47 protein-coding genes and 1 pseudogene (1 of these 48 running past the window's edge) are annotated in these 57,671 nt (G+C 73.4%); 28 read left to right on the top strand and 20 right to left on the bottom strand.

What is annotated here, in order from left to right; translation table 11 throughout:
- Window positions 1-62, top strand: the final stretch of a protein-coding gene (locus tag ABZZ38_RS10040; RefSeq protein WP_356737692.1) for an amino acid ABC transporter permease. It extends 793 nt beyond the left edge of the window; 62 of the gene's 855 nt are visible here — the last part of the coding sequence; its start codon lies off the left edge, out of view; the stop codon is at window positions 60-62.
- A 36-nt stretch (window positions 63-98) separates the two neighbouring features.
- Here the strand turns inward: ABZZ38_RS10040 and ABZZ38_RS10035 are convergent, their stop codons facing one another.
- The 3 genes from ABZZ38_RS10035 to ABZZ38_RS10025 all read right to left on the bottom strand — a co-directional run bounded on the left by ABZZ38_RS10035 (window position 99) and on the right by ABZZ38_RS10025 (window position 3,888).
- Window positions 99-1,676, bottom strand: a complete 1,578-nt coding sequence (locus ABZZ38_RS10035; protein ID WP_356737690.1) for an alpha/beta fold hydrolase — start codon at window positions 1,674-1,676, stop codon at window positions 99-101.
- A 136-nt stretch (window positions 1,677-1,812) separates the two neighbouring features.
- On the bottom strand, window positions 1,813-3,006 hold the full coding sequence (locus tag ABZZ38_RS10030) for an Ig-like domain-containing protein (RefSeq protein ID WP_356737688.1): 1,194 nt from the start codon (window positions 3,004-3,006) through the stop codon (window positions 1,813-1,815).
- A 153-nt stretch (window positions 3,007-3,159) separates the two neighbouring features.
- A complete protein-coding gene (locus ABZZ38_RS10025) occupies window positions 3,160-3,888 on the bottom strand; it encodes a hypothetical protein (protein WP_356737686.1) in 729 nt (242 codons plus the stop codon).
- A gap of 95 nt (window positions 3,889-3,983) precedes the next feature.
- Between ABZZ38_RS10025 and ggt the strand changes: the two genes are divergently transcribed.
- Window positions 3,984-5,780 (top strand): gamma-glutamyltransferase, encoded by a 1,797-nt coding sequence (gene ggt / locus ABZZ38_RS10020; RefSeq protein WP_356737684.1) that lies wholly within the window; start codon window positions 3,984-3,986, stop codon window positions 5,778-5,780.
- Window positions 5,781-6,031: 251 nt separating this feature from the next.
- Here ggt and ABZZ38_RS10015 read toward each other — a convergent pair whose 3' ends face one another.
- Window positions 6,032-7,252 carry a cytochrome P450 gene (locus ABZZ38_RS10015; protein WP_356737682.1) on the bottom strand — a complete coding sequence of 407 codons (1,221 nt, stop codon included), beginning with the start codon at window positions 7,250-7,252 and terminating at the stop codon, window positions 6,032-6,034.
- Window positions 7,253-7,476: 224 nt separating this feature from the next.
- On the opposite strand from ABZZ38_RS10015, the gene ABZZ38_RS10010 reads away from it, so the two are divergent.
- Entirely contained in the window at window positions 7,477-8,280 is an 804-nt protein-coding gene (locus tag ABZZ38_RS10010; RefSeq protein ID WP_356737680.1) for a hypothetical protein, read from the top strand.
- A 183-nt stretch (window positions 8,281-8,463) separates the two neighbouring features.
- Window positions 8,464-9,585, top strand: coding sequence for a LacI family DNA-binding transcriptional regulator (locus ABZZ38_RS10005; protein ID WP_356737678.1), 1,122 nt, complete (start codon window positions 8,464-8,466; stop codon window positions 9,583-9,585).
- On the opposite strand, the gene ABZZ38_RS10000 is transcribed toward ABZZ38_RS10005, so the two are convergent.
- The 3 genes from ABZZ38_RS10000 to ABZZ38_RS09990 are packed head-to-tail and all read right to left on the bottom strand — an operon-like array spanning window position 9,569 to window position 12,983.
- Window positions 9,569-10,279: a sulfite exporter TauE/SafE family protein gene (locus ABZZ38_RS10000; RefSeq protein ID WP_356737676.1), complete on the bottom strand. Its 711-nt coding sequence runs from the start codon at window positions 10,277-10,279 to the stop codon at window positions 9,569-9,571. The genes ABZZ38_RS10005 and ABZZ38_RS10000 overlap by 17 nt on opposite strands.
- The gene (locus ABZZ38_RS09995; RefSeq protein WP_356737674.1) at window positions 10,276-11,664 is read right to left on the bottom strand and encodes an amidohydrolase family protein; all 1,389 of its coding nucleotides are present in this window, start codon (window positions 11,662-11,664) and stop codon (window positions 10,276-10,278) included. The genes ABZZ38_RS10000 and ABZZ38_RS09995 overlap by 4 nt, the downstream gene beginning before the upstream one ends.
- Complete coding sequence (locus ABZZ38_RS09990; RefSeq protein WP_356737672.1) at window positions 11,661-12,983, bottom strand: uracil-xanthine permease family protein; 1,323 nt, start codon at window positions 12,981-12,983, stop codon at window positions 11,661-11,663. The genes ABZZ38_RS09995 and ABZZ38_RS09990 overlap by 4 nt, the downstream gene beginning before the upstream one ends.
- 403 nt (window positions 12,984-13,386) lie before the next feature.
- On the opposite strand from ABZZ38_RS09990, the gene ABZZ38_RS09985 reads away from it, so the two are divergent.
- From ABZZ38_RS09985 to ABZZ38_RS09955, 7 genes are all read left to right on the top strand, one after another.
- Entirely contained in the window at window positions 13,387-13,653 is a 267-nt protein-coding gene (locus ABZZ38_RS09985; protein ID WP_356737670.1) for a SpoIIE family protein phosphatase, read from the top strand.
- Between the two features lie 691 nt (window positions 13,654-14,344).
- On the top strand, window positions 14,345-15,793 hold the full coding sequence (locus ABZZ38_RS09980) for a hypothetical protein (protein ID WP_356737668.1): 1,449 nt from the start codon (window positions 14,345-14,347) through the stop codon (window positions 15,791-15,793).
- Between the two features lie 234 nt (window positions 15,794-16,027).
- A complete protein-coding gene (locus tag ABZZ38_RS09975) occupies window positions 16,028-16,870 on the top strand; it encodes a nitrilase-related carbon-nitrogen hydrolase (RefSeq protein ID WP_356737666.1) in 843 nt (280 codons plus the stop codon).
- Window positions 16,870-18,150: an aspartate aminotransferase family protein gene (locus tag ABZZ38_RS09970; protein ID WP_356737664.1), complete on the top strand. Its 1,281-nt coding sequence runs from the start codon at window positions 16,870-16,872 to the stop codon at window positions 18,148-18,150. Before ABZZ38_RS09975 ends, ABZZ38_RS09970 begins: the two co-directional genes overlap by 1 nt.
- 155 nt (window positions 18,151-18,305) lie before the next feature.
- On the top strand, window positions 18,306-19,712 hold the full coding sequence (gene hydA, locus ABZZ38_RS09965; RefSeq protein ID WP_356737662.1) for a dihydropyrimidinase: 1,407 nt from the start codon (window positions 18,306-18,308) through the stop codon (window positions 19,710-19,712).
- Window positions 19,713-19,723: 11 nt separating this feature from the next.
- Window positions 19,724-20,725: a TIGR03842 family LLM class F420-dependent oxidoreductase gene (locus ABZZ38_RS09960; RefSeq protein ID WP_356737660.1), complete on the top strand. Its 1,002-nt coding sequence runs from the start codon at window positions 19,724-19,726 to the stop codon at window positions 20,723-20,725.
- 178 nt (window positions 20,726-20,903) lie between these two features.
- Window positions 20,904-22,313: an amidase gene (locus tag ABZZ38_RS09955; RefSeq protein WP_356737658.1), complete on the top strand. Its 1,410-nt coding sequence runs from the start codon at window positions 20,904-20,906 to the stop codon at window positions 22,311-22,313.
- Between the two features lie 10 nt (window positions 22,314-22,323).
- Here the strand turns inward: ABZZ38_RS09955 and ABZZ38_RS09950 are convergent, their stop codons facing one another.
- Window positions 22,324-23,379 (bottom strand): biotin/lipoate A/B protein ligase family protein, encoded by a 1,056-nt coding sequence (locus tag ABZZ38_RS09950; RefSeq protein WP_356737656.1) that lies wholly within the window; start codon window positions 23,377-23,379, stop codon window positions 22,324-22,326.
- Window positions 23,380-23,533: 154 nt separating this feature from the next.
- On the opposite strand from ABZZ38_RS09950, the gene ABZZ38_RS09945 reads away from it, so the two are divergent.
- The 5 genes from ABZZ38_RS09945 (at window position 23,534) to ABZZ38_RS09925 (ending at window position 29,116) form a co-directional block, all read left to right on the top strand.
- Complete coding sequence (locus ABZZ38_RS09945; RefSeq protein WP_356737654.1) at window positions 23,534-24,367, top strand: inositol monophosphatase family protein; 834 nt, start codon at window positions 23,534-23,536, stop codon at window positions 24,365-24,367.
- An 84-nt stretch (window positions 24,368-24,451) separates the two neighbouring features.
- Window positions 24,452-25,873, top strand: a complete 1,422-nt coding sequence (locus ABZZ38_RS09940; protein WP_356737652.1) for an NAD(P)/FAD-dependent oxidoreductase — start codon at window positions 24,452-24,454, stop codon at window positions 25,871-25,873.
- Window positions 25,870-26,376: an O-acetyl-ADP-ribose deacetylase gene (locus tag ABZZ38_RS09935; protein ID WP_356737650.1), complete on the top strand. Its 507-nt coding sequence runs from the start codon at window positions 25,870-25,872 to the stop codon at window positions 26,374-26,376. Before ABZZ38_RS09940 ends, ABZZ38_RS09935 begins: the two co-directional genes overlap by 4 nt.
- Window positions 26,377-26,501: 125 nt before the next feature.
- Complete coding sequence (locus tag ABZZ38_RS09930) at window positions 26,502-28,769, top strand: hypothetical protein (protein ID WP_356737648.1); 2,268 nt, start codon at window positions 26,502-26,504, stop codon at window positions 28,767-28,769.
- 68 nt (window positions 28,770-28,837) lie between these two features.
- A complete protein-coding gene (locus ABZZ38_RS09925) occupies window positions 28,838-29,116 on the top strand; it encodes a hypothetical protein (RefSeq protein ID WP_356737646.1) in 279 nt (92 codons plus the stop codon).
- Window positions 29,117-29,185: 69 nt separating this feature from the next.
- Here the strand turns inward: ABZZ38_RS09925 and ABZZ38_RS09920 are convergent, their stop codons facing one another.
- Both ABZZ38_RS09920 and ABZZ38_RS09915 read right to left on the bottom strand, forming a co-directional pair.
- Entirely contained in the window at window positions 29,186-30,415 is a 1,230-nt protein-coding gene (locus ABZZ38_RS09920; protein WP_356737644.1) for a beta-ketoacyl-[acyl-carrier-protein] synthase family protein, read from the bottom strand.
- Window positions 30,416-30,572: 157 nt separating this feature from the next.
- Entirely contained in the window at window positions 30,573-31,580 is a 1,008-nt protein-coding gene (locus ABZZ38_RS09915; RefSeq protein WP_356737642.1) for an acyl-CoA desaturase, read from the bottom strand.
- Window positions 31,581-32,015: 435 nt separating this feature from the next.
- Here ABZZ38_RS09915 and ABZZ38_RS09910 point away from each other — a divergent pair, with 435 nt between their 5' ends.
- The gene (locus tag ABZZ38_RS09910; RefSeq protein ID WP_356737640.1) at window positions 32,016-33,317 is read left to right on the top strand and encodes a cytochrome P450; all 1,302 of its coding nucleotides are present in this window, start codon (window positions 32,016-32,018) and stop codon (window positions 33,315-33,317) included.
- Between the two features lie 81 nt (window positions 33,318-33,398).
- Window positions 33,399-35,012: a peroxidase family protein gene (locus ABZZ38_RS09905; RefSeq protein WP_356737638.1), complete on the top strand. Its 1,614-nt coding sequence runs from the start codon at window positions 33,399-33,401 to the stop codon at window positions 35,010-35,012.
- 25 nt (window positions 35,013-35,037) lie between these two features.
- Here ABZZ38_RS09905 and ABZZ38_RS09900 read toward each other — a convergent pair whose 3' ends face one another.
- The 6 genes from ABZZ38_RS09900 to ABZZ38_RS09875 all read right to left on the bottom strand — a co-directional run bounded on the left by ABZZ38_RS09900 (window position 35,038) and on the right by ABZZ38_RS09875 (window position 44,171).
- Window positions 35,038-38,181, bottom strand: coding sequence for an amidohydrolase family protein (locus ABZZ38_RS09900; RefSeq protein ID WP_356737636.1), 3,144 nt, complete (start codon window positions 38,179-38,181; stop codon window positions 35,038-35,040).
- A gap of 161 nt (window positions 38,182-38,342) precedes the next feature.
- A complete protein-coding gene (locus ABZZ38_RS09895; protein WP_356737634.1) occupies window positions 38,343-39,188 on the bottom strand; it encodes a carbohydrate ABC transporter permease in 846 nt (281 codons plus the stop codon).
- On the bottom strand, window positions 39,185-40,153 hold the full coding sequence (locus ABZZ38_RS09890; RefSeq protein WP_356737632.1) for a sugar ABC transporter permease: 969 nt from the start codon (window positions 40,151-40,153) through the stop codon (window positions 39,185-39,187). Before ABZZ38_RS09890 ends, ABZZ38_RS09895 begins: the two co-directional genes overlap by 4 nt.
- The gene (locus ABZZ38_RS09885) at window positions 40,150-41,490 is read right to left on the bottom strand and encodes an extracellular solute-binding protein (protein WP_356737630.1); all 1,341 of its coding nucleotides are present in this window, start codon (window positions 41,488-41,490) and stop codon (window positions 40,150-40,152) included. Before ABZZ38_RS09885 ends, ABZZ38_RS09890 begins: the two co-directional genes overlap by 4 nt.
- A 56-nt stretch (window positions 41,491-41,546) precedes the next feature.
- A complete protein-coding gene (locus ABZZ38_RS09880; RefSeq protein ID WP_356737628.1) occupies window positions 41,547-43,082 on the bottom strand; it encodes an alpha-N-arabinofuranosidase in 1,536 nt (511 codons plus the stop codon).
- 66 nt (window positions 43,083-43,148) lie between these two features.
- The gene (locus ABZZ38_RS09875) at window positions 43,149-44,171 is read right to left on the bottom strand and encodes an arabinan endo-1,5-alpha-L-arabinosidase (RefSeq protein ID WP_356737626.1); all 1,023 of its coding nucleotides are present in this window, start codon (window positions 44,169-44,171) and stop codon (window positions 43,149-43,151) included.
- Window positions 44,172-44,438: 267 nt separating this feature from the next.
- Here ABZZ38_RS09875 and ABZZ38_RS09870 point away from each other — a divergent pair, with 267 nt between their 5' ends.
- Window positions 44,439-45,017 (top strand): hypothetical protein, encoded by a 579-nt coding sequence (locus ABZZ38_RS09870; RefSeq protein ID WP_356737624.1) that lies wholly within the window; start codon window positions 44,439-44,441, stop codon window positions 45,015-45,017.
- A gap of 19 nt (window positions 45,018-45,036) precedes the next feature.
- Here ABZZ38_RS09870 and ABZZ38_RS09865 read toward each other — a convergent pair whose 3' ends face one another.
- Window positions 45,037-45,522 (bottom strand): flavin reductase family protein, encoded by a 486-nt coding sequence (locus ABZZ38_RS09865; protein WP_356737622.1) that lies wholly within the window; start codon window positions 45,520-45,522, stop codon window positions 45,037-45,039.
- A gap of 122 nt (window positions 45,523-45,644) precedes the next feature.
- Here ABZZ38_RS09865 and ABZZ38_RS09860 point away from each other — a divergent pair, with 122 nt between their 5' ends.
- A complete protein-coding gene (locus tag ABZZ38_RS09860) occupies window positions 45,645-47,165 on the top strand; it encodes an AlkA N-terminal domain-containing protein (protein ID WP_356737620.1) in 1,521 nt (506 codons plus the stop codon).
- Window positions 47,162-47,632: pseudogene (locus tag ABZZ38_RS09855) on the top strand (methylated-DNA--[protein]-cysteine S-methyltransferase); the annotation flags it as partial. The gene ABZZ38_RS09860 and the pseudogene ABZZ38_RS09855, both read left to right, overlap by 4 nt.
- Window positions 47,633-47,682: 50 nt before the next feature.
- On the opposite strand, the gene ABZZ38_RS09850 reads toward ABZZ38_RS09855, so the two are convergent.
- Together ABZZ38_RS09850 and ABZZ38_RS09845 are read right to left on the bottom strand one after the other, a co-directional pair.
- Window positions 47,683-48,405 carry a Sir2 family NAD-dependent protein deacetylase gene (locus ABZZ38_RS09850; RefSeq protein WP_356737618.1) on the bottom strand — a complete coding sequence of 241 codons (723 nt, stop codon included), beginning with the start codon at window positions 48,403-48,405 and terminating at the stop codon, window positions 47,683-47,685.
- Between the two features lie 122 nt (window positions 48,406-48,527).
- The gene (locus ABZZ38_RS09845; RefSeq protein WP_356737915.1) at window positions 48,528-49,019 is read right to left on the bottom strand and encodes an NUDIX hydrolase; all 492 of its coding nucleotides are present in this window, start codon (window positions 49,017-49,019) and stop codon (window positions 48,528-48,530) included.
- 177 nt (window positions 49,020-49,196) lie between these two features.
- Between ABZZ38_RS09845 and ABZZ38_RS09840 the strand changes: the two genes are divergently transcribed.
- On the top strand, window positions 49,197-50,351 hold the full coding sequence (locus ABZZ38_RS09840; RefSeq protein ID WP_356737616.1) for a glycerate kinase: 1,155 nt from the start codon (window positions 49,197-49,199) through the stop codon (window positions 50,349-50,351).
- A gap of 408 nt (window positions 50,352-50,759) precedes the next feature.
- Here the strand turns inward: ABZZ38_RS09840 and ABZZ38_RS09835 are convergent, their stop codons facing one another.
- A complete protein-coding gene (locus ABZZ38_RS09835; RefSeq protein WP_356737614.1) occupies window positions 50,760-51,947 on the bottom strand; it encodes a helix-turn-helix domain-containing protein in 1,188 nt (395 codons plus the stop codon).
- A gap of 181 nt (window positions 51,948-52,128) precedes the next feature.
- On the opposite strand from ABZZ38_RS09835, the gene ABZZ38_RS09830 reads away from it, so the two are divergent.
- Genes ABZZ38_RS09830 through ABZZ38_RS09805 form a run of 6 tightly spaced genes read left to right on the top strand, consistent with a single transcriptional unit; the run spans window position 52,129 to window position 57,529 of the window.
- On the top strand, window positions 52,129-52,926 hold the full coding sequence (locus ABZZ38_RS09830; RefSeq protein ID WP_356737612.1) for an ABC transporter ATP-binding protein: 798 nt from the start codon (window positions 52,129-52,131) through the stop codon (window positions 52,924-52,926).
- Window positions 52,923-53,693 carry an ABC transporter ATP-binding protein gene (locus ABZZ38_RS09825; protein ID WP_356737610.1) on the top strand — a complete coding sequence of 257 codons (771 nt, stop codon included), beginning with the start codon at window positions 52,923-52,925 and terminating at the stop codon, window positions 53,691-53,693. The genes ABZZ38_RS09830 and ABZZ38_RS09825 overlap by 4 nt, the downstream gene beginning before the upstream one ends.
- On the top strand, window positions 53,690-54,580 hold the full coding sequence (locus ABZZ38_RS09820; protein WP_356737608.1) for a branched-chain amino acid ABC transporter permease: 891 nt from the start codon (window positions 53,690-53,692) through the stop codon (window positions 54,578-54,580). The genes ABZZ38_RS09825 and ABZZ38_RS09820 overlap by 4 nt, the downstream gene beginning before the upstream one ends.
- A gap of 40 nt (window positions 54,581-54,620) precedes the next feature.
- Entirely contained in the window at window positions 54,621-55,655 is a 1,035-nt protein-coding gene (locus ABZZ38_RS09815) for a branched-chain amino acid ABC transporter permease (protein WP_356737913.1), read from the top strand.
- The gene (locus tag ABZZ38_RS09810) at window positions 55,652-56,923 is read left to right on the top strand and encodes an ABC transporter substrate-binding protein (protein ID WP_356737606.1); all 1,272 of its coding nucleotides are present in this window, start codon (window positions 55,652-55,654) and stop codon (window positions 56,921-56,923) included. Before ABZZ38_RS09815 ends, ABZZ38_RS09810 begins: the two co-directional genes overlap by 4 nt.
- Window positions 56,924-56,977: 54 nt before the next feature.
- Window positions 56,978-57,529 carry a GNAT family N-acetyltransferase gene (locus tag ABZZ38_RS09805; protein ID WP_356737604.1) on the top strand — a complete coding sequence of 184 codons (552 nt, stop codon included), beginning with the start codon at window positions 56,978-56,980 and terminating at the stop codon, window positions 57,527-57,529.
- Window positions 57,530-57,671: the final 142 nt, after the last annotated feature.

The following is a 57,671-nucleotide window of genomic DNA, read 5'->3' as shown; positions in this document are numbered from 1 at the left end:
GGACGGAGGCCGTGGACGTCGCGCCGGCCGAACCAGGAACGCTGCTGCCGAGAGAGCAGTAGCAGGCAGGGCCATGCCCGCCCGGCAGCGGCCGGAGATCACTCCTCGCGCAGCGGGACCGACACGTAGGACGGGTCGGCCGGCGGCGAGGAGAAGGTCAGCCGCGCGCCGGTCGGGTTGTGCTCGATGTAGAGCGGGTCCACGGTGTCGACGACCAGCGCGAGACGGTGCCCGGCCGGGACGTCGTACGCCGTGGAGAACAGCTCCAGGTCCACGGTGAACGGCTCGCCGGGCGTCTTGTCGTGGAAGGTGTACGGCGCGGTGCTGACCAGCTTGCCGACGCCGAGCGGTCCCACGTCGTAGAGGTACGCGACGAGGGTGCCGCTCGGCTTCGTGGCGGTCACCGTGGTGTGCAGCTTCGCCGTGCCCCGGACGCGCTGGGCCGTGTCGTACCGCTCGGACTGCCAGACGGCCGCGAAGGAGCGCGGCAGCAGCGGGATGGACGCCATCGGGGGCAGCTTGAGGAACTGGTCGAGGGCGTTGGACAGCATGATGATGCCGCCGTTGGCGCCCGAGTCGACGTTCGCGTACACCTGCTGCGACCCGGCCAGGGCGATCTTGCGCTCGGTCGCGCCGACCGACTTCCAGTCGGGGTAGCCCTCGTAACCGCCGGTGGAGCGGGACTTGAGCTGGACCGGCTGCTCGCGGTCGATGCCGTTGTCGACGCCCTTGAGGTGGTGGTCGAACCAGCGGTGGGCGTTGGTCCAGGTGTCGTTGGGCAGGCCGAGCAGACCGGTGGCCTCGGCGGTGGCGTGGTCTCCGGGGCGCAGCTCCAGGCGCTTGGGGCCCGTGAGCTTCTCGTAGAAGGAGGCGTACTGGTTGGGCGGGAAGATGGTGTCGCCCCAGGCGTTGCCGAGCATGACGGCGGCGCCGTTGGCGTTGATCTGCTCCAGCTTGAAGGCGGGGGAGCGCTTGGCCCCCCACGCGATCATCTCCTGCTCCTTGTCGAGGTTGGAGGCGAGGAAGTCCGCGAGCGTCTGCTGGAGTTCGGGGCTCGGACGGCCGGTGAGCAAGCCGGTTCCGCCGAGCATCGCGGCGGCCTGGAGGTGCTGGGTGCGCCCGCTGTAGATGGAGTCGATGAGGTCGGCCCAGCCGCTCATCGCCACGACGGCCTTGATGCGCTTGTCGTGCGCGGCGGCGAGCAGGCTGATGCCGGCGCCGTAGCTGACGCCCGCCATGCCGACGCGCTGCGGGTCGGCGGGTGTGTGCGCGAGCGCCCAGTCGATGACTTTGGAGGCGTCGGCGACGTCCGGCGGGCCGGCGACCTCGATGTACCCGCCGGACTGCCAGAAGCCGCGGGAGTTGTAGCTGACCACCACATAGCCCGCGTCGGCGAGCTTCCGCGCCTGGGCCAGGTACTCGATCTGGGGCATGGACCAGCTGGTCGGCAGCACAATCACCGGGAAGCGGCGGCCGTCCTCGGCGCCCGCCGGGGTGACGACGTTGGCCTTGAGCACGGTGCCGCCGTCCCCGGCGATGTCGACGAACCGTATACCGGGCGGATCGGCGGCCGTGGCCGTGGCCGCCGGTGCGAGGCCGAGGGCCGTCCCCGCCAGCAGGGCGGCCGAGACGGCGCCGGTCGTCGTCGTACGCAGGACTGTGCGCGGCTCTCCCACAGTTCACTCCCGATTCCTTGAAGGGTGAACCGAAGGTAACCACGGGCGACTTACCGGAAGTAACCCGTCGGTAAGTTACACGCCGGTAACGATTATTGGACGCGGCGTCAGTAGCGTCCCGCGCCCCGCGTGGGAATCAACGCAGGGCGCTTTTCGCCTGCCAGTCGGCCCATGACACGTTCCACTCGCCGTAGCCGTTGTTCAGCGCCTGCGTGCCCTTGGCGTCGTCGCCCGTCACCTCGAACGGGTCGCCCACCCGCACCTGTTCGTACACCCAGCGGGCATCGGCGTCGCTCATGCCGATGCAGCCGGAGCTGCGGTTGGCGTTCCCGAGGTATGCGGCGTTCCACGGGGCCGCGTGCGCGTACATCCCCGACCAGGTCAGCCGCATCGAATAGTCGACCATCTTGTCGTACGCGTCTCCCAGCCCGACCGTCTCGGAGCGCATGTTGATCGTGCCCTCCTTCGACATCAGCACCGTCTTCCCCCGCCAGGACGCCTTGTCGCCCCCCGGCGTGCCACCGGACATCGGTATGTCCCGCACCTCCGCACCGTCCCGCAGCAGCTTCAGCCGGTGGTTGTCGAGGTCCACCTTGACCACCTGGTTCCCGCCGACGGTGAACGTGGTCGTGTAGTCGCGCACGAACCAGCCGCCCGCCGCGCCCGTGTCGACCCCGTTCAGCTCCGCCTTCAGCGTCACCTTGGTACCCGGCTGCCAGTACTGCCTGGGCCGCCAGTCGACGCGGTCCTTGCCCGACCAGTCCTGCATCCAGCCCCACGAACCGACCGTGTTGTTCGAGGTCGTCACCCTCAGGTGCTTCTCCACCTCCGCCTTGTTCTTCACCGGGTGGTCGAAGACGACCGACAGCGGCTGGCCGATGCCGACCGTGGTGTTCTTGCCGGGGGCCAGCGTCAGCTTGTTCACCTTCTCCGGCGCGGCGGTCGTGAACCCCGCCGTGGCGCTCCCGCCGCCCGCGTCCCGCGCCTCGACCGTGTAGCTCGTCCCCGGCGCGGCCTTCCGCGCCGACGTCCACGTCCGCCCGTCACCGGACACCGTCCCGGCGAGCCGCGCGCCCCGGGAGTCGGTGACGGTGACCTGCTTCAGGGTGCCCTCGGCGAGGGTGACGCGGACCGGCTCACCGGCCTTCGCCTGCTTGCCGGACAGGTTCAGCGAGATCCGCGTCTCGGGCCTGGTGCCCTCGCCGCCCTTCTGGTCGGCGTTCGCGGTCCCGGAACCACCCGAGCACCCGGTCAGGGCAGCCGCGGCGATCACCGCCGTACCGGCCAGGGCGGTGCTGCGGAACGGGCTGCGCGGGCGTGTGCGGCTCAACTGGAAAACCTCCGATGCGATCTCTCGTCCCGCTGTGAGAGGGGGATCGGAGCGGGCGGGTTGCCGGAAATCGGAAATTTCCCGCCCCTGCCGGGTGTGACATGTCCGACAGAGCCCGATAGGGCCCCACAGGGATCCACCGAGATCGACGCGTCACGCCGCCTCAGGCGCGGCGGGGTTCCGCGCGGGACGCGTCACATCCGCGACCAGCTCGACGACGTCGGGGCCGTACGCCTGCGAGTTGATTACCTTCAGCAGCAGCACGAAGGAACCGTCCCGGCCGTGCTCCCGTGCCAGCCGCTCGTGATGGCGGACCAGATAGCGCGTGGCCGCCTGATTGGTGATGGCCCGCTGCCCGCAGAAGAGGAACACCGGCCGCCCGCCCTCCCCGGCGGTGAGGCGCGCGAGGAGCACGTACTCCGACACGCCCGGCTCCATGGCGTAGCGCTCGGAGCCGATCACGAACGCCCCGCGCTCCTCGACCGGCTCCACGTCCGTGTTGACGAAAACACCCGGCAGCAGGGTCGCCAGATGCGCCTCCATCCGCCTGTTCGAGTACGGACCGCCGAGGCAGAATTCCGTACGCTCGCCGAAACCCTGCTGCGCCACGTCGTGCTGCACGATCCGCGCGTGCGCGCCGCAGTCCTTGATCAGCGCCGAGAGTTCCAGCAGGGCGAAGACGTCGAAGCGGTGGACCGCGCCGTCCCCGCCCGCCTCCCGGTTCACGACGAGCAGGCACTCGGCGTTGCCCGGCAGTCCGAAGAAGACCTGCCTGCGGCGGAGCTTGCGGCGCCACAGCGCGGTGCGGGCCAGCCAGCCGAGTGCCGCGCTCACTCCGGTGGCCATCACCCCGAGCACGATGTTGAGCAGGTCTTCATACATGGGCGCGCATGGTAGCGGTGCCGTGCCGGTGCGGTCCTGGCGAGGTGCCCCCTCTGAAGTTAGGCTCACCGGACGGTCGTTGACTGGAGGTACGGATGCGTCGCACCACAGTACGGAAGCTCTCCTTCGCCGCGGTCACCGCCACGGTCCTGTCGGTGGGAGCCGCGGCGCCGCCGACGGAACGCACCACACCCGTCAAGACGCCGATGGCGGTCGGCCACGGCGGAGCGGTCGCGAGCGTGGACCCGGACGCCTCGGCCGCGGGCATCGAGGTGCTTCGGCGCGGCGGCAACGCCGTGGACGCGGCGGTGGCGACGGCCGCGGCGCTCGGCGTCACCGAGCCCTACTCGGCGGGCATCGGCGGTGGCGGCTACTTCGTCCACTACGACGCCAAGACCCGCAAGGTGCACACCATCGACGGGCGCGAGACCGCGCCGCTCTCCGCCGACGCGTCGCTGTTCCTGGAGAACGGCACACCCATCCCCTTCGACGAGGCCATGACCAGCGGGCTCGGTATCGGCACGCCCGGCACCCCCGCCACCTGGGACGCGGCGCTCGACGCGTGGGGCAGCAAGTCACTGCGGGACCTGCTCAAGCCCGCCGAACGGCTCGCCCGGGACGGCTTCACCGTCGACGCCACCTTCCGCGCGCAGACCGCCGCCAACGAGGCGCGGTTCCGGGACTTCCCCGCCTCGGCCGAACTCTTCCTGCCCGGCGGTGAACTTCCCGCCGTCGGCTCGGTCCTCAAGAACCCGGACCTGGCGCGCACGTACGAGAAGCTGGGCCGCCACGGGACCGGGGCGCTGTACCGGGGTGAACTGGCCCGTGACATCGTCCGGACGGTGCGGAACCCGCCGGTGCGCGAGGGCGCCACCCGGAACGTCCGCCCGGGGGACCTGACGGAACGCGACCTCGCGGAGTACGAGACGGAGCGGCGGCGGCCGACGAAGGTCTCCTACCGGGGCCTGGACGTCTACGGCATGGCGCCGTCCTCGTCCGGTGGCACGACCGTGGGCGAGGCGCTGAACATCCTGGAGCGGACCGACCTGTCGGAGCTCAGCCGGACCCAGTACCTGCACCGTTTCATCGAGGCGAGCCGGATCGCGTTCGCCGACCGGGGGCGGTGGGTCGGCGACCCGGAGTTCGAGGACGTACCGCTCAAGGGGCTGCTGTCGCAGCGGTTCGCCGACTCGCGCGCGTGCCTGATCCGTGACGACGCCGCGCTGACCAGCCCCCTCGCCCCGGGTGACCCGCGCCATCCGCGGCGGTGCGCGACGGGCGGGAAGGCCGCCCCGACGACGTACGAGGGCGAGAACACCACGCACCTGACCACGTCCGACAAGTGGGGCAACGTCGTCGCCTACACGCTGACCATCGAGCAGACGGGCGGCAGCGGCATCACCGTGCCGGGGCGGGGCTTCCTGCTCAACAACGAGCTGACCGACTTCTCCTTCGCCCCGGCGAACCCCGCCGTCCACGACCCGAACCTGCCGGGCCCCGGCAAGCGGCCCCGCTCCTCCATGTCCCCGACGATCGTCCTGGACGACGACGCCCGGCCGGTCCTCGCCCTGGGCTCCCCGGGCGGCGCCACCATCATCACCACCGTCCTGCAGACCCTCACGGGCGTGCTCGACCGTGACCTGCCCCTGGTCGACGCCATCGCGGCCCCGCGCGCGAGCCAGCGCAACCAGGCGACCACCGAACTCGAACCGGGGCTCTACAACAGCCCGCTGCGGGACGAGCTGCGCGCCCTGGGCCACGCCTTCCGCCGGAACCCGGAGATCGGCGCGGCGACCGGCATCCAGCGCCTGCCGGACGGCCGCTGGCTGGCCGCGGCGGAGAAGACCCGCCGCGGCGGCGGCTCGGCGATGGTGGTCCGCCCGGCGCCGTAGGCACGCCGAGGGGAACGGCCGGGCGGTACCTGCCGCCGCGCGGGTGCCCGCGCGGCGGCGGGTACGGGGCCGCCCCAACCGGTCACGTCCGGCGAGGACCGTGGCCCGGGTGGGCCGTCACGTCCGGCGGGCGCCGTGGCCCGGGTGGACCGTCGCGTCCGGCGAGGGCCGTGGTCGCGGGGGACGGTCACATCGGGCGAGGACCGCGGTCCGGGACGTTCCCGTGGCCGGCGTGAGCGGGTGTCACACCGTCACCAGGCGACCGGCAGTGTCTGCGGGCCCCGGATCAGGCCCTTGCTCTGCCACACCATGTCCTTCGGCGCCACCGCGAGCCGCAGCCCGGGGAAGCGGTTCAGCAGACTGGACAGCATCACCTCGGACTCCATCCGGGTCAGCTGCGCGCCCATGCAGTGGTGCGGCCCGTGCCCGAAGGCCACGTGACCGAGCTCGGTCCGGTCGAAGTCGAGCGCGTCGGGGTCCTCGAACACCTCGGGGTCCCGGTTCGCCGCGAGGTACGAGGCGTAGACGACCTCGCCCGCGCGGATCAGGACCCCGCCGACCTCGATGTCCTCCGTCGCGACGCGCGGCAGGCCCACGCCGTTGCGGTGCGGGATGAACCGCAGCAGCTCGTCCACCGCCCGGGGCAGCAGCTCCGGCTCGGCGCGCAGCCGCTCCAGGTGGAGGGGGTGCGTGAGCAGCGCGTACACCATGTTCGCGCTGTTGTTGCGCACGGCGTGGGCGCCGCTGACCTGGATCGCCGTGGTGACGGAGATGGCCTCTTCCTCGTTGAGCTCCCCGCGGTCCAGGGCCTCCGCGAGCACGGTCGCCAGGTCCTCGCGGGGCTCGCGCCGCCGCCGCTCCAGAAGCTCATTGATGTACGCGGTCAGCTCCGCCTTCACCTGGCGGCTGCGCTCCGGGCCGGGACCGGTCGACATGATCAGGTCGGGCCAGCCGGCCAGCCGGGGCCGGTCCTCCTCGGGCACGCCGATGAGGTCGCTCACCACCGACAGCGGGAAGGGCCCGTGGAACAGCGCCATGAGGTCCGCCGGCGGACCGTGCCGCTCCACCTCGTCGAGCAGACGGTCAGCGGTCTGCTGCGCCAGCGGGCGCAGCCGCTTCATGCCCTGGACGGTGAACGCCCTGGCGACGACCTTCCGCAGCCGGGAGTGGTCCGGCGGGTCGACGTAGTTGAAGCCCGCGTGCGACGCGATCTGGTGAGCGGTCATGCCGGTCGCCTTGGCCTTGCGCTCGACCAGCGCCCTGCGGCTCAGCCGAGGGTCCGACGTCACGGCCTTCACGTCCTCGTAGCGCGTCACGAGCCACGCCTCGCCGTCCCCGTAGGGCAGCCGGACGCGCGCCACCGGCTCGTCCCGCAGCAGCTCTTCGAGCAGCGGATCGAAGGCCAGACCGGGCAGGTCGTCGATCGCCCAGAAACGTGCGGGCGGTGTCTCCGCCGTGGTTGCTTGTGTCATCCCGATGCTCGCTTTCCGGTGGGTCCGTTCACGGCCACGGCCATGTGTTCCCGACCCGCCCGGAACGCGACGCCCGGGCCGGCCGGCTACCCCCGGATGGACGAAATGAAAAATAAACACACTTGACCGTATGAATGGGTGACAGTGTGTTGGATCACCGTGGCACGGCTGCCGCGGGCGGGGAAGGACGAGCCGTCGGCAAGAGCAGCCACAGGAGATCCAGGATGCCCAGTACTTCCCGCAGGACCCGCGCCGCCGTGCGCGGTACGTTCGCCGCCTCGGTCATCGTCACGTGTCTGACGACGGTCCCCGCCCACGCGGAGGACGCGCACAGCGCGCTCCCCAGCCACCAGTGCACGGTCAACGGCAGGACGGTGGAGCCCGGTGACCGCGTCTACGGCACCCGCTACGACGACAAGATCGAGTGTGAGAACGACATCGAGAACATCACCATCTGGGGCGCGGGAGGTGATGACAACATCCGGGTGAAGGGCCTCATCATCGACTCCCAGATCCTCGGGGGTGACGGTGACGACACCATCCAGACCAGCCACCTGATGCCGCGCCACGGATCGTCGACCATCCGCGGCAACACCGGGGCGGACACCATCATCGTCCCGACCGTGCGCGGTACGGCGGACCACGGCGCCACCGTCTACGGCGACATGGGCGACGACCGCATCACCGTGGGCAGCGTCCACGGCGCGCCGGGCGACTACGCGCGCGGCGGCGGCCAGGTGTTCGGCAACGACGGCTCCGACCACATCACCAGCGGCGTCATCGACTTCGGCGGCCGGGTGCTCGGCGGCTCGGAGAACGACCTCATCGAGGCCAAGGGCGTCGGCCCGGAGGCCGGCGGCACCATCCAGGGCGGCCCGGGCGTCGACACGATCCGCGGCACCAACAACGGGGTCCTGTCCGCCGGACCGGGCTGGGGCGTCGTCGACGGCGGCCTCGACGTCGACGCGTGCAAGGTCGAGCACGCCTCCCCGGACCGCGCGCGCAGCACCATCGCCAGTTGCCCGTGAGACGGTGACACGGCGCGACCGGCAGGACCGGCGCGACCGGTAGGAGGGCCGGGCAGGAGCAGCCGCTCCCGCCCGGCCCTCCGCCGTGCCTTCCCGCCGTGCTCTCCGCCGTGCCTTCCGGCGGCCGGGGGCGGTCGGGGAAGATGGGGGCAGCAGCACAGTGGAGTGAGGAGCCGCACACAGATGCCCCCTTCCGGTACCGGTGCCCGGCCGCCGACGATCGCCGACGTGGCCAAGGCCGCCTCGGTGTCACGGACGACCGTCTCGCACGCCCTGAACGGGCTCGGCAAGGTCGACCCCCGCACCCGCGAACGCATCAAGAAGGTCGCCGCGGAGCTCGGGTACCGGCCGAACCTGCGGGCGCAGCGGCTGCGGCGCGGGGAGGCGAAGGCCATCGCCCTGGCCTCGTCGATGCCGTTCGCGGTGGCCGGCGGGCCCTCCCGGCTCGGGTTCTACATGGAGGTCGCCGCCGCGGCGGCCGAGCGGGCCCTCGTCCACGGCTACGCCCTCGTCCTCGTCCCGCCCGTGCGGTCCGGCTCGGCGCTGTACTCGGTGGACATCGACGGCGCGATCGTCGTCGAGCCCGACGAGGACGACGTGGCCGTGGCGCAGCTGCGGGAACGCGGCCTGCCGTACGTGGCGCTCGGCCGGCCGGTCGCGTACGGCGACGACGCCCCCTACGTCGACCTGCGCGGCGGTCTCGTCGCCGACCTGCTCCTCGCCCATCTGCGCGAGCAGGGCGCCCGCCGCCCCGCACTGATCATCGGCGCGGGGGCGCGGCACTCCGCCGTCGACGCCCGCGCCGCGTACGAACGCGCCGCCGCCGAGCACGGCTGGGAGCCGCTGGTCGCGACGGCGCCCGAGCAGGGCGGCGAACAGGCCGGGTACGACACCTGCGCGGCCCTGCTGGCGGCCCACCCCGGCATCGACGCGGTGTGCGCGCTCGTGGACGTCTTCGCGGTCGGCGCCGTGCGGGCGATCCGGGACAGCGGACGCCGCACCCCGGACGACGTCATGGTCGTCACGCGGTACGACGGGCTGCGCGCCCGCACCTGCGAGCCGCCGCTCACCGCCGTCGACCTCCACCTGGACCGGGCCGCCGCGGACGCCGTGGAGCTCCTGCTCGACCGGTTGCGCGGCGAGTCCACCGTGCCGCCCGTGGCCACGGCGCCCGCACCTCGCGTCGTGGCCCGCGCCTCGTCGCTGCGGGCCCCGGCGGGGGGCGCGCGAGCGATGGGTGCGACGGAAGCCGGGGGGTGCGCGGGCGCCGCGCCGGCGATGCCCGGGGCTACGCCCCCAGAATGAGCACCGTTCCGGAGACGAGCGCGAAGACCAGCACGAACAGCCGCATCCGGCGCGCGTCGAACCGGTGGTGCACCAGTCGGCTCAGCCACGCCCCGGCGGCCAGCGCGGGCAGCAGCGCGGCCGCCCACCCCAGCTGGGCGCCGGAGCCGCGCCCCGTCGCGAACAGCAGCGTCAGCGACGCCACTTCACCGACGAGGAAGCACACGGCGACCGTCGCCCGCAGCTCCGCCGGCGGCCGGTGCTGGTACACCAGCGCGAGCGGCGGTCCGCCCACCCCCGTCGCCGTCTCCGTCAGCCCGGTGACCACCCCGGCCCCGACGTACGCGCCGCGGCCGGGGGAGAAGGCGGGCGCGGCCAGGCTCACCACAGCCGCCAGTACGGTCGCCACGCCGACGAACAGACCGAGCCGCCGGTCCGGGATCACCCACAGCAGCGCCAGCCCCGCCGGTGTCGCCGCCAGCCGCGCCGCCGTGATCCAGCGCGCGCCGCGCAGGTCGAGCGAGGCCCGCTCGCGCCACGCGACGTACAGGTTGAGCGGGATCATCGACGCCAGGACGAACACCGGCACCAGGCCCGGGTCGAGCAGCCCGGCGACCGGCGCGACGATCAGCGCGAAGCCCAGCCCACTGGCGCCCTGGACGAACGCGGCGACGGTCACCGTGACGGCGAGCACGATGAGTGTCTCCGTGCTCACGGCCGCGCCGCCCACGCGTCGGCGGACGTGGGGTGGACGCGGGTCACGGGCGCCCGGAGCAGCACTTCCTGGGCCAGCTCGGCCGCCCGCCGCACCAGCGCGGGCCCGTCCCAGGTGGTCGGCCACCCGCGCCACAACCGCAGCCGGCCGCCCACGAACACGGCGCTGAGCTGGTCGCGGTTGCCGCGCCGTACCAGCTCCCACGGCAGGTCCCAGGAGAGCCGCAGCTCCGGCGTCGCGACGTCGACCAGCAGGAAGTCGGCCGCCGCACCTTCGGTGACCGTGCCCGTGCGGGCCCCGAGGCCGACGGCGTCCGCGCCGCCCCGCGCGGCCCGGTCCAGCCAGGTCCAGCCGGCGCCGCAGGACGAGTCGCCGGTGGCCAGGCCGTAGGCGAGGCGCTGGGCGAACTCGGCGGCCTCCGCCAGCCGGAACGCGTCACCCCGCGTGCCGTCCGTGCCGAGCCCGAACCGGATGCCGCGCTCCGCCATGGCGGTCGCCGGGGCGACGGCGTTGCCCTTCCAGGCGCTGGCGACGGGGTTGTAGCTGACCGCCGCCCCGCTGTCGGCGAGGAGCGTGACCTCGCGGGGCGTCACCAGGGTGGCGTGCGCGGCCAGCAGCTGCGGCCCGAGGGCACCGATGTCGTGCAGGTACTCCAGGGGGCGCAGCCCGTGCCGGACCAGGGACCGTTCCACGGCGGCCAGATGCTCGTTGACGTGGATCTGGACGACCGCGCCCGCTTCGGCGGCCAGCCGGGCCGTACGGCGCAGGGTGTGCGCCGTCGCGGCCTCCGGGACGGAGACGGCGAGGGACGGGTGGACCAGTTCCTCCGTGGCGTACCGGACGAGGTGCTTCTCGGCGGCTGCGAGCGTCGTCCCCGTATCGGCGTCGGTGTCGTTGCAGACGAGGCCGAGTACGCAGCGGATGCCCGCGTCACGCGTGGCGGCGGCCACCAGTTCGACGTCCACCGGGGCCCGGGTGCCCGCCTCCGCCACGGTGGTGAAGCCGCCGCGCAGCGACTCCAGGGCGGCCAGCTTCGCCGCCACGTACACCGCCTCCTCGTCCAGGGCCCCTTCGAGGGGCACCCACACACGGCGGAAGATCTCCGACGGCTCCCCGAAGGCGAGGGCGGCGCCGAAGCTCTGCGTGAGGTGGTGGTGCGCGTCGACGAAGCCGGGGAGCAGGACGTGCCCGGGCAACCGGACGGAGCGCAGAAGCGGATACGTCCGCTCCAGCCGCCGCGCGGGTCCGACGGCGAGGAAGGTGTCGTCGGCGACGACGACCGCGTGATGGTCCATCAGCCCGTCGGGCGTGAGGACGGCGTCGGGCGCGAGGAGCAGTCCGTCCCCGGTGTCGGCGAGCAGGCGGTCGGGGGTGAGCTGGGTCATCGGTCACTTCCGGCAGGTCCGGCAGGGGGACAGGTACGGGTCCGGGGCAGCCGGACGTGGTGGAACAGGACGTTCAGCACGACGGCGACGAAGGCGCCGACGGCGACACCGCTCTCCAGGAGGATCCGGGCGGTGGGCGGGAAGCCGCCGTACACACCGGGGATGAGGATCGGCAGCAGGCCGAGGGCGAGGGCGACGGCGCAGATGAAGGTGTTGGTGTGCCGGTCCAGCGCGGCCCGGCCCAGCATCTGCACACCCAGCACCGTGATCACGGCGAAGACCACCATGGCGGTGCCGCCGACGACGGCCGCCGGGATCACGCTGATCGCCCGGGTCACGGGCGCCAGCAGGCCGATCAGGATCAGGACCACGCCCGCGGCGGCGGTGACGAACCGGCTGCGCACGCCGGTGACCCGCACGATGCCGATGTTCTCGCCGCTCGTCACCATCAGGGGCATGCCGAAGAAGCCACCGAGCAGGGAGGTGACCGCGTCGCCCCGGATGGTCTTCGGCACGTCGGCGCGCTTGTCGATCTCCTTGCCCACCGCCTCCGCGTTGATCACGGTCTGGCCGGTGGCCTCCGCCATGGAGGCGAGGCTGTAGAGCATCAGGGGCAGCGCGGCGACCAGGTTGAACACGGGCGAGCCGAAGGGCAGCGCCTGCGGCAGGCTCACCAGTCCGCCCTCGGCCGCCCGGCCGAGGTCGACACCGCCGAGGAGGAAGGCGAGCACCGTACCGGCGATCAGACCGAGCATGACGGCCAGCTGCCGCAGCACACCGGTGAACAGACGGTAGAAGGCGACGGTGAAACCGATCGTCGCCAGGCCGAGGACGAGGTTGGCGGGGTCGGCGAAGCCGGGGTCGCCGGGCCGCCCGGTGACGAGCACCGCGCCGACCTTCACCAGGTTCACGCCGACGATCACGATCATCGTGCCGATGACGAGGGCGGGGAAGAACGCGAGCAGCCGTGAGAAGACCGGCAGTACGACGAAGTAGAACGCGGCGGTGATGATGACCGCGCCGGTGGCGGTGGGCAGACCGTGCTGCTCGGCGATGGCCAGGAACAGGATGAGCGGCGCCCCGCCCGGCAGCATGACGAACGGCAGCCGGGGCCCGAACGCCCATGGCCCGAGCGACTGGATGAGGGAGCCGATCCCGGACAAGACGAAGGCGGCGGAGAGCAGACCGACCGTCAGCCCGGGGTCGAGCCGGAGCGTCGCGCTCATCAGGAAGATCGCCGAGATGGGTGTCGCGGCCATCACGAGCACGTGCTGTACGCCGAACAGCAGGATCCTGCCGAGGGGACGGGACTCGTCCACGGGGTGGGACGCCGACTGCGGCGGGGCTGCGGATGCGGCTGGGGGCGCGGACGGGGCGGGCACCGACGCGGACCCGGGCCGGGACTCGGCAGCGGGTTCGGACGTCGGTTCGGGACCGGCTTCGGGGCTGGGCTCAGGACCGGTCCCGGGGCTGGGCTGGGGGCTGGGTCCGGGGCTGTGCTCGGAAGGGGACGGGATGCGGGACGTGGGGCGGGGACTGGACACGTTCGAGCTCCGTTCGGCTCGTTCCGGCTTCGGCCGCGATCGGGCCCGGACGGGGGCGGAGCGAGGAGGCCAAATCGATTTGGCCGCCAGTATGTGAGGGCTCGACGGACCCGTCAAGGCATGCGGCACACCCGGGACCGGGACGTTCGCCCCGCGCTGTACGTACCTTTGGTCCCCTTTGGAGGGGCTGGCCGCCGACCCGGTCGCGCAGGTGGTCGCCTTCGGCGAAGGTGACCGGATCCTGCTCTGCACGGACGGCTTCCTGGAGACCCGCGACCGCTCCGGCCGCTTCTACGACCTGGCCGACCGCGCCAGCGCCCGGAGCCGGGAGCCTCTCGACGACCTGGTCAACGGCTTGCGCGCCGACCTCTTGCGCCACGCGGCGGGCGACCTGGAGGACGACGCGGCGCTGCTCGTGGTCGAACGCTCGGCCGTCCGAGCCTGAGGTCGGGCCGGCGCCCCTGACCCGCGTCCGGGCCCGCAGCGGGTGGGCCGGCCGTCCGGGTCCGGTGGGGGCGCGCGGAACGATCGCCCCCGGCAGGCGCCCGGCGCCCCCTCCGTACTCGCCGGCGCACTCGCGCGCGTCGCCGACCGCACGACGCGCCTCCTCCAGCAGCTCCCGCGCCGTCCCCTCGGCCTCGTCGTACCGGTCGGGGCGGGCCGAGCGCTGCACCGCCTGCGTCAACCCGCCCGCCGTGAGGTCCGGGCAGCGCCGCTCGGCCCGCACCGCGTGGCGGAAGAACATCCCGGCCGCGTACGCGACGTCCCTGATCTGCTCCGGGGTTCCCCAGCCCTGGCCGGGGCGCTGCTGGAAGACCCCCAGGGAGTCCTTGTCGCCGCAGTCGAGGTTGTTCATAGGGGACTCCACCCAGCCCGCCTCGAACCCGGCGAGCATCACCGTGCCGGACGCGCCGAGTTGACGGCCGACGGTGTGGCCGGCCTTGGTGACCTCCAGGCCCGGTCCGGTGGAATACGGCAGGGCGGCATGACGGGGATCTACCCGCGGGCCCCGCGCGCCCACGCCGCGTGGCGTGAAGACGACAGGCTGAAAAACTCCCGTAGCCCCGCTGTAACACGGCTGAGGTCGAATGCCTCCGGACCGGAGGGTTCCAGTGGGCCGTGGGGCAGGGGCAACGATGACGCCGCATCAACATCCGTCGGAGAACAGCACGTTCGCGCGCTACCTGAACGGTCTGGCGGAACGGCTCGACCGGGGTGGCGGCTGGTACGGCGTCTTCTGGCAGCGCGATCCCGTCGGCATGCGGGCCTGCTTCGAGGGGGCGGAGGTCCCGCCCTGGGACGTGGTGGAAGCGCTCCTCCAGGACCTCACGACCGCGTGGGGTGCCGAGGAGGCGTGGTCGGAGACGGTACGCGCGCGGCGACTCCACGCCGCCGCGATCGCCGCCCACGACCGGCGACCGGGCGCCCGTGAGGCGCTGCGTGGCCGGCTGGAGCTGATGCTGCGGGAGCGGGCACACGCGGCGCGGCGCGGTGAGGAGCTGGTGGCCCGGCTGTCCGTGACGGTGGAGGGCTCCCCGGAGGCGGAACGGCTCGCCCACGACCTGGCCTGGGTGCGCGACGACCACGCCCGCGCGGCGGCCCGCACCGATGAACTCCGTACCCGGCTCGCGGCACTCCCCCCGGAGCACACCGAAACGGCGCCCGGTGCGGCCCCGGCGTCCGAGGCCCCGCGGGACCCGGCTCCCGAGGCCCGGCAACCGGGCACGGCGGGCGGGCGGTGGCCCTGGAACCGGACCGGCGGCACGGCGGCCAGGAAGCGGCCCCGGGGCGCGCGGTACGCGTGGCTCGACGCGCCCGAGGAGGACGGGGCGCCCGAGGAGGACGGGGCGACGGGCGAGGACGGGGCGGCCGGGGCGGCGGCGTGGGGCGAGGCCGTCGCCGTACCCGACCTGCCCGTCGCCGCCGCCGTACCGCGAGGGGCCCGGTTCGGCGGCGCCCCGGCCGGCGACGAGGCGCAGCCCGAGCGGGCCGAGCGGGCCGAGCGGTCCGAGCGGGCCGAGGAGGAGCGCCGCGCCGTACACGAGGCGGCCCGGCGGGCGGCCCGCGAGGACGCCCGTCGCACCGTCGGCGCGCTCACCGGGCTGCGGGCGGAGGGCCGCGGTGGCGAGGCGCACGTCCTGCTCTGCGAGGCCGCCGCCCGGCCCGCCCCCTGGCTGCCGGTGCTCGCCGACGAGCTCGAACGCGCCGGCCTCGCGGCCGACTGGGCCACCCTCCTGTGGGAGACGGCGTCCCTGGCGCCCGAGCACTTCGTCACCGTCGCCCATGAGCTCGTCGCGGCCGGCCGCGACCAGGACGCACGGCAGCTGCTGCGGCAGGGGGTGGCCCGTCCCATCGGCGAGACGGCCGCCGCCGTGCTGGCGCTCGACGAGGGTGGCCGGGACGCGCACGCTTGGGCGCTGCTCGACGCCTTCGTACGGTCCCGTACGGCCGAGGACGCCGCCCGGCTCGCCGCGTACGCCCCGCACCGCCTGGTGCCCCGGCTCCTCACCGCGGCCCGCGAGGTCCCCTCGCACGAACGCCACCTCGTCCACGCGCTGCGCGTCGCCGGGTTCACCGGCGCCTGAGGCGCCCGCAGCCCGCCCGGAGCGCCCCGGGGTCGGCCGCGGCACCTGCCCGGGCCCATGCCCGAGTGAGCCCGGAATCCGGACGGTGTCGACCACTCGGGTACGAAACATGATCGACTCCGTCGGTTCACGGCGGCGGTCTTGCTCCGCGATGTGACGAGGCTTACGTTCGCTTTCTACGCACCGCGTCTACGTGCGTAGAGGCTCTCTGACGCCGTGCCGAAGGAGCAGCTCATGTCCCACGTCGTGCGCGCCGCCCTCGTTCAGGCCACCTGGACCGGCGACACCGAATCCATGATCGCCAAGCACGAGGAGCACGCCCGCGAGGCGGCCCGGCAGGGTGCCAAGGTCATCGGGTTCCAAGAGGTGTTCAACGCCCCGTACTTCTGCCAGGTCCAGGACCCGGAGCACTACCGCTGGGCCGAGCCCGTACCGGACGGCCCGACCGTCCGCCGCATGCGGGACCTCGCCCGCGAGACCGGCATGGTGATCGTCGTCCCCGTCTTCGAGACGGAGGGGCCCGGCTTCCACTACAACACCGCCGCCGTCATCGACGCCGACGGCTCCTACCTCGGCAAGTACCGCAAACACCACATCCCCCAGGTCGAAGGGTTCTGGGAGAAGTACTACTTCAGGCCCGGCAACCTCGGCTGGCCGGTCTTCGACACCGCCGTCGGCCGGGTGGGCGTCTACATCTGCTACGACCGCCACTTCCCCGAAGGCTGGCGCCAACTCGGCCTGAACGGCGCCCAGCTGGTGTACAACCCCTCCGCCACCCACCGGGGCCTGTCCGCCCACCTCTGGCAGCTGGAGCAGCCCGCCGCCGCCGTCGCCAACCTGTACTACGTCGCCGCGATCAACCGGGTCGGTCAGGAGGAGTACGGCGACAACGACTTCTACGGCACCAGCTACTTCGTCGACCCGCGCGGCCGGTTCGTCGGCGACCCCGCCTCCGACAAGGAGGAGGAGCTGATCGTCCGCGACCTCGACTTCCGCCTCATCGACGACGTACGACAGACATGGGCGTTCTACCGGGACCGCCGCCCCGACGCGTACGACGGGTTGGTGAAACCGTGATGAGCGATCTGTACGCGCGCCACAAGGCCGTCGTCCCCGACTGGGTCGCCCTCTACTACCGGGACCCCATCGAGATCACCCACGGCGAGGGCCGCCACGTGTGGGACGCGAGCGGCAAGCGCTACCTCGACTTCTTCGGCGGCATCCTCACCACCATGACCGCCCACGCCCTCCCCGAGGTCACCAAGGCCGTGACCGAGCAGGCCGGACGGATCATCCACTCCTCCACCCTCTACCTCAACCGCCCCATGGTGGAGCTCGCCGAGCGCGTCGCCCACCTCTCCGGCATCCCCGACGCGCGCGTCTTCTTCACCACCTCCGGCACGGAGGCGAACGACACCGCCCTGCTCCTGGCCACCGCGTACCGCCGCTCCAACCAGATCCTGGCGATGCGCAACAGCTACCACGGCCGCTCCTTCTCGACCGTCTCCGTCACCGGCAACCGCGCCTGGTCGCCGACCACCCTCTCCCCGCTGCAGACGCTGTACGTCCACGGCGGCGTCCGCACCCGGGGCCCTTACGCCCACCTGAGCGACGCGGATTTCATCACCGCGTGCGTCGCGGACCTGGAGGACCTGCTCGGGCACACCGGCGACGCCGCCGCGCTGATCGCCGAACCGATCCAGGGCGTCGGCGGATTCACCTCCCCACCCGACGGGCTGTACGCCGCGTTCCGCGAGGTCCTCGCCCGCCACGGGGTCCTGTGGATCGCCGACGAGGTACAGACCGGCTGGGGCCGCACCGGCGACCACTTCTGGGGCTGGCAGGCGCACGCGCGGAGCGGCCCGCCCGACATCCTCACCTTCGCCAAGGGCATCGGCAACGGCATGTCCATCGGCGGGGTCGTCGCCCGCGCCGAGGTGATGAACAGTCTGAACGCCAACTCCATCTCCACCTTCGGCGGTTCACCCATCACCATGGCGGCCGGTCTCGCCAACCTCTCCTACCTCCTGGAACACGACCTCCAGGGCAACGCCCGGCGCGTCGGCGGCCTGCTCATCGAGCGGCTGCGCGCCATCGGGGCGAGCAGCGCGCTGGTACGGGAAGTACGCGGGCGCGGGCTGATGATCGGCGTCGAGCTGGTGAAGCCCGGTACGGACGAGGCCCACCCGGAGGCGGCGGCAGCGGTCCTCGAAGCGGCCCGCGAGGCCGGCCTGCTCATCGGGAAGGGCGGCGGACACCACACGAGTGCCCTGCGCATCGCCCCGCCCCTGTCCCTGACCGTGGCCGAGGCGGAGGAGGGCGCGGCCATCCTCGAAGGGGCCCTGCGCTCCCTCTGACCGCGCCGACGCCATGCGACCGGCGCCGCCGCCCGCGCCGACGCCACCACCGCGCCGGAGCCGGCGTCGGCGCCCGCCCGCCCGCCGCAGTCCGCACCGGCGCCGCGTCCGCGCCACCGCCCATGCCGCCGAAGCAGCCGAAGGGGGCTCGCCCCGTGAGCACCGTCCGCACCCTCATCCGCAACGGCCTCGTCATCACCGCAGCCGACGAGACGCACGCCGACATCCTGATCGAGGACGGCCGCATCGCCGCCCTCGCCGCCCACGGCACCGCCGTCGCCCAGTCCTGGACCGCCGACCGGACGATCGACGCGACCGGCAAGTACGTCATCCCGGGTGGCGTGGACGCCCACACCCATCTCGACTTCCCCTTCGGCGGGACCTTCTCGTCCGACGACTTCGAGAGCGGCACCCGCGCCGCCGCCTGGGGCGGAACGACCACCATCGTCGACTTCGCCGTCCAGACGGTCGGCCACGGACTGCGGGAGGGGCTGGACGCCTGGCACGCCAAGGCCGACGGCAGATGCGCCATCGACTACGCCTTCCACATGATCGTCTCCGATGTGAACGACCATTCGCTCAAGGAGATGGACCTGCTGGTGGAGGAGGGCGTCACCTCCTTCAAGCTCTTCATGGCCTACCCCGGCGTCCTCTACAGCGACGACGGCCGGATCCTGCGCGCCATGCAGCGCGCCTCCGTCAACGGCGGGCTGATCATGATGCACGCCGAGAACGGCATCGCCATCGACGTCCTCATCGAGCAGGCCCTGGCCCGCGGTGAGACCGATCCCCGCTTCCACGGCGAGGTCCGCAAGGCGCTGCTGGAGGCGGAGGCGACCCACCGCGCCATCCAGCTCGCCCGCGTCGCGGGCGCACCGCTGTACGTCGTGCACGTCTCCGCCGAGGAGGCCGTCGCCGAGATCACCGCCGCCCGCGACAAGGGCCTCGACGTCTTCGGCGAGACCTGCCCGCAGTACCTCTTCCTCTCCACCGACAACCTCGCCGAGCCCGGCTTCGAAGGCGCGAAGTACGTGTGCAGTACGCCGCTCAGGCCGCGCGAACACCAGGCGGCACTCTGGCGGGCCCTGCGCACCAACGACCTCCAGGTCGTCTCCACCGACCACTGCCCGTTCTGCTTCGCCGGTCAGAAGGAGCTGGGCCGCGGTGACTTCTCCAGGATTCCCAACGGACTGCCGGGCATCGAGAACCGCATGGACCTGCTCCACCAGGGTGTCGTCGACGGTCACATCAGCCGCCGCCGGTGGATCGAGATCGCCTGCGCGACCCCGGCGCGGATGCTCGGCCTGTACCCCAAGAAGGGCACCATCGCTCCCGGCGCCGACGCCGACGTCGTCATCTACGACCCGCACGCGGAGCAGACGCTGTCCGTGGAGACCCACCACATGAACGTCGACTACTCGGCGTACGAGGGGAGGAGGGTCACCGGGCAGGTGGAGACCGTCCTGTCACGCGGGGAGGTCGTCATCGACCGGCGCGCCTTCACCGGCCGGGCGGGGCACGGCCTCTACACACCACGCTCCACCTGCCAGTACCTGAACTAGGAGGCCCGCCCGTGGACTTCGGACTCGTCCTGCAAACCGATCCGCCCGCCTCGGCGGTCGTCGGGCTCATGCGGCGCGCGGAGCGCAACGGCTTCCGCTACGGCTGGACCTTCGACTCCGCCGTGCTGTGGCAGGAGCCCTTCGTCATCTACAGCCAGATCCTCGAACACACCAGGAAACTGACCGTGGGTCCCATGGTCACCAATCCGGGGACCCGGACCTGGGAGGTCACCGCCTCCACGTTCGCCACCCTCAACGACATGTTCGGCAACCGCACCGTGTGCGGCATCGGCCGCGGTGACTCCGCGATGCGGGTCGCCGGCCGCAAGCCCAACACCCTCGCCCGGCTCGGCGAGGCCATCGACGTCATCCGTGATCTCGCGGAGGGCCGCGAGGCAGTCGTCGACGGCGAACCCGTCCGCATCCCCTGGGCCGGGAACGGCAGGCTGCCGGTGTGGATGGCGGCCTACGGGCCGAAGGCGCTCGCGCTCGCGGGCCGGAAGGCGGACGGCTTCATCCTCCAGCTCGCCGACCCGTTCCTCACCGAGTGGATGATCAAGTCGGTCCGGCAGGCCGCCGAGGAGGCGGGCCGCGACCCGGCCTCGATCACGGTCTGCGTCGCCGCGCCCGCGTACGTCGGCGACGACCTGGACCACGCCCGGGCCCAGTGCCGGTGGTTCGGCGGCATGGTCGGCAACCACGTCGCGGACCTGGTGGGCCGGTACGGCGAGCACTCCGGGCTGGTGCCCGAGGCCCTGACCTCGTACATCAAGCAGCGCCAGGGGTACGACTACAGCCACCACGGCCGCGCCGGGAACCCGTCCACCGACTTCGTCCCCGACGAGATCGTCGACCGCTTCTGTCTGCTGGGGCCGCCCACCGCCCACATCGAGAAGCTGAGGACGCTCCGTGACCTGGGCGTCGACCAGTTCGCGGTGTACGACATGCACGACGCGAAGGAGGCGACGATCGACGCGTACGGCTCCGAGATCATCCCCGCGCTGAACTCCTGACCGTCTCCCGGGAGCCCCACGCCCCGCACGGCCTCGTTCCGCCCCCGGGGAGAGGGTCCGGCCGACCGGGACCGGCCGACCGGGACCGGCCGACCCGGACCGGCCGACCCGGACCGGCCGGCCTGAAGGGCGGAACGGACCGCTGACACAGTTCCTTACCGTCCAGTAGGCTCCGCCCATGTCTGCCGACGCCATAGCCGGACTCGCCGACCACGCACGGGCTCTGACGGAGGGTCAGATAACTTCCGTCGCCCTGGTCCAGGCCTCCCTCGACCGGATCGAAGCCGGCCGGGCCACCGTCAACGCCTTCCGCTGCGTACGCGCCGAGGCCGCCCTCGCCGAGGCCGAGGACGCCGACCGCAGGCTCGCGGCGGGGGAGCGGCTGCCGCTGCTCGGCGTCCCGGTCGCCGTCAAGGACGACACCGACGTGGCCGGTCTGCCCACCCGCTTCGGCTGCGCCGGCGACATCCCGCCGGCCACCTCCGACGGGGAGGCCGTGCGCCGGCTGCGCGCCGCCGGCGCCGTCATCGTCGGCAAGACCAACTCCTGTGAGCTCGGCCAGTGGGCCTTCACCGAAGGCCCCGCCTTCGGCGCCACCCGCAACCCGTGGAACACCGACCACACCCCCGGCGGCTCGTCCGGCGGCTCGGCAGCGGCCGTGGCCGCCGGGCTCGTCTCCGCCGCCCTCGGCTCCGACGGCGCCGGGTCCATCCGCATCCCCGCCGCCTGGACCCACCTCGTCGGCATCAAACCGCAGCGCGGACGCGTCTCCGTCCACCCGTACACCGACTGCTTCGAGGGCCTGACCGTGAACGGCCCCCTCGCCCGCACCGTCGCCGACGCCGCCCTCCTGCTCGACGCCGTCTCCGGCGCCCACCCCGACGAGCCGTACCACCCCGCCCCCATCGACGCCTCCGCCGCCGCCCGCCGCGAGCCCGGCCGCCTCCGTATCGCCCTCGCGTGGCGCTCCGCGTTCACCGCCACCCGCAACCCGCTCCACCCCGGCATACGACGGGCGGTCACCGACCTCGCGGAGGCGCTCGGCCGCCTCGGTCACACCGTCGAGGAGGCCCGCCCGCGCTACGGCCTCATCGGGCTCGGCTTCCTGCCGCGCGCCACCGCGGGCATCGCCGCCTACGCCGACCGGCACCCCGACTCCACGCTGCTGGACCCGCGCACCCGCGGTGCCACCCGCACCGGCCGGCGCCTCGGCGGCCGTGCGCTGCGCGCCGCCCGGGCCCGCGAGGCCCACCAGCACCGCAGGATCGGCGCCCTCTTCGACACGTACGACGTCCTCCTCGCCCCCACCACCGCGGCGCCGCCGCCCCGCATCGGCGCGTTCGACGGCCTGTCGGCCTGGCGCACCGACCTGACGATGGCCGCGGCCTGCCCGTACGCCTGGCCCTGGAACGTCCTGGGCTGGCCCGGCGTGAACGTCCCCGCCGGGTTCACCGCGGACGGGCTCCCCGTCGGCGCCCAGCTCCTGGGCCCCGCCGGCAGCGAGGAACTCCTCATCTCGCTCGCCGCCCAACTGGAGGACGACCGGAAGTGGCACCTCGTCACCCCGCCCGCCACCGCCGTGCGGTGACCCCACCCCGTCAGGGCACGCGCGCGGTCCACTCCGGGGAGGAGAACTTCGTCCACGCCAGATCACGCGCGCGTGCCATCTCCTCGTCCGTGACCGTACCCTCGGACAGGCCGTACCGTTCACGGAACGAACCGATCATCTTCTCGATGACCGTGGCGCGCGGCAGGCCCGTCTGCCGGCGCAACGGGTCCACCCGCTTCCTCGCGCTCCGCGTGCCCTTGTCGGAGAGCTTCTCCCGGCCGATGCGCAGCACCTCCGTCATCTTCTCCGCGTCGATGTCGTACGCCATCGTCACGTGGTGCAGCACCGCGCCGTCCCCGCCCACGACCCGCTTCTGCGCCGCGCCCGCGATCTTGCCCGCGTCCGTGGCGATGTCGTTGAGCGGCTGGTACCACGCCTTGATGCCCATGTCGCCGAGCGCGCCCAGCACCCAGTCGTCGAGATAGGCGTAGCTGTCGCTGAAGGACAGGCCCTGCACGAGGGCGTCCGGTACGGACAGGGAGTACGTGATGGTGTTGCCCGGCTCGATGAACATCGCGCCGCCCCCGCTGATCCTGCGTACCACGGTGACGCCGTGCCGTTCGGCGGCCTGAGCGTCGACCTCGTTGCGCAGCGACTGGAAGCTGCCGATCACGACCGCCGGAGCGCCCCACTCCCACACCCGCAGCGTCGGCGGGCGGCGCCCCGCCGCGACCTCGGCGGTGAGCACCTCGTCCAGCGCCATGTGCAGGGCCGGCGGCTGCGGCCCGTCGTGGACGAGCTGCCAGTCGTAGTCCGTCCAGTCCGTGGCGTGCGCCAGGGCCCGCCGCACGGCGACCCCGATGCCCTCCGTCGTCAGCCCGAACATCTGCGTCCCGGGCGGCAGCGCCGCGTCGATCCGCGCGGCGAGCCCCGACGCGTCCGTGTCGGCGGGCGCACCCTCCAGCGCCTGGTCGATCGCGCCCAGCGCCTCGTCGGGCTCCAGGAAGAAATCCCCGGCCACGCGCACGTGCCGCAGGACACCGTCCTCCGCGTCGAGGTCGACCACGACCAGCTTCCCGCCGGGGACCTTGTACTCACCGTGCACGCCCACACCTCTCCCGTCCGGGGCCGGACCGGCCGTCCTTCAGCGTACGATCCGGCCCGGCCCGCCACCCGGCCGACGCTCCAGGCCCCCTTCGGCAGGGCGGCCTCCACGCCCGGGCGACCGCGATGTCGGAGGGGTGTGGTTGGCTGGAGGCATGATCGATGGACTGCTCGACGGATCCGGTTCCCTGTCCTCCGAGGTCGAGGCGGCGGTGCGCGCCGCGGCCGCGGTGGAGGTCATGCCGCGATGGCGGCAGCTCGCCGCGCACGACATCGTCGAGAAGAGCGGCCCGCACGACCTGGTGACGATCGCCGACCGGTCCGCCGAGGCCCACCTCACCGCGTCGCTCACCGCGCTGCTGCCCGGCTCCGTGGTGGTCGGTGAGGAAGCCGTCCACGCCGACCCGGCGGTGTACGACGCGCTCCAGGGCGACGCCCCCGTGTGGATCGTCGACCCGGTCGACGGCACCCGGCAGTTCGTGCGCGGCGAGCCCGGCTTCTGCACGCTGGTCGCGCTCGCGTGGCGCGGCGAGCTCCTGGCGGGCTGGACGTTCGCCCCGGCGCTGGACGAGATGGCCGTCGCGGTGCGCGGACGGGGCGCCCGGGTGAACGGCGCGGTGATCCGGGCGGGGTCTCCCGCGCCCGGCGCGGTGCTGGAGGTCCTGATGTCCCATCCCGACTACACCAGCCCGGAGCAGAAGGCCGCCCTGCTGGGCCTGGGGACCGACCGCGTCCACGCCCGCCCGTGCGGCTCGGCGGGCCTGGCGTACCTGGACGTGGCCCGCGGTGACACCGACGCGATCGCCTTCTCCTGGGAGTACGCCTGGGACCACGCGGCGGGCCTGCTGCTGGTCGAGGAGGCGGGCGGCGCCCACGCCACGCTGACGGGTGAGCCGTTCCGCGTCACGGGCGGCAACGCCCTGCCGTTCACCGCCGCCCGCGACCGGGCCACGGCCGACCGTATCCGCACCCTGCTGACCGCCCGGTAAAGACCGGCACTCGCGGCCCGGGAAGGCCGCGGCGCCGCATATCCTTGAGCCCTTGTGGCCATCGGCTGACGAAGGAGTCCGAAGGTGACGTCGATGCTCGATGCCGTCGTCGTGGGGGCGGGGCCCAACGGACTGACCGCCGCCGCCGAACTGGCCCGCCGCGGCTTCTCCGTCGCCGTCTTCGAGGCCCTCGACACCGTCGGCGGCGGCGCCAGGACCGAGGAGCTCACGCTGCCCGGCTTCCGGCACGACCCGTGCTCCGCCGTGCACCCGCTGGGCGTCGGCTCGCCCGCGTTCAAGGCCCTGCCCCTGGACCGCTACGGGCTGGAGTGGCTGCACCCCGAACTGCCCATGGCACACCCCTTCGACGACGGCTCGGCGGCCGTGCTCTCCCGCTCCGTCGCCGAGACCGCCGCCTCCTTCGGCCCCCGGGACGCCGGCGCGTACCGGCGGCTCGTCGCGCCGTACCTCGACAAGTGGGACACCCTCGCCCGCGACTTCATGTCGCTGCCCCTCACCGCCCTCCCGCGCGACCCCCTCACCCTCGCCCGCTTCGGCATCGACGGCCTGCCGCCCTCCACCTGGCTGATGCGCCGGTTCCGCGACGACCGGGCCCGCGCCCTCTTCGCCGGACTGGTCGCCCACGTCATCGCACCGCTCAACGGCCTCGCCACCGGTGCGGTCGGGCTCGTCTTCGCCCTCGCCGCACACGCCGGCGGCTGGCCCCTCCCGCGCGGCGGCTCCCAGTCCATCTCGGACGCCCTCTGCGCGTACGTGCGGGACCTCGGCGGCACCGTCCACACCGGCTACGAGGTCAAGCGCCTCGACGACCTGCCGCCCGCCCGCGCGTACGTCTTCGACACCTCCCCGACCGCCCTGGCGCGCATCGCCGGATTCGGCCGGTTCTACGACGGTTACCGCTACGGCGCCTCCGTCTTCAAGATCGACTACGCGCTGGACGGCCCCGTCCCCTGGACCGCGACCGAGCCCCGCCGCGCCGGCACCATCCAGGTCGGGCCCAGCTCCCGGGAGATCGACACCGCCCTCCGCCAGGCCGCCGGCGGCACGGCCCCCCGCACCCCCTTCCTCATCACCGCCCAGCCCAGCCTCGTCGACCCGTCCCGGGCACCCGAGGGCAAGCACGTCTTCTGGGCGTACGGCCATGTGCCGCACGCCTGGCGCGGCGACCTCACCGAGGCGATCGAGCGTCAGATCGAGCGTTTCGCCCCCGGCTTCCGCGACCTCGTCCTCGCCCGTGCCACCGCCGGCCCGCCCGAACTGGCCGCCCGCAACGCCAACTACGTCGGCGGCGACATCGCCTGCGGCGCCGCCGGCGGCCTCCAACTGCTGCTGCGCCCCCGCCTGTCCCTCTTCCCGTACCACACGCCCCACCCCGCCGTGTTCCTCTGCTCCTCCGCCACACCACCCGGCCCCGGCGTCCACGGCATGTCGGGACACAACGCCGCCAAGGCCGTCTGGCGCCACCTGCGGGGGAACCGGCGATGAGGCTCACCCTCGTCCGCGGCGACATCACCGAGCAGCACGCCGACGCCATCGTCAACGCCGCGAACTCCTCCCTGCTGGGCGGCGGAGGCGTCGACGGCGCGATACACCGGCGCGGTGGTCCGGAAATCCTCGCCGAGTGCCGCGCGCTGCGTGCCTCCCACTACGGCCGCGGCCTTCCCACCGGCCGGGCCGTCGCCACCACCGCGGGCCGCCTGCACGCCCGCTGGGTCATCCACACCGTCGGCCCGGTGCACAGCGCCGAGGAGGACCGCTCGGACCTGCTGGCCTCCTGCTACCGCGAGTCCCTGCGCGTCGCCGACGAACTGGGTGCCCGCACGGTCGCCTTCCCCGCCATCTCGACCGGCGTCTACCACTGGCCCATGGACGACGCCGCCCGCATCGCGGTCCGGACCGTACGGGCGACGGGGACGGCCGTCGAGGAGGTCAGGTTCGTCCTCTTCGACGAGCGGGCGTACGAGGCGTTCGCCGCGCACATACGGTGACCGCCGCGGACCCGTTCCGTACGGGGCGAACGGCCGCTCCCGGATGCGGTGGCGGCCCGGAGCCCCGACCATCGTCGTAGGGAGGGCCGAGCGGGTCGGCCCGGTTCAGGTTTGCGAGGCCCCCCATGGCGTCCCAGCACCATGCCGGTGCCGCGCACCCCGACGGGCACGGCGGAGCCGGCACCGCGCAATTGTTGCGGGAAGTGGCCCTGGAGGTGTCCCGCAGCGCACGGGACGTCCTCGGCGCCTCCACCCGGGCCGCGGCCGTACTCACCTCGCCGCGGCTGGCGCGCTCCAGCGTGCGCCACCCCCGCAGCGGGATGGCCGCCCAGTGGGCGCTGGTACGCGCCCTGACCCGCGACACCGGTCTCGGCTTCGCGGTGGGCGCGGCGGGGGGCGCCCTCGGCCGCATGGGTCAGGCCGGCGAGATCTGCGGGCGGGAGAGCCTGGCGAACCGGGTCGCCGTGACCTCGCTGCGGCTGCGTGCCGCCGCGGTGCTGACGGAACACCCGGAACTGGGCCGGGACGCGGGCATGCGGCGGCTGATGGACGCCGTGGCCGCCGACCGCGACGTGGACGCGCTGCGCGCCCTGCGCGCGCTGCTCAAGGACAAGGGCGCCGAGCGGGCCATGTCCACGCTGGCGCCCCTCTTCGCCGAACTGTCGGCCATCCGGGCGCTGCTCGACGAGAACCCCCTGAACGACGAGGTCGGCTGGCAGATCGCGACCGGTGAGGCGCTGCACGCCGATCCGTGGTTCGGGATCTCGGCGCGCCACCTCGCCGCCTTCGACGACGGCGAGGGCGCCGCCGTCCCCGTCACCCTGGACGAGGAAGACCGCCGGTCGCTCGCCGAGCGGGGCTCGCTCATGGGCTTCCTCCACAACATCGACCTGCTCCGCACCGACGGCCGCATCCTCATCCAGGACGTGCGCGGGCCGGACGGCGTGCTCCGGCACGTCCTCCAGGCCCCCGGCATGGCCCCCGGAAAGCCGCGCAACGACTCCCCGCAGGACTTCGTCGGCGCGTGGAGCAACCTGTTCGACCCCGAGTCCCCGTACACGCGCGGCATCCTGCTGGCCATCGACGAGTACGGGCTGCCCGAAGGGGCCGACCTGGCGATGATCGGTCACAGCGAGGGCGGCATCGCCCTGATGAACCTCGCGCAGAACAGCGAGTTCTGCCGCCGGTTCCGCGTCACCCACGTGGTCGCGGTGGGCTCGCCCATCGACAACAAGAGGCCCGCCGACCCCCGCACCTGGGTGGCCAGCGTCACCAACCAGCACGACCTCGTTCCCACGCTGGACGGCAGGGGCGCGGGCTCGGGCACGGTGTTCACCCCGCACCCGGACTGGTACGAGGTCGACTACATCGACGCCAGCCACGACTTCCCGCTGTGCCACTCCCTGGGGACGTACATCGACAACCTGGAGGCCGACCTGCCCGAGGCGCGGCGCGACATCGACGACGCGCTGACGCCCTACCGGGGACAGGTGGTGCGCTCGCAGGTCTACCAGCTCAAGGACCGGGCCAACCCGCCGCAGGGCTACCCCCTGATGGCGGTGCCGGTCACCCCCGTGGCCACCACCGCCGGACCGGCCGAGGTCCCGGTGCGGTACTACGACTCGACGGCCGTCGTCGCCTTCTTCGCCGTGGCACCCACCGCGGCGGCCCCCTTGCTGTCCGACGCCTCCTGGATGACCCCGACCCGGTTCGGGCGGCGCGTCCTGGTCGCGCTCTCCGTGTACGAACACCGCTGCGTGAGCCTCGGCGCCTACAACGAGATGAGCCTCGCGGTCCTGGTGAACGACCTGTGGCGGCCCCGGCCGTACGACGTGGTGCGCGACCTGCTGCGCCGGGCGGACACCCGCCGGGCCGGGCGCCAGGTCACGGCCCTGGCCGTCACCACTCCGGAGGCCGAGGCGGTCAGCCGCGAGCTGTGGGGCCAGCCGGCCCGAAGGGCCCTCCTGGACGTCCGGCTGACGGCCAACCGGCTCCGCGCCACCCTGACCGAACCCCTCCTGACCGAACCGGCTCGCGACGAACCCGCCGCGACCGAAGCGGGGCCGACCGGCCCCGGCCTCGCCGAACCGGGCCCGCTTCTCGACTTCAGCGGCGACCTCGGCCCGTACGTGACGGCGCCGCGAGTCGACTCCGTCCTCTACGGCCGCACGGCCGACGCGACCCTGCGCACCCTGGTGCACTGCGCGGGCCGCCAGCGGTTCCACGCGGCGCCCCGGCTGCGCCTGCGCTGCGCCCCCGGCCCGGCGGCGGACGAACACCCGCTGCTGCGGCAGATCCGGGCGCTCGGGCTGGACGGCGCGCGGCCCCTGTTCGTCCTGAGCTCACCGGTGCACCAGGCCCGGCGCGGCGCCGGGGCTCCCCTGCCCCGCTGACCCCGACCCCCGCCGGACCCGAAGAAGCGGCCGAGAAGGCCGGGAGCGCCACGAGACGAGGAGACCGCATGACCATGGACGCCGTGCGCGACGAGGAGCTGTTCTCGCTCGAGGACCGGCTGCGCGCCGAGGTGGACGTACTCGCCGGAGCAGCGCGTCGGCTGGAGGAGCAGGCGGCCAGGCTGGAGGAGCGGCCCGATGTGCCCGACTGGTGCGTGCCTTCCCTGCGCCGGCAGGCGGAGAGCTGCCGCACCGCCGCCGAGGACCTGCGGGGAGCCGCGTCCGTCCTCGGCAGGCACACGGACCGTGCGGCGGGCGCCGCCGGCACCCGGCTGACGGCCGACTGACGGCCGACGAACGCGCGGGCCCCCGCGTCCCGTACGGCGTCGCGAGGACCGGGGACGATACGGCGCGGGTCAGGGCGCGCGCAGGACGAGTGCCGTGTTCTGGCCGCCGAACCCGAACGACGTGCTCAGCGCCGTTCCCATCCGGGCCGGGCGGGGCCGCCCGATGACGACGTCCAGCTCCGCGCCGCTCTCCTGGGCTCGCAGGTTGGCCGTCGGCGGGATCGTACGGTGCTGGAGGGTCAGCACCGTCAGCGCCGCCTCGATGGCGCCCGCGGCGCCGAGCGCGTGACCGATGACGCTCTTGTTGGCGGTGACCGCCGGCTCGTGCGGGAACAGCCGGCGCAGCAGCCGGGCCTCGGTGGTGTCGTTGAGCGGGGTCGAGGTGGCGTGCGCGTTGACGTGGTCGATGTCCGCCGCCGAACAGCCGGCGTCGTCCAGCGCGGCCAGCACCGCCGCCTGAGCGCCACGGCCCTCCGGATGGGGAGCGGCGGGGTGGTGGGCGTCGGCGCTCGCCCCGTAGCCCGCCAGGTAGCCGCGTACCCCGGCGCTGCGCCGGTGGGCGTCCTCGGCGCGCTCCAGCACCAGCACGGCGGCGCCCTCACCGGGGACGAAGCCGTCCCGTTCGGTGTCGAAGGGCCGGGACGCCGCGGCCGGGTCCGAACGCCGCGAGGACATGGCCCGCATCTGGCCGAAACACGTGGTCGTCATCCGGCTGCGGGCGGACTCGCTCCCGCCCGCCAGCGCGATGTCGCAGCGTCCGGCCCGCAGCAGGTCCAGCGCCGTCCCGATGGCGGTCGCCCCGGAGGCACAGGCGCTGCTGGTGGTGAAGTTGACGCCGTGCGCCCCGAGGTCGAGCGCCACCTCCGCGGCGGCCATGCTCGGCACGCTGCGGGTGATCTGGTACGGCGAGACGCGGTCGCTGCGGTTGTCGTGGAGGAGCCGGAAGGGCTCCTCGTAGGAGTGCAGGCTGTTGCTGCCCACGCCCAGGACGACCGCGACGCGTTCACTGCGCCACCGCGCCGGGTCCAGACCGGCGTCGCGCACCGCCTGGCGCGCGGCGACCACCGCCATCTGGGCGTACGGATCGAGGCGCCGCGACACCGCGTGGCCGAGCAGCGCGCGGACCGAGAAGTCCGGGACCGCGCAGGAGAAGTCGGTCCGCAGTCCCTGGAGGACCGGGTCGGGGCGCGCCACCGACGTACCGCGGAGCATCGTCGCCCAGGAGGAGTCGAGACACGCCCCCGCCGGTGACAGGAGCCCGATGCCGGTGACGGCCGCGTCGCGCGTACTGGGGTCCAACGGGCAACCTCCGTCAGGCGGGAAGACAGGACCGCGTCCACGCCCTCCGTCCGGGGCGGGTGGGCGCGGCGCGGTGACCGGACGGACCTCACCTTTCACCACGTCCGCCCGCCGCGGCGCCACCCGATCGCCGCGACACACCGGGCGGGCACGGCATTCACCCCGCCGTGTGATCACCGCCGGTCCTGGCGGGACCGGCGTCACGCGCGACGGTGCCCTCCGTCGCGTCTGCCGCGTCCGGTGCCAGGAGCCGGGCGGCGAGCCGGTCCCGGTCCGGCCAGCGGACGTCATGGGCCCACCCCAGGCGCTCGAAGAGCCGGATGAGCGTGGCCGTCGCGTCGAACTGGCCGCGCAGCGCACCGTGCCGGGCGCTGGTCGGGTCGGCGTGGTGCAGGTTGTGCCAGCCCTCGCCGAACGTCAGCAGCGCCACCCAGCCCACGTCGCGTGACTGGTCCCGGCTCCGGTAGTGCTGCCGGCCGAACGCGTGGGCGACGGAGTTGACCGACCAGGTGACGTGGTGGACGACGGCATAACGGACGAGGCTGCCCCAGAAGAAGGCGGTGGCGGCGCCGTGCCACGACATCGTCCACAGGCCCCCGACGAGCGGCGGCAGCGCGAGCGACACGGCCACGGTGAGCCAGTACCAGCGGTCCAGACGGCTGATGTCGGGATCGCGCAGGATGTCGGGCGCGTAGTGCGCCATGTCCGCCCGCCGCCGCCGCGCGAACCAGCCGATCTGCGCGTGCCACAGCCCCCGCAGGAGCGCCCGGCGGCCGGTGCCGAAGGCCCACGGCGAATGCGGGTCGCCCTCCCGGTCCGAGAACTGGTGGTGGCGGCGGTGCTCGGCGACCCAGAGCGCGACCGGCCCTTCCATCGCCATGCCGCCGGCCAGCGCGAGCGCGACGCGCAGCGGCCGCTTCGCCTTGAAGGACTGGTGCGTGAAGTGACGGTGGTAGCCCGTCGAGATACCCGCGATCGACACCGCGTACATGCCCAGCCCGAGCGCCACGTCGAGCGGCCCGGCGCCCCACTCCCAGGCGACCGGCAGGGCGGCGGCGAGCAGCACGAACGGCAGGATGATGATGCCCACCAGGTAGCCCGTGTACTCCGCGCCCGTCACCCGCACGGTGCCACCCGAGGGGTCCGCCGAAGATGCGGCCGTCATCGCGGCGCCCCCGATCGCCCGCCCGATCGCCCGCCCGGTCGCCTGCCCGGTCGCCTGCCCGGTCGCCCACCCGTGCTCCCGCCCGTGCTCCCGCCCGGGCGGGAGGCCCGCCTCACGGCCCGCGCCGGGCCGCCGCGCGTGAGGACCCCGCTCCCCGGCGCGGGCGCCCCCGGCGCCGGGGGCATCACCGGTGGTTCGCCTCGTCGAAGCATGCTGTGCGCCCTCCTGTCCCTGCCGGGGCCGGTCCCCGGCGGCCCCATGCTGGGCGGTCACCCCCGCGGGGGGACGGCGGCGCGCGGCGGGGCCCGTGTGCCGGGCGGATCATTCACACCCCCGCCGCGACCGGCGTGCGGGCGCCGCACCCGCGTGCCGTAATGGGAGGGAATCCGCCGGCGACCGCTTTTCCGCGTCGCCCTGCCACGTCTGGTGGGCCCCATGGACTTTCTCGCGGAGTACGACGCGATCCCGCAGACCGACGCCGCGCTCCGCGTCGGCCTGCTGCGACAGCGCATGAAGACCGAAGGACCCGCCCTCCTGCGCGAACTGCGCGCACGCCGGCCCGTGTTCGCCACCCCCGTCGGCGTCTTCGTCACCCGGATGCCCGATGTGGTGGAGGTGCTGTCCACGCCCGACGTGTTCACCGTCGGCGTGTACGGACCGACGCTGGAGGAGGCGCTGCACGGGCCGTTCATGCTCGCCCGGGACGGCGCCGATTTCCACTGGCACGACCGCGCCCACGCCCAGCTGATGCTGCCCGCCGAGGACTTCGCTCCGGTCCGCAGGCTCACCGCCCGCCTCGCCGACCACGCCCTCGACCGGGCGGACAGGGCGGCGCGCGCCGAGGGCCGCACGACCTTCGACTACATCCAGGAGTACGCGGCCCCGGTCGCCGCGCGGGTCGCGAGCGAGTACCTCGGCTTCACGGACGTCCCCGAGGAGACGCTCCACACCCTCTCCCAGCGGGTGCAGTGGGCCGTCTTCGTCAACCCGGACAGGAACCCCGAGGTGCACGCCTCCGGCGTGGCGGCCGGCAAGGAGCTGCACGACCTGGTCGCCGGCGTCATCCACCGGCGCCGCGCCGGGACGGGCACCGCCGACGGGACGCCCCGGGACGTACTCGACCGGATGCTGCGCACCGTCCTGCCACCGGGCACCGGCCCCGAACTGGACGAGGAGCGGATCAACCACCAGCTCGTCGGTTACCTGATCGGTTATCAGCAGAACGCCACCCAGTGCGCGGCGACGGCGCTGAAGGAACTCGCCGCCCGCCCCGACGCGCTGGCCGAGGCGGAGCGGCTGGCCGGCGGCGACGACACCGCGGCCTTCGACGGCTACGTCTGGGAGGCCCTGCGCTTCCACCCCTTCGTGCCGTCGACGCCGAGGCTCTGCGTCCGCGACCACGTTCTGGCCGCCGGGACACCGCGCGAGACCCCGCTCGCCGCGGGGACCGTCGTCCACGCGCACATGGCGTCGGCGATGTTCGACGAGACGGCTGTCGACGACCCGTACGCCTTCCGCCCCGACCGGACACCCGTGCACAACCTGGTGCTCGGCCACGGGGCCCATGACTGCGTCGGCAAGTACCCGGCCCGCGCGATCGTCCCCGAGATGGTGCGACGGGTGCTGCTGCGCCCCGGCGTCAGGCCCCTGCCGGGGCCCGAGGGGGCCATGGACTACGCGGGCACCCCGTATCCGCAGCACTACACCGTGACGACGGGCACCGCACCCCTCTCCTGAGCCCTCCGGAGACACGGGGGGGGGCCGGACACGCAGACCCCACCGGCCGCCCGGGGGGCCGAGCAGAGAGCAGGCACACAGATGACCACCACCTCCCGCCGGACGGCCTCCGTGACCGACGACGGCCGCGACCCGTCCACCCGCAACGGCCGCGACCCGTCCCGGGACGGGCTGCGCAACCGCGTCGAGGCACACGTCCTCACCCACTACGCGCCCTTGTGGCGGGCGGTGCAGGGAAACCGGTGGCTGTATCGCAAGGCCAACGCCGTACTGACCGACCGGGCCATCCTCAAGGCGCCCCCGCGCCCCAACCCGCTGAGCACGATGGCGCCGTACACCTCGTGGATCTCCCTCACGGACCGCTCCTTCGTAGGCCGTCACCTCCCCCCGGACACCGCCGCCCACCCGGGGCGCCCCGCGCCCGAGCGGACGGCCGAGCTCTTCCGCCGCGACGGCGCCGGAGGGACCTGCGCCCGTTCGACCGCGCTGCTGCCCGCCTTCGCCCAGTGGTTCACGGACGGGTTCCTGCGCGGGCACGGCCGGGGCGGCGACCCGCGGCGCACCGACTCACCCCACACCATCGACCTGGTGCAGCTGTACGGGGCCGACGCGGAGGTCACCTCCTGCCTGCGGGAGTTCGAGGGCGGACGGCTGAAGAGCCGCACCGTCAACGGCGGGGAGTTCCCACCGCTGCTCTGCGAGAACGGACGGATCAAGCCCGAGTTCAGCGCGCTCGAACCGGTCCGCTGGGACGACGTGCCCGAGCCGCTGCGCGACACCGTGTTCGCCACCGGCGGCGACCGGGCGCACGCCCACATCGGCCCGATGCTCGTGAACGTGCTGTTCCTGCGGGAGCACAACCGGATCGCCGGGCTGCTGTCCCGCGCCCACCCGGACTGGGACGACGAGCGCGTCTTCCAGACCACCCGCAACATCCTGGTGGTGATGACGATCCGGCTCGTGCTGGAGGAGTACATCAACCACCTGACCCCCTACCACTTCCGCTTCATCCTCGACCCCACGCGCACCGTCAAGTCCCCCTGGCACCGGGAGAACTGGTCGACCATCGAGTTCAGCCTGGTCTACCGCTGGCACAGCCTCATCCCCTCCACCTACCGGATCGCGGGCCGGGACGTGCCGCTGCTCCACACGCTCGCCAACGGCCGCATCGTGGAGGAACGCGGCCTGGGGCCGCTCTTCGACGACCTCTCCCGCCAGCCCGCGGGACGGATGAGCCTGTTCAACACCGACCCTCTGCTGCTGCCCATCGAGACCCGCAGCGTCGCGGTGAGCCGGGAGCTCCAGGTGGCGTCCTACAACGACTACCGCGAGCACTTCGGCTTCCCGCGCGCCACCGACCTGCGCCAGATCTCCGGGGACCCGGTGGTGCGCGAGGCGCTGCACGACCTGTACGCCGACGTGGACGAGCTCGACCTGTACGTCGGCATCTTTGCCGAGGACGCCCGGCACGGCAGCCTCTTCGGCAACCTCCTCGGCCGGGTCATCGGCATCGACTCGTTCTCCGAGGCCCTCACCAACCCGCTGCTGTCACCGAGGCTGTTCACCCCGGAGACGTTCTCACCCGAAGGGCTGGACATCCTGCGCCGGACCCGCTCGCTGTCCGACCTCGTCCACCGCAACAAGCCGGAGGACGACGGGCGTTACCTGGTGTCCCTCGGCGTCAAGCACACATAGCTCCCTTCTGGGGACCCGGAGACCGTCACTCGGAACAGCAGGAACCGTGGCGCAGCGTCCGGTTGACGGTGAGCCACGCCGCGTGCTCCTCGGCCCCGCCGGGCGGCGGGGCGAGGTGAGCGGCGAGCAGGTCGGCCTGGTGGTGGGGGATCCCGCCGCGGAACACCAGGGGCGTCCGGGGCAGGACGTCGAAATCGGTGAAAGGGTCACCGTCGACGACGGTGAGGTCGGCCAGCTTGCCCGCTTCGACGGTGCCCAGATCGTCGTCGAGGCCGAACACCCGGGCGGGCGCGGTGGTGACGGTGCGCAGCGCCTCGGCGGCCGTGAAGCCGTGGGCGTGCAGCGCGCGCAGGGCGAGGTGGAGGTGGAGCCCGGTGGGGGTCAGGGGCGCGTCGGTGCCCAGGGCGAGCGTGGCGCCGTGGGCGAGGAACCGTCGGTACGTGCCCATCTCCTGCGCCAGCATCCGCAGCTGACGCCGGGTGGGGGGCGTCGCGGCGGTCTCGCGGATGTGAGCGGCGTCCCAGGGGGCCATGAGGACCGATACGCGCGGGTCGTCCGCCAGGGCCGGGTGGGCGCCGAGCAGCGGCAGGGCGCTGAACGGCGTGGCGACGAGGGAGAAGGCGCCGTCGGCGTACTGCTCGATCACATCCGGGTGGCTGTGCCCGAGGGGCGTGACGGCGTGCCCGTACTCCAGCCGCTGGGTCGCCTGGAGGTGGGTGGTCAGGTGCTGGCCGGCGTGGCGGCCGGGGAAGCACAGATGGCTGCCGCTGGGGACGCCGAGCCGACGGGCGGTACGCGCCGCCTCGGCCATGATCCACCCGGGCGCGCGGACGTAGGTCTTGACGAAGTCGGTGTCCAGGGCGGCGGCCCGCCGCAGCGTGCGCTGCACCCCGTCGCGGGTACGGTGCGCGCGGCCCATGGTGTACGCGACGCGGGAGCCGTCGATGAGCTCGGTGCCGGTCAGCAGCCGCGGCCCGGCGCAGTGACCGCCGTCGAGGGCCTCCCGCAGCCCGGCGGACTCGTGGACGGAGCCGCCCATGGAGGCGGTGGTGGTGATGCCGTAGGCGAGCGCCAGCACCTGCTGCCGGGCCCCGTACTGCGGCAGGTAGGGGTGGATGTGACTGTCGATCAGGCCGGGGACGACGGTCCGGTCGGACGCGTCGATGACCCGACCGGCCGCACGCCGTGAACCGCGGGGCTCGACGGCGGTGATCCGATTGCCCGTCAGCAGGATGTCGACGTCCTGCCGGGGGTGTTCACCCGTGCCGTCCCACACCTGCCCGGCGCGGATCAGCACGGTCTCACGCGCCGGCGGGACGCGGCGGCGCGTGGTGAGGTCGAGGGGGACGCTCCGGGGTCCGGCGCCGTCGAGGTCCGTCAGCCGCAGCCGGCCCTCGGAGACGTACAGCAGGGTACGGGAGTCCGCCGCCCACGTGGGGTGGTCGGCGGGCTCGTCGGACAGCTGACGCGGAGCCCCGGCCGGCGACCCGTCCGCGGCGACGGGCATCACCCACAGCGCGGACTCCACGACCAGCGCCATCCAGTGCCCGTCGGGGGACCAGACCGGCCCGGACGCGTGCCGGTCGGACAGCGACTGGTGTTCCGCGGGCAGGTGACGCGTCTCCGCGCCGGTGGTGGTGTCGATGACCCGGATGAGGTTGTACCCCTCGCGGAAGCGCTGGTTGAGCCGGTTGCGGTCGCAGAAGGCCACATAGCGGCCGTCCGGCGACCAGGTGGGCGCTCCGGGAGGGCCTCCGCCGCCGAGAGGGGCGGCCAGGGTGCGATGGGTGCCGGCGGCCAGGTCGTGGAGCAGCAGGTTCCCCGTGACGTCCTGGCACGCCAGCCGGGCGCCGTCCGGTGACAGCACCGGATTGAGCCGCCCGCCGCCCGCCAGCACGGTGTCACGGCCGTCGGTCACACCGTGTCGGTGCACGGCCATCAGCCCGTCCCGGTCGGTGCAGTACAGGACGGAGCGCCCGTCGGGCGCCCAGGACGCCATGCGCAGGTAGTGGGTGGGCCCGGCCTGCACCAGCTTGCGCGGGGCCGAGCCGAGCTTCATCACCCACAGGGCGTTCAGCGCCCCGAAGGCCACGCTTCTCCCGTCGGGCGACAGCGCGGGCACGTCGATGCCCCGCACCGGGCGCGCGGCGGTGGAGTCCCAGTCGCGCCGCTTGGGCCGGTGGCGGGGGAGAGGGGCGGGCAGACGGGCGGTGAACGCGATGTCCTCGACAGCGGGGACGCCCGAGGACGCCGCGGACGGGGACGGGGGGACGTGGCGGGTACGGATACGGCCGTCGGCCACGTACAGCAGCCGGTCCTCGGCGATCCACGAGGGCGGGGCCGCGGCCACGTCCTCCTCCGTGGTCACGGCACGTCCGTCGACCATGAGCGCGGCTGCGGACGCGGGCTGGGAGGCCGCGTCGCTGGTGCCGGTCAGGTGGAGGTAGGCCATCCGGCCGTCCGGCGAGATCGTCGGGCACAGCACCCGGCCCTCCTCGACCGTGCGCACCACGCTCACCCTGCCCCCGGAGGCGGGGACCCGGGCCAGCGTCCGCCCTCCATCGGTGCCACCGCCCGGTCGGTGGTGGGCGCGCACGAACACCACCTGCCGCCCGTCGGGCGTCCAGGCGGGGTCGTAGTCCTCGAAGGGGCCCTCGGTCAGCCGCGTTAGCCGGCCACTGCGGAGGTGGAGGGTCCAGATCGCGAAGGAACTGCCCGTCACCGGGTCGCCACCGCGTTCGGAGGAGAACGCCAGCCGCGTCCCGTCCGGTGACCACGCCACGCCCCGGTCGTCCCACGGCCCGGCGGTCAGCTGCCGCAGCCGCGTCCCGTCCGGACGGATCACCCACAGGTGGAAGGCGCCGGAGCGGTAGGCGCACAGCGCCACCAGCGACCCGTCCGGCGCGACGGTCGGCCGGGTCGGTTCGAGGTCCCAGTCGGTGAGCTGGACGGCCTCGCCGCCCCGGCGGGGGACGCGCCACACGATCCCCTGGATCTCCGCGACGAGCCAGTCCCGGCCGGCCGCGGCGGAGACCGAGCCGCCCGTGATCGAGGAGCTCCGCAGAGTCGGCCCGGTCGCCGCCACCGCCGACAGCGGGGGCGCCGCGGCCGCCACCCCGACGACGGCCACGGTCTGGAGGAATCCGCGCCGGTTCACGTCATGCTCCACCGAAGAACCCTCCTTGCCCGGCACAGACCGGTGAGTCGTCACGACAGCCTTGGGAAGCGTTCCGCCTCACGGCCGGGAGGATGCGCCGACGCACGCAAGCTGTCTGCTTTTCACCCATGCCGGTGAGCGGGGCGGCCGGTCCGGAAGGCCCGTGCCGGACGTCACTGCCCGGCGAGGCCGGTGTGGGCGATGCCGCGGACGATCTGCCGCTGGAACAGCATGAAGATCACCAGCAGTGGCAGCCCGGCGATCACCAGTGAGGCCATGATCTGGGCGTAGCGGACGCCGAAGGACGACTGGACGGTGACCAGGCCCACGGGCAGCGTCATGCCGTTCGGGTCGGTGGTCACGAGGAACGGCCAGAGGAAGTTGTTCCAGGTGGAGATGAAGGTGAAGATGGCCACGGCCGCGAGCACCGGCCGCGACAGCGGCATGACGATCGTCCAGAAGACCCGCCACCGCCCGGCCCCGTCGACGAACGCGGCCTCCTCCAGCTCCCGTGGCACACCCTCGAAGAACTTCACCAGGATGAACACCATGGCCGGCACGGCCACCTGGGGCAGGATCACTCCCCAGTAGGTGTCCACCAGCCCGAGCTGCACCATCTCCGCGAACAGCGGCGCGATCAGCACCTGCGGAGGGACCATGATGCCCGCCAGCACCAGCCCGAACAGCGCCTTGCGGCCACGGAAGTCGGTGCGGGTGAAGCCGTACGCGGCCATGGCGCACAGGAGCACGGTGAGCACGGTCGTTGTGGCGGAGACGTACACGGAGTTCAGGGTCCAGCGCAGCAGGTCGCCGGACTCCCACACCTTGGCGTAGGCGTCGAAGGTGAGGGTGGAGCCGACCCACTCCAGGGGTGTCCTCGTCGTCTCGCCCTCCGGTTTCAGCGAGGTCGCCACCGCCCAGGCCAGCGGCAGCAGCCAGGCCGCGGCGAGGGCGAGGGCGACGGCCAGCAGGGTGGCCCTGCCCGGGGTCCAGCGGGGTCGTACGGCGGGTGCGCTCACTTGGCGGCCTCCTCGGTTCGGCGTCGCCGGGACAGCCACGGCTGCACCAGGGAGACGATCAGGATCAGGGCGAAGAAGATGTAGGAGACCGCCGACGCGTAGCCGATCCGGTAACCGGTGAAGCCCTGCTGGTAGACGTACTGCAGGATCGGGCGCGTGGAGTTGTCCGGGCCGCCGCCGGTCATCAGGTACACCTGGTCGAAGATCTTCAGCGAGGCCAGCACTTGGAGGACCACCACCAGCACGGTGGTGCGGTGCAGCATCGGCAGCGTGATGTGCCACAGCCGGCGCCAGGCGCCCGCCCCGTCCAGCTCGGCGGCCTCGTGGAGGTGGGCGGGAATGGCCTGCAGCGCGGCGAGATAGAGCAGGAAGTTGAAGCCGACGGTCCACCACACGGTGGTCAGGACGATGGAGAGCATCGCGTACCGCGCGTCGGTGAGCCAGCCGATGCCCGGTTCGAGACCGGCGGAGGTCAGCATCTGGTCGGCCAGCCCGAACCCCGACGGAAAAATCATCTGCGCGAAGAGCAGGGTCACCACGCCGGACGGGAGCAGGAATGGCGCGAACCAGCTCAGCCGCCACAGCCACTGGACCACCCGCAGCTGGTGGGCCAGCAGCGCGAGTCCCAGGCCGACGACGACGAGCGGCACCGTGGACAGCACGGTGAACCACACCGTGTTCCACAGCGACGACCACACCTCCGGGTCCTTGACGGCCTCCGCGTAGTTGTCCAGCCCCACGAACTCCGCGCCCGTGGCCGTGATGTTCTCGCTGGTGAGGCTCATGCCGACGCCCGAGAGCAGCGGCCACACCAGGAACAGGCCGTAGACGACGAGGAAGGGCGCGACGAACACGAGCCCGTGCTCGGTCCACCTGCGGCGCACCCGGCGGGCGGGACCGCCCGCCGCCGCGGCGGGCTTCGGGGGCCGCGAGGCCTGCGGCACAGCGGGGGTGACAGTGGTCATGACGCCGCTCCGGACAGGGGATCGCGGGTGTCGAGCAGGCGCCGGAGGCGGTTCTTCGCCTCGGCCAGGGCGTTACGGGGGCTGCGTGAGCCGGTGAGGACGCCGGAGAGGACGCCGCCCAGTTCGATCCACATGCGGGAGGCGGACCCGGTGAACCACGCCGGGTCGTCGAGCACCACGTCGTCCACCACGTCCCGGTACGCCGACTGCGGGTCGAGCGCCAGGTACTCGGGGTCGTCCAGCACCGGCAGGTACGCGGGTACGTGCCCGCCCCGCGCCCAGGCGACCGCGTGCTTGAGCATCCAGGCGACGAGCGTGTGCGCCGCCTCGTCCGTCGCGCCGCCCCGGTCGGCGCGGTGCGGCAGGACGAAGGCGTGGCAGTCGGCCTGGGCGGTGGGACGGCCGAACAGCGCCGGTACCCGCGTCATGGAGAACTTCAGGCCGGTGGTGCGGAAGGAGGTGACCTCCCACTCCCCGTTGAGGTGGAAGGCGGTCTTCCCGCCGTTGAAGATGCCGACGGACGCTGCGTAGTCGGCGCGCCGCGTCCACAGCCCTTCCTCGACGAGCCGGCCCATGAACTCCAGCACCTTCAGGGCTTTGGCGTCGTCCAGGACGAGACGCCTGCCGTCGTCGGACAGCACCCGGCCGCCCGTCTGCGAGTAGAAGGTGGCGAACAGCCGCCACGGGGTGATGCAGTCCGGGCCCAGTGTCTCGGTGACCAGGCCCGGCCCGCCGGTGGCCTTCTTCGCGGCCCGCAGGGCGTCGGCGAACTCCGCCGCGCCGTTGATGGGCCTGAGCCTGCCGCCGTCGAGCAGTCCGGCCTTCTCGCACACCTCGGTCTGGTAGTAGAGGACCATCGGGTGGGTGTCCAGCGGGACGGCGTACTGCTTGCCGTCGACCTGGCCGCGCTTCCAGATGCCGGGCGGGAAATCGGCCGCGCGTACGCCCAGCTCGCCGAGCAGGTCGAGATCGAACGGGTCGAGCAGCCGTCCCGGTGCGAAGCCCGCGAGCCGGGCGAGGTGGAGGACGGCCAGTTCGGGCGCCCGTCCACCCGCGCCGGCCATGCCCAGTTTGGTGTAGTAGGGGGCGCCCCACTGCAGGGTCGCCGCCTCCAGGGCGATGCCGGGGTGTTCGGCGCGGAAGGCGTCGAGCATGTGCTTCATGTTGACGCCGTCGCCGCCGCCGAACAGGTGCCAGAAGCGCAGCGGCGTGCTGCCCTCGGCGGCGACGGAGGGAGCGGCGCAGCCGGTGGCCGGCGCGCCCAGGAAACCGGCGGTGGCCAGGGCGCCGAGGCCGCCGGCCAGGGCGCGGCGTCGGCTGACGTGGTGTGGTCGCATGACGGCTCGTCTTTCGGAGCGGGGCGGGAGGGGGCGGAAGAGGACGGGCGGCGCCGTCAGGCGAGGCGGATCATCGTCCAGGACAGCGGTTCGAGGTCGACCCGGAGGGCGTCGTCCGAGAGGTGGGCGCCCGCCCCCTCGTGCGGGGTGACCCGGTCCGGCTCGGCGAGGGTGTTGCGGGCGTCCGGGTCGGCGTCGCCGAGCACGCTGTGCTCCACGACCCGGGTGACGCCCAGGCCCCGCACGGCGACCTGGAGGGGCAGCGGCTCGGTCCGGGAGCGGTTGACGGCGAAGACGGTGACCGCGCCGGTCGCGGGGTCGCGTACGGCGGTGGCGTGCAGCAGCGGTACATCGCCGTACGCCGCCGTCCGGTACGTCGGTGAGTCGACCCGTACGTCGAGAACCTGCCCGCGCCCGTGGCGCGCGGCCTGCGCGAACGGGAAGAACGTCGTCTGCCGCCACGCCGGTCCGCCCGGCTCGGTCATGATCGGGGCGATGACGTTGACCAGTTGGGCGAGGCACGCCACGGTGACCCGGTCCGCGTGGCGCAGCAGTGCGATCAGCAGGGAGCCGAACACCACCGCGTCGGTGACGCTGTAGCCGTCCTCCAGCAGACGCGGCGCCTCGGGCCAGTTGAGCGGATCGGCCTGGGCCTCGGCCTCGTACCGGCTCATGTACCAGACGTTCCACTCGTCGAAGGAGAGGTTGATCCGCTTCGCCGACTTCAGCCGGGCGCCCACGTGGTCGCAGGTCGCCACCACGTTCTCGATGAAGGACTCCATGTCGACGGCCGAGGCGAGGAAGGAGTCGCGGTCGCCGTCCTTCTCCTCGTAGTAGGCGTGCAGGGAGACGTAGTCGACGAGGTCGTACGTCTCCTGGAGGACCGTCGCCTCCCACGCGGCGAAGGTGGGCATGGCCCGGCTGGAGGAGCCGCAGGCGACGAGTTCCACGTCCCGGTCGATCTGGCGCATGGCCCGTGCCGTCTCGGCGGCGAGCCGCCCGTACTCCTCGGCGGTCTTGTGCCCGGTCTGCCAGGGGCCGTCCATCTCGTTGCCCAGGCACCACAGGCGTATGCCGAAGGGGTCCTTGTCGCCGTGCTCCGCCCGCAGATCGGAGAGGGCGGTGCCGGAGGGGTGGTTGGCGTACTCCTGGAGCTGGATGGCTTCCGCGACCCCCCGCGTACCGAGGTTGACGGCCAGCATCGGCTCCGCCTGCGGCCCGACCTTCCTGAGGAAGTCGATGAACTCGCCGAGTCCGAAACGGTTCGTCTCGGTGGACCGCCAGGCCAGGTCGAGCCGGCGGGGCCGCTGCTCGACCGGCCCGACGGAGTCCTCCCAGCGGTATCCGGAGACGAAGTTGCCGCCCGGATAGCGGATCGCTGTGACCCCCAGCTCGCGGATCAGCTCCAGTACGTCGGTGCGCAGCCCCGCCTCGTCGGCGCTGGGGTGGCCCGGCTCGAAGATGCCGGTGTAGACGCAGCGGCCGAGGTGTTCGACGAAGGAGCCGAAGAGCCGGGGGCTGACCTCTCCCACGGTGAAGTCGGGGTCGAGCGTGAACCGCGCGGTACGGGCCGTGGATACGGAGGAGGACATGGAGACCGGTGACCTTTCGACGGATGGTGTTCGGGCGTCTGGAGCGGAAGGGGGCAGCGGGCCGGGTCAGGGGCCGGCCACGGGCCAGCCGTCGGCGTCCCAGCGCAGGCTCGTCAGCCCCAGCTTCGGGACGCCACCGTCCTCGGCGTCGTAGTAGTGGTGGACCAGGACGTGTCGTCCCCGGTCGTGCAGCACGGACTGGCCGCCCGGCCCGATGTGGCGGCCGTGTGAGGCGAGCAGCACGTCGCCGCCGCCCTCGGTCATCGGGGTGCCGTCCCGGTCGGTGTAGGGGCCGGTGGGTGACAGGGCGCGTCCGACGCGGATGTGGTAGGTGGAGTCGGTCCCGGCGCAGCAGCGGTCATAGGACACGAACAGGTAGTGGTGGGCGCCGCGCTTGACGATGTAGGGGGCCTCGACGGCGTACGGCGCGTCGCGGCGGGTGGCCAGGTGGTGCACGGGGGCGCCGCTCCGCACCGTGCCGGTGCGCGGGTCCAGTTCGACCATGCGGATGCCGGTCCAGTGCGAGCCGAAGGACATCCACAGGCCGCCGTCGCCCTGGACGATGGCGGGGTCTATGGCGTTGTAGTCGTCCGCGGTGGTGGAGGAGAAGACCACTCCGCGGTCCTGCCAGGTGCCGGGCCGGCCGGTGGGCGAGGTGGCCAGACCGATGGCGGAGTGGTTGGAACCGAACGACGAGACCGCGTAGTACAGCCAGTACGTCCCCTTGCGATACAGGATCTCCGGCGCCCACACGTCGCCTTCGGCGGAGTACGAGCGCCACCACGCGGGGACGGAGCGGAACGCCGAGCCGGCCCGCCGCCAGTGGACGCCGTCGCGGGAGGTGCGTGCCTCGATGCCGTTGTGCGTGGAGTAGACGATGAGAGTGCCGTCGTGGAGGCGTGTCGCGGACGGGTCGTGCACCTCGGTGTCGCCGGTCAGGGGGCGGGGGCCGGGGTGGGTGGCAGCCGCGCCGGGGCCGGTTCGCCCGTCGTCGGCGTGTGTGGCGGGGGAGGCACCGAGGAGCAGGGCGGCGCACACAACGGCGGTCAGGACGGTACGGGTGGCATGGGACGGGGGAGTGGCGGGCATGGTCGGCGGCTCCTTCGCCCATGGGCGGCGACGGCAACCGCCCCTGGGTGTTCGGCATTTCGGATGGTGATCGTCACATCGAACGGGACCGTAGAGCGGTGGAAATGCGCCGTCAATGCTTCGCGCAAAATTCCGAACGATGTGCGGAATGCCGAACGGAAAGCGGGTGTCGGTGGAGTGGGCCCGGGGGCGCGGCTGTCATGGGGACACCGTTCCGGGGAACGCGAGCAACCTGCCAACAGGCCGCCGCGGAGGAGGAGTTACGCCATGAAAAGGCTTGACGTATGGCTCACCGAGCACTTATGGGCTCAGGTCGTGCTCTCGGTCGTCGCGGCCACCGCCCTCATCATGCTGATCAGCCCGGGACACACCTGGGGGGAGACGCTGGTGCGCGTCGCCGTGGTGTCCCTCGGGGGCGTGGTCGTACTCGTCGTCCGGCGGCGCAAGGAGAAGCGGACGACGGGAGGGTCGGACGCGACCGTCGCGACCCTGGACCGGAAGCTGCGGCGCGGTGAGGTGCCGCGCGAGCCGGCCGAGCGGGAGGCGATGGCGAAGCTGGTCGCGCAGCGGCTGCACGCCACACGGCACCGTCGCGCGGCGCTCGTCCTGCTGTACGTGATGTTCGCGACCCTCGCCGTGGCCGTCACCGCGACGACCGACGCGCGCTCCGCGATCGGCTACGGCCTGTTCTCGGTGGTCTTCCTCGGGTGGATGACGTGGAGCGCGGCCCGGCAGCACCGGCTGCTGCGGCACATGGCCGAGGCGGTGGACACGGGGGCGGTCACCGGAACGGGCACGCCGGGTGCCGCGCACGATACCCGGGCCCGTACGCGCCCCGGGCAGTGAGCGCGTACGCGCGACTCCGTCACGCCGGGTGGCCCGGCGAGATCCCCTTGACGTCGTCGAACATGACCAGAGGCGGCCGGCCCGGCACGGGCGGGGACTCCTCCACGGGGTCCAGGAGGAAGCCCACGTGGTCACCGCCGTCGATCCGCCCGCTCACCCGCCCCACGAACCAGGCGCAGGCATCACGCAGCACGGGCGTGTCACCGTGCCGGGGGTGCCACGCGGCGTGCTGGAACTTGTCGATCTCGTCGCCCGTCTCGCCGCCGAACAGCCGCGCCAACGCGCCCTGGTCCCTGCGCAGGAGGTGCACGGCCAGATGGTCGGCGCGGCGGGCCACTCGGTAGGTCCGGTTGGCGGTGGACAGCCACACGGCGAACCGCGGCGGGTCGATGGAGCACTGCGACGCGAACCCGACCAGGCAGCCCGCCCGCTCGCCCCCCGCCGAGGCCGTCACGACGTACATCGGGTAGTCGAGCAGGCCACTGAACACGTTGAGATCAGCCACACCACGACCATAGCCCCAGGCCCGGCCCCCGCCGCATCGGCGGTACGCGCAGGCGCAGGCAGCGCGAGGACCATGTCGCTTTTCTGCCAGCCTGTGGCGCCCTCGTGCTCGATGCTTGGACCATGCACACCGACACCGAGCGCTGCGTGCGGGCGGTCCGGTCCAAGGACGCCCGGTTCGACGGCTGGTTCTTCACCGCCGTCCTGACCACCCGGATCTACTGCCGCCCGAGCTGCCCGGTGGTGCCGCCCAAGGCCGAGAACATGACGTTCTACCCGAGCGCCGCCGCGTGCCAGCAGGCCGGGTTCCGGGCCTGCAAGCGGTGCCGCCCCGACACCAGCCCCGGCTCGCCCGAGTGGAACGCCCGCGCCGACGCCGTCGCCCGCGCCATGCGCCTCATCCAGGACGGCGTCGTCGACCGCGAGGGCGTGCCCGGCCTCGCCGCCCGCCTCGGCTACTCCACCCGCCAGATCGAGCGCCAGCTGTACGCCGAACTCGGCGCCGGACCGCTCGCCCTGGCCCGCGCCCAGCGCGCCCAGACCGCCCGCCTCCTCATCGAGACGACCGGACTCCCCATGGCGGACGTGGCCTTCGCGGCCGGGTTCTCCTCCATCCGCACCTTCAACGACACCGTCCGCGAGGTCTTCGCCCTCTCCCCGAGCGACCTGCGCACCCGCGCCGCCGCACGCACCCGAACCGGCGCGGGCCCACGCACCACGGCGGATCCCGGCGCCCGCACCCCGGGCGCCATCACGCTGCGGCTGCCCTACCGCGCGCCCCTGAACCCCGACAACCTCTTCGGCCACCTGGCCGCCACCGCGGTGCCGGGCGTGGAGGAGTGGCGCGACGGCGCCTACCGCCGGACGCTGAGCCTCCCGTACGGGCACGGCACCGTCGCCCTCGCCCCGCGCGCGGACCACATCGCCTGCCGCCTCTCCCTCACCGACCCGCGCGACCTCACGCTGGCCATCAGCCGCTGCCGCCGCCTGCTCGACCTGGACGCCGACCCCGTGGCCGTCGACGACCAGCTCCGCGGCGACCCGCTGCTCGCCCCCCTCGTCGACAAGGCCCCCGGCCGCCGGGTGCCGCGCACCGTCGACGCCGCCGAGTTCGCCGTACGCGCCGTACTCGGCCAGCAGGTCTCCACGGCCGCCGCCCGCACCCACGCCGCCCGCCTCGTCACCGCCCACGGCACCCCCGTCGACGACCCCGAGGGCGGGCTCACCCACCTCTTCCCGGCCCCCGAGGCTCTCGCCGCGCTCGACCCCGAGACCCTGGCCCTGCCGCGCAGCCGCCGCACCACCCTCACCACCCTGATCGGCGCCCTCGCCGACGGCACCCTCCGGCTCGGCCTGGACAGCGACTGGGACGAGGCCCGCGCACGCCTCACCGAACTGCCCGGCTTCGGCCCCTGGACGATCGAGGTGATCGCGATGCGCGGCCTGGGCGACCCCGACGCGTTCCTCCCCACCGACCTCGGCGTCCGGCGTGCCGCGGCCCACCTGGGTCTGCCCTCGACACCGGCCGCGCTGACCTCGCGCGCCGCCGCCTGGCGGCCCTGGCGCGCGTACGCCGTCCAGTACCTCTGGGCGACCGACAGCCACCCCATCAACCACCTGCCCACTGAAAAGGCGCTCCGATGAACCGTCAGCACACCGTCGTGGACAGCCCTTACGGCCTCCTCACCCTCGTCGCCACCGACGGGCTCCTCAGCGGGCTCTACATGACCGACCAGCGCCACCGACCCCCGGAGGAGACCTTCGGCGAACCCGATCCGCGCCCCTTCCACGAGGCCGTCCGCCGGCTCGACGCGTACTACGCCCGCGAACTCACCGACTTCGACCTGCCCCTCCACCTCATCGGCACGCCCTTCCAGCTCGGCGTCTGGCAGCAGCTCCGCAAGATCCCGTACGGGGAGACCCGCACGTACGGCGAACTGGCCGGGCTCCTCGGCAAACCCGGCGCCTCGCGCGCCGTCGGCCTCGCCAACGGCAAGAACCCGGTCGGCATCATCGTCCCCTGCCACCGGGTGATCGGCGCGAGCGGCAGCCTCACCGGCTACGGCGGTGGCCTGCGCCGCAAGCGACAACTGCTCACCTTCGAGAGCGGTGCTCCCTTCCAGGGGCGGTGCCCGGGCGGGGAAGCGGCGCTCTCACCGCCCTACGACGGCAGCCGCTTCAGCAACTCCGGCAGCGCCGTGCCGATGGGCTCGCGAATCACCTCGGCGGCCAGCTCGTCGTACGGCGTCGGCTCCGCGTTGACGATGATCAACCGCGCCCCGTGCTCGGCCGCGATCCCGGCCAGCGAGGCGGCCGGCTGCACCTGAAGCGTCGAGCCGACCGCGATGAACACCTCCGCGGCCTTGGCGATCGACATCGCCTCGGCCAGCACCACCGGATCGAGCCGCTGCCCGAACATCACCGTCGCCGACTTCAGGATCCCGCCGCACGCCTCGCACGCCGGGTCCTCCTCGCCCGCCTCGACCCGGGCCAGCGCGTCCGTCATCGACGAGCGCGTATGGCACTCGGTGCACACCACCGTCCGCGCGGTGCCGTGGAGTTCCAGGACCTTGCGCGGCGGCATGCCGGCGAGCTGGTGCAGTCCGTCCACGTTCTGCGTGATCACCCGGACCGCGAAACCCGGGGTCCGCTCCAGCTCGGCCACCGCCCGGTGCGCGGCGTTCGGCTCGGCCCGCAGCGCCGCACTGGCGCGCCGCATCTGCCAGGAACGGCGCCGGATCTCCGGATCGGCCATGTAGTACTCGTACGTGACGAGCTTCTCGGCCTCCGGATCGCGGCGCCACAGGCCGTTCGGCCCGCGGTAGTCACTGATGCCGGAGTCCGTGGAGATACCGGCACCGCTGAGGATCGCGACGAGGGTCATACCGCGAGCGTAAGCAGCACCCGCCCGTCGCCGCGAACCCGTTTTCACCGCCACCGCGCGGTGCCCCTTTCGACGCACGGCGGCACCGGCCCGGTGGTCGCCGGCTCGTCGTCGCGACCGGCTCAGCGCGGAGGGCGCCCGTTCTCCAACTCCACCGGCCCCCCGCCGTCCGCGAGCGCGTCCAGCGCGTGCTGGACGCGCAGGCCGAGGGAGCCCAGCAGATACGTCGGCAGCTCCTCGCGCTCCACCAGCTTCCAGGAGATCAGCTCCTCCTCCTGAAGCCGGATCGCCCGGAACTGCTCGTCGCTCAGCACACCCCCGTCGTAGACGTACGCCACGATCGGCGGCCGCGCGGCTCCCAGCACCCAGTCCACGGCGAGCAGCCGGCCCGGCTCCAGGTCGAGACCGATCTCCTCCAGGGTCTCCCGCCGGGCCGCCTGCCGCGGAGTCTCGCCCGCGTCCGACTCGATGGTCCCGCCGGGCAGCGCCCAGCCGTCCCGGTAGTTCGGCTCGACCAGCAGGACACGGCCCTCGGCATCCCGGAACAGCGCGGCGGCGCCCGCCAGGATCCGCGGGAGACCGGCGATGTACGTTGCGTAATCGGTGCTCACGATGATCAGCCTAGCCCCCGGCCGCCGACCACCCACGGTCGATATGATCGATCAGTTTCCTGCCCCTCTTGCCCGGCTATGCGGAGGAAAATCGTCATATCCGGGGGTGGCACGCCGTCTGACGGTGCGGATAGGGTCGGCCTCGGCGCGACTGCCTGTTCGAAAGCAAGGGATGCAAGGGTGACGGACGGAGCAGTAACTGAGGCCGCGCGCGTGCTCGTCGCGGCTGACAAGTTCAAAGGTTCGCTCACGGCCGTACAGGTCGCGGAGCGGGTGACGGCCGGGCTCCGGCACGTCGTCCCCGGGCTCGAGGTGGAGACCCTGCCCGTCGCCGACGGCGGCGACGGCACGGTCGCGGCGGCCGTGGCGGCCGGGTTCGAACGGCGTGAGGTACGCGTCACCGGGCCGCTCGGCGAACCGGTGACCGCGGCGTACGCGCTGCGCGACGGCACCGCCGTGGTGGAGATGGCGGAGGCGTCCGGCCTCCAGCTGCTGCCCGACGGTGTCTTCGCACCGCTGACGTCCACCACGTACGGCTCCGGCGAGCTGCTGCGCGCGGCGCTCGACGCGGGGGCGCGCACCATCGTCTTCGGCGTGGGCGGCAGCGCGACCACCGATGGCGGCGCCGGCATGCTGGCCGCGCTGGGCGCCCGCTTCCTCGACGCGGAGGGCAAGCCCGTGGGCCCCGGCGGCGGTGGCCTGCGCGACCTGGCGACGGCGGACCTGAGCGGCCTCGACACCCGCTTCCGGGACGTGGACCTGATCCTCGCCAGCGACGTCGACAACCCGCTGACCGGCCCGAAGGGCGCGCCCGCGATCTACGGGCCGCAGAAGGGTGCCTCGCCGGACGACGTGGCGGAGCTGGACGCCGCGCTCGCCCACTTCGCGTCCGTCCTGTCCGAGTCGATCGGCTCCCGCGCCACCGAACTCGCGGCGTCGCCCGGCGCGGGCGCGGCGGGCGGCATCGGGTACGGGGCGCTGGTCGGCCTCGGCGCGAGCTTCCGCCCCGGCATCGACGTCATGCTCGACGTCCTCGGCTTCGGACCCGCCCTGGCCCGCGCGACACTGGTCATCACGGGCGAGGGCTCCCTCGACGAGCAGACCCTGCACGGCAAGGCCCCGGCGGGCGTCGCGGCGGCGGCCCGTGCCAAGGGCATCGAGGTCGTCGCCGTCTGCGGCCGGCTGGCCCTGCTGCCGGAGGCGCTCGGCCGGGCGGGCATCCGCCGCGCGTACGCCCTCACCGAGCTGGAGCCGGACACGGCGAAGTGCATCGCGGAGGCGGGCCCCCTCCTGGAACGGCAGGCGGCGAACATCGCCCGCGACTTCCTGACGTAACCCCCTTACGCGGGGGCGTCGCGCCCGGGGTGCGGGCCGGGTCCGTTGGGCTCGCCCCGGTGCGTGGGTGACCGTTCCTGCGGTGCGGGGCCGGGGCTGTTGGGCTGGGCCCTGTTGCACGGGTGCCGGTGGGGGCCGTTCCGGGGATCGTGTTCTGGGCTCTCTGTCGCTCGCTCTGTCGTTTTACGCCCAGAACACGACCCGCTCCACGTCCCCCTTCCCCGCGCACCCCTACGGCGCGAGTGGTCACCCACCTTCGTGAGGGGGACGGGGTCGGAGCGTGGGGGTGTCCGGGCGTAAAACGACTGAACTCGCGCGAAGCGCGGTGAACGAGAGCCCGAAGGCCCCCCACCGAAGACCCCGGCCCACGGCGCACCACACCCGGGCGCCCGCACGGGAGGCTGCCCGTCAGCCCGAGGTCAGGCGGAACGCGTCCAGGGCGAGGGTCATCTCCGTCAGGTCCCGTGGCCGGGACAGCGACCGCGAGGTGAGCTGTTCCAGGCGCCGCAGGCGGTTGAAGACGGTGTTCCGGTGGCAGTACAGGCGGCTCGCCGCCCGCCCCGCCGAGCCCTCGCAGTCGAGCCAGACGTCCAGCGTCTCCAGGAGCACCGCGCGGTCGGCCGGGTCCAGGCCGAGCAGGGCGCCGAGGACCTCGGAGACGAGGAGCGACGCGAGGTCCGGCTGGCTCACGACGAGCGCGCCGGGCATGCGGTGGTCCAGGCGCACGATCGCCGGGGCGTCCGGCGGGCACGTGCGCAGCGCCAGTTCGGCGAGGCGCCGCGCCCGGCCGAGGTCGCTGAGGCCCACCACCACGGGGCTGATCCCGCCAGGCCCGGGGCACCGCCCCTCCATGAGTTCGGCCAGTGCGTCCAGGCCCGTGTCGTCGGCGAGCGACACCACCCCGATCTCGCAGTCCGTCCGCATCCGCCAGATGAACCGGAGCCCTGGGCCGGCCAGTCGCCGGTGCGCCACGTCCCGCCGGTCACTGCGGAGTACGACCACCGCGTAGCGGCCCCGTTCGGGCAGGTCCAGGCCGGCGGCGGCCCGCGAGGAGACCTCGGCGGACCGGCCGCCTTCCAGCAGGGCGTCGAGGAGCGCCTGGAGCTGTTCGTCGGTGCGGCGCCGCAGCTCGAGTTCGGTCGTGCGGTACGCCTCCGACGCGGTGTCGGCCTGTGCGTCCACCGCCGACCACACCATGGTGGCGGTCTGCATGAGCACGGTCAGCCGCTCGGGGTCCGCGGACGCGTCTTCCAGGAGCGCCTCCCACACCAGGTGTCCGGCGAGCCGGTAGGCGTGCACGACCAGTTCCAGGGGCAGTCCCTGTTCCGCGCGGCGCCGCCCGAGCCGTTCGGCGTGTTCCAGGTCGCGGCGGGGCGAGGCCCTCGGTGCCGAGATCGTCTCGATGCCGATCCGCATGGCCTCCCGGGCCTCCTGCCAGTGCTGGTCGTAGCCGATGACCCGCCCGTACGCGGGGGAGTGTTCGTGAAGCTCGCGGACGTGTTCGTCCACGAGTTCCGGCAGCCGTTCCAGCAGTCTCGTGCACGCCTGCGCGAGCACTTTCCAGTCGTCGCCCGTACGGGGTCTGCGCCCTGCCATGGCCTGGAGGATGCCATCCCCGTACCCCTTCCGGCAGGCCCCTGACACGCGGTGTTGTGCGGGTGCACAACCCTCCGCCGTGCCCGCTGGGCAGCGGCAGCGTTTCCGGTCCCGGGCGTGGACGGGCGGGCGGCGCCGGTGCTGGGGTGAGCGCCATCCGACACACCGACGAGGGGGAGCCATGAGCGCTGCCGCCCTGCACGTGCGGGGGCTGACAGCCGGGTACGGGCCCGTCACCGCCCTGCGAGGGGTTTCACTGGACGTACCGGACGGAGCCGTGGTCGCCGTCCTCGGCGGCAACGGCGCCGGGAAGTCCACGCTGCTGCGCGCCCTGTCGCGGACGCTCGCGTTCCACGGGGGCGCCGTCACCGATGGCACCGTGACCTTCGCCGACCGCCCGCTGCACACGCTGCCGCCCGACCGGATCGTCGCGGCCGGGCTGTGCCACGTGCCGGAGGGCCGGCAGGTGTTCGCCCGTATGACGGTGGAGGACAATCTCCGCGCGGGCGCGCTCGCGGCACGCAAGGGCACCAAGGCCGGCGCCTTCAAGCGGGTGCACGAGCTGTTCCCCGTTCTGGCCGAGCGGGCCCGCCAGCGCGCGGGTCTTCTCTCCGGCGGCGAGCAGCAGATGCTGGCCGTCGCCCGCGCGTTGATGGCGTCCCCGCGTCTGCTCCTGCTCGATGAGCCGTCCCTCGGTCTGGCCCCGCTGATGGCGGCCCGGATCGCCGACACGATCCGCGAGATCAACGCCCAGGGGACGTCGGTCCTCCTCGTCGAGCAGAACGCCGCCCTCGCCCTGCGCCTCGCCTCCCAGGCGTACGTGCTGGAGGTGGGCGAGGTGACGATCGAGGGGCCCGCCCCCGAGCTCGCCGCCTCCGACGAGGTGCGCCGCCGCTACCTGGGCGTCGTCGACGAGGAGGCCGCCGATGACGCGGCACCCGCCGAGGTTCCGCACCTGGCCCGCTGGGAGCACGCATGACCACTCTCCACGTGCGCGATCTGACCGTGCGGTTCGCCGGTCTCACCGCCCTCGACGGCGTCGGCTTCACCGTCCCGCCGGGCACCGTCCACGCCGTGATCGGCCCGAACGGCGCCGGCAAGTCCACCACCTTCAACGTCCTGTCGGGCGTCTACCGGGCCACCTCCGGCAGCGTGCGGTTCGGCGACCACGAGCTGACCGGGCTGCCCCCGCACCGTATCGCCGCCCTCGGCGTGGCCCGCATCTTCCAGAACCTGGCCCTGCCGCCGCGCGCCAGTCTCGCCGACGCGCTGATGCTGGGCCGGCACCGTCTCACCCGGGCGGGGTTCCTCGCCACGGGGCTGCGTCTGCCGTCCGCCGCCCGCGAGGAGGCCCGGCACCGCGCCCGGGTCCGCGAGATCGCGGACTTCGTCGGCCTCGCCGACCGACTGGACCATCCGGCCGGTTCCCTGCCGTACGGGCAGCAGAAGCTGGCCGAACTCGCCCGCGCGCTGTGCATGGAGCCGAGCCTCCTCCTGCTCGACGAGCCCGTCGCCGGCATGACCGCCGACGAACGCCGCCGCACCGCCGCCGTCATCGCCGGCGTCCGCGACAGCCTCGGCATCTCGATCGTCCTCGTCGAGCACGACATGGGCGTGGTGATGCGGCTCGCCGACTCCGTGACCGTCCTCGACTTCGGCCGCCGAATCGCGGACGGCGCCCCCGCCGACGTACAGAACGACCCGGCCGTCGTCCGCGCCTACCTCGGTGAGGAGACAGCCGAGTGACCACGTTCGCCGAATTCCTGCTCAACGGAGTCTCCCTGGGCTCCGTGTACGCCCTGATCGCCCTCGGATTCGTCGTGATCTTCCGCGCCACCGAGGTCGTCAACTTCGCCCACGCGTCGCTGCTGCTCGCCGGCGGGTACGTGACCGCCGTCCTCCATGACGACATCGGCTTCTGGCCGGCGCTCGCCGCCGGTGTCGCGGGCGCCGCGCTCGTCGGCGCGGCCGTCGAGTTCCTGGTGATACGCCGCCACCGGGGGGCCGACCACAGTGTGCTGGCCATCGTCACGATCGGCGTGGACATCCTGCTGACCACGGAGCTCACCCGTCGCATCGGCACGGACGTCCTCACCCTGGGCGACCCGTGGGGCGACGCGGTGGTGACCCTCGGCCCGGTCACGATCGCCGAGACGCGGATCGCCGCGCTCCTCGCCGCCGGGCTGCTCATCACGGCGTTCCTGTGCGCCTTCCGCTTCACCGCGTGGGGCGTGGCGATGCGGGCCGCCGCGGAGAGCCCGTCCACGGCCGCACTGATGGGCGTCCGGCTCGGCCGGGTCTCCCTCGGCGCCTGGGCGGTGGCCGGTGGCCTGGCCGCCGTCGCCGCCCTGTTCCTCACCGTCTTCCCCACCCCAGGACTGGAACGCTCCACGTCCCTCGCCGCCCTCAAGGCGTTCCCGGCCGCCATCCTCGGCGGCCTCGACTCGACCACGGGCGCGCTCGTCGGCGGGCTGCTCGTCGGCGTCACCGAGTCCCTCGCCACCGGCTACCAGGGCGACCTGACCTTCCTCGGCCGCGGCATCGGCGATCTCGCGCCCTACCTCGTCATGGTCGTCGTCCTGCTGATCCGCCCCGCGGGGCTCTTCGGTACGAAGGAGCTCGCCCGTGTCTGACACCGCGTCCAGGACGCTCACCCGGCCCCGTACGTACGCGATGGCCGCCGCCGCCCTCCTGCTCCTCGCCCTGCCCTTCTACCTGGAGCGGTTCTGGCTCCAGGCCGGGCTGTTCGCGATGGCCGCCGCGATCGGCGCGATCGGCATCAACCTGCTGACCGGCGCCACCGGCCAGCTCTCCATGGGCCACGCCTTCTTCCTCGCCGTCGGGGCGTACGGCTACTGCGCGTTCGCCGGCGACGGCGGCGACGGGCTGAGCGGCCTCGGGTTGCCCGGGTGGCTCGCCGCCGTGGGCGCCGTGGCGCTGGCGGGCGCGGCGGGCGGGCTGTTCAGCCCCATCGCGGGCCGGCTGAGCGGCGCGTACCTCGGCATCGCCACCCTCGCGCTGATCTTCATCGGGCAGCACGTGCTGTTCAACGCCCACGGCCTGACCGGCGGTTTCAACGGCCGCGAGGTCCCGCCGCTCAGCCTCTTCGGCGTCACCTTCGACGAGAGCGAGCTTCTCGTCGCCCAGGTGCCGTTCGGTGCCGCGGAGAAGCTCTGGTACCTGGGCCTCGCCCTGGTCGTCGCCTCCGCGCTCTTCGCGCGGGGCGTGCTGCGCGGCAGACCGGGCCGCGCCCTGAACGCCATCCGGGACCACCGCATCGCCGCCGGGGTCCTGGGCATCCCGGTGGCCCGCTACCGCGCCGCGGCGTTCGTGCTGTCCTCGATGTACGCGGGGCTCGCCGGGGTTCTGCTCGCGCTGGTGTTCCAGCGGACCGTGCCGGAGTACTTCGGCATGCTGCTCTCCCTCGAGTACCTCGCCATGATCGTGATCGGCGGGCTGGGCTCGGTGGCGGGCGCGGTGGTCGGCGGCGTCTTCGTCTCCCTCCTGCCGCAGATCCTCAACCGCTACAGCGACGCCCTGCCCCTGGTCTCCGCCCCCGGCACGGGTGGCGTCGCACCGGGCGAGGCGTCGCGCTATCTGTACGGCGCCGCCATTGTCGCGGTGGTGCTGTTCCTGCCCGGCGGCCTGGTCCGCCTGGCGGCCCGCCGTCCCACCCGAACCGTGCGCACCCCAGCGGAGGAACGATGACCATATCCAGGCACCGGCGGCTCGCCGCCACCCTCACCGCGCTCGTCGCCCTGACGGCCGCCGTCGGCGGCTGCAGCTCCAAGACGAAGAGCGGCGACGACGGCGGCGCCGGCGCGGACGGGGTGAAGACCGGCAAGGGCGTGGACGACAAGGCGATCCGGCTCGGCGTCCTCACCGACATGACCGGCGTGTACGCCACGCTCGGCAAGAGCGTCACCCAGGCCCAGCAGCTGTACGTCAAGCAGCTCAACGCCGCCGGCGGCGTGTGCGGCCGCACGGTGGAGCTGACGGTCCGCGACCACGGCTACGACCCGCAGAAGGCGCTCGCCGGGTACACCGAGCTGGAGCCGAAGGTGCTGGGCTTCCCCCAGTTCATCGGCTCGCCGTTCGTCGCCGCGGTCAAGCAGCGCGTCGACGGCCGCGACAAGGGGCTCGTCCTGCCGCAGGCGTGGTCGGCCTCGCTGCTGGGCAGCCCGTCCATCCGGGTGATCGGCTCCACGTACGACATCGAGACGATCAACGCGGTCGACTTCCTGCTGAAGGAGAAGGGCCTCAGGAGCGGCGACAAGCTCGGCCATGTCTACTTCGAGGGCGACTACGGCGAGAACGCGCTCAAGGGCTCGAAGTACGCCGCCGGGAAAGCCGGTCTGACGGTCGTCGAGCAGAAGATCAAGCCGACGGACAACGACATGTCGGCTCAGGTCGCCGCGCTCAAGCAGGCCGGCGTCAAGGGAATCGTCCTCAGCGCGGGCCCGCGCCAGGCGGCCTCCCTCGTCGGTGTCGCCGCGGCCATGAAGCTCACCGTGCCGGTCATCGGCAACAACTCCGCCTTCTCCCCGCAGCTGCTGGCCACGCAGGCCGGTCCGGCGCTGGAGAAGATGTACTACGTGGCCACGCCGAGTCTGCCGATCGGCGCGGACACCCCGGCGGCCAGGAGGCTGGTCGCGGACTACCGCGCCGCCCACCCGAAGGACTCCCTCGACAACGGCGTCGTCGCCGGCTGGTCGGCGGCCCAGGTGTTCGGCGAGGCGCTGAAGAAGGCGTGCGTGGCCAAGGACCTGACCCGCGAGGGCGTCGGCAAGGCGCTGCTGACGCTGAACGCCCATGACGCGGGCTTCGGCATGACTCACGACTTCTCCGACCCGAAGGCGCCGTCGTCGCGGCAGAGCGCGATCTTCCAGCCCGACAAGAGCGTCCCCGGCGGCGCGCGCACGGTCCGCGAGCCGCAGGTCTCCCCGGCGGCGGAAGGGTTCACGCCCGGCGGCTGACGGACGGGAACGCCCCGTCACCCCGCCGAAACCGCGCCGTGTGAAGCTCTGATCATGAGCGAAGACACCCGTACGGCGCACCGCATCGAGCGCCTGACCACGTCCCGGATCCGCGCCCACGCGGCCGACGGGCTCGCGGCGCTGCTGGTGGACGCGGTGGACAGCGGCGCCTCCGTCGGTTTCCTCGCCCCGCTCGGCCACGCCGAGGCGGCCTCCTGGTGGCAGGGGGCTGCCGAGGAGGCCGAGCGGGGCGTCCGCACGGTGTGGGTCTCGTACGGGCCCGACGGCGCCCTCTCGGGGGTGATCACCCTCGTCCGGGCCGGTGCGCCGAACCAGCCCCACCGCGGTGAGATCTCCAAGCTGCTGGTCCACCGGGACGCCCGCGGTCGCGGCCTGGGCCGGCGGCTCCTGGCGACGGCCGAGCGGGCCGCGGCCGGCGAGGGACGGACCCTCCTGGTCCTCGACACCGAGACGGGCAGCGCGGCGGAAGCCCTGTACCGCACGGCGGGCTGGACCCCGGCCGGGTCGATCCCCGGCTACGCGCTCACCCCGGACGGCGTCCCGCACCCCACGACGTACTACCACAAGGCCCTGACCGGCTCCTGACCCCGCCACCGTCGCCGGCGGCCCGCACGAGCGCCGTGGCAGAGGCCCCGCCGGGTGCCCGCGCCACCGACGGCCACGAGGCGGCACCGGCCACGATCGTCCGGCCGCGAACCGGGGGCCCGCCAGGGCCGGCCGCTCGCGG

The sequence above is a fragment of the Streptomyces sp. NPDC006368 genome (assembly GCF_040612535.1).
In the GTDB taxonomy this organism is placed as follows: Bacteria; Actinomycetota; Actinomycetes; order Streptomycetales; family Streptomycetaceae; genus Streptomyces.
Note: the sequence above shows the minus strand (reverse complement) of the source record. Positions and strands in the feature narration are given on the sequence as shown.

Coding starts and splice junctions, on each gene's coding strand:
- ABZZ38_RS09885 (WP_356737630.1), bottom strand. CDS start 41,490: ATGCGACCACACCACGTCAGCCGACGCCGCGCCCTGGCCGGCGGCCTC.
- ABZZ38_RS09995 (WP_356737674.1), bottom strand. CDS start 11,664: ATGACCCAGCTCACCCCCGACCGCCTGCTCGCCGACACCGGGGACGGA.
- ABZZ38_RS09810 (WP_356737606.1), top strand. CDS start 55,652: ATGACCATATCCAGGCACCGGCGGCTCGCCGCCACCCTCACCGCGCTC.
- ABZZ38_RS09945 (WP_356737654.1), top strand. CDS start 23,534: ATGATCGATGGACTGCTCGACGGATCCGGTTCCCTGTCCTCCGAGGTC.
- ABZZ38_RS09970 (WP_356737664.1), top strand. CDS start 16,870: ATGAGCGATCTGTACGCGCGCCACAAGGCCGTCGTCCCCGACTGGGTC.
- ABZZ38_RS09905 (WP_356737638.1), top strand. CDS start 33,399: ATGACCACCACCTCCCGCCGGACGGCCTCCGTGACCGACGACGGCCGC.
- ggt (WP_356737684.1), top strand. CDS start 3,984: ATGCGTCGCACCACAGTACGGAAGCTCTCCTTCGCCGCGGTCACCGCC.
- ABZZ38_RS10005 (WP_356737678.1), top strand. CDS start 8,464: ATGCCCCCTTCCGGTACCGGTGCCCGGCCGCCGACGATCGCCGACGTG.
- ABZZ38_RS09975 (WP_356737666.1), top strand. CDS start 16,028: ATGTCCCACGTCGTGCGCGCCGCCCTCGTTCAGGCCACCTGGACCGGC.
- ABZZ38_RS09830 (WP_356737612.1), top strand. CDS start 52,129: ATGAGCGCTGCCGCCCTGCACGTGCGGGGGCTGACAGCCGGGTACGGG.
- ABZZ38_RS09955 (WP_356737658.1), top strand. CDS start 20,904: ATGTCTGCCGACGCCATAGCCGGACTCGCCGACCACGCACGGGCTCTG.
- ABZZ38_RS09860 (WP_356737620.1), top strand. CDS start 45,645: ATGCACACCGACACCGAGCGCTGCGTGCGGGCGGTCCGGTCCAAGGAC.
- ABZZ38_RS10025 (WP_356737686.1), bottom strand. CDS start 3,888: ATGTATGAAGACCTGCTCAACATCGTGCTCGGGGTGATGGCCACCGGA.
- ABZZ38_RS09835 (WP_356737614.1), bottom strand. CDS start 51,947: ATGGCAGGGCGCAGACCCCGTACGGGCGACGACTGGAAAGTGCTCGCG.
- ABZZ38_RS09875 (WP_356737626.1), bottom strand. CDS start 44,171: ATGCCCGCCACTCCCCCGTCCCATGCCACCCGTACCGTCCTGACCGCC.
- ABZZ38_RS09915 (WP_356737642.1), bottom strand. CDS start 31,580: ATGACGGCCGCATCTTCGGCGGACCCCTCGGGTGGCACCGTGCGGGTG.
- ABZZ38_RS09925 (WP_356737646.1), top strand. CDS start 28,838: ATGACCATGGACGCCGTGCGCGACGAGGAGCTGTTCTCGCTCGAGGAC.
- ABZZ38_RS09980 (WP_356737668.1), top strand. CDS start 14,345: ATGACGCCGCATCAACATCCGTCGGAGAACAGCACGTTCGCGCGCTAC.
- ABZZ38_RS09870 (WP_356737624.1), top strand. CDS start 44,439: ATGAAAAGGCTTGACGTATGGCTCACCGAGCACTTATGGGCTCAGGTC.
- ABZZ38_RS09880 (WP_356737628.1), bottom strand. CDS start 43,082: ATGTCCTCCTCCGTATCCACGGCCCGTACCGCGCGGTTCACGCTCGAC.
- ABZZ38_RS09850 (WP_356737618.1), bottom strand. CDS start 48,405: ATGACCCTCGTCGCGATCCTCAGCGGTGCCGGTATCTCCACGGACTCC.
- ABZZ38_RS10015 (WP_356737682.1), bottom strand. CDS start 7,252: ATGACACAAGCAACCACGGCGGAGACACCGCCCGCACGTTTCTGGGCG.
- ABZZ38_RS09910 (WP_356737640.1), top strand. CDS start 32,016: ATGGACTTTCTCGCGGAGTACGACGCGATCCCGCAGACCGACGCCGCG.
- ABZZ38_RS09890 (WP_356737632.1), bottom strand. CDS start 40,153: ATGACCACTGTCACCCCCGCTGTGCCGCAGGCCTCGCGGCCCCCGAAG.
- ABZZ38_RS09805 (WP_356737604.1), top strand. CDS start 56,978: ATGAGCGAAGACACCCGTACGGCGCACCGCATCGAGCGCCTGACCACG.
- ABZZ38_RS10010 (WP_356737680.1), top strand. CDS start 7,477: ATGCCCAGTACTTCCCGCAGGACCCGCGCCGCCGTGCGCGGTACGTTC.
- ABZZ38_RS09930 (WP_356737648.1), top strand. CDS start 26,502: ATGGCGTCCCAGCACCATGCCGGTGCCGCGCACCCCGACGGGCACGGC.
- ABZZ38_RS09815 (WP_356737913.1), top strand. CDS start 54,621: ATGGCCGCCGCCGCCCTCCTGCTCCTCGCCCTGCCCTTCTACCTGGAG.
- ABZZ38_RS09825 (WP_356737610.1), top strand. CDS start 52,923: ATGACCACTCTCCACGTGCGCGATCTGACCGTGCGGTTCGCCGGTCTC.
- ABZZ38_RS09935 (WP_356737650.1), top strand. CDS start 25,870: ATGAGGCTCACCCTCGTCCGCGGCGACATCACCGAGCAGCACGCCGAC.